Consider the following 45,661-nt stretch of genomic DNA (forward strand, 5'->3'; position numbering starts at 1 on the left):
CCCCCCCCCCCCCCCCCCCCCCCCCCCCCCCCGTCCCGGTCACCGGCCTCCTCCAGCACTGACCCCACCACCCGACCGGCCCGCAGGTAGCCTGCGGCCACTCGGCGAGACGGAGCGTCTTGTGTTGTTCGGGGTGGCGGGTTACTGTGGTCGGGTAGCGAGACGGTACGTCTCGTTGCGATCGGGGATCGATGCGGCACCGCGCCGCGCGGGCCCCGGAATCTGTCGTCCATCGAGGAGTCGCCACTTGTTCCACGCGCCAGTCACCGACGCGTCCACAGCCGCCGCGAACACCGCCGCCCCGACCTCGCAGGCAGCACTCTCGGACGTCACCAAGCGGTACGGCGAGCGCATCGTGCTCGAGCGGGTCTCGTTCACCGTCCGGCCCGGCGAGAAGGCCGGCGTCATCGGGGACAACGGCTCGGGCAAGTCGACGCTGCTGCGGCTGCTCGCAAGGCAGGAGGAGCCCGACAACGGCACCGTCACCGTCGTCGCCCCGGGCGGCACCGGACATCTCACCCAGACCCTCGGCCTGCCCGGCACCGCCACGGTCGGCGACGCCGTCGACCTCGTACTCGCACCGTTCCGCGGCCTCGAGCAGCGCATCCGTAGCGCCGAGGCGAACCTCGGGCACGCGGACGAGGCCGGCCTCGAGACCTATGCGCGACTCCTCGCGGAGTACGAGGCGCGCGGCGGCTGCGACGCCGACCGGCGGGTCGAGGTCGCCCTGCGCCGCCTCGGCGAACGGCACCCGCTCGACCGCGCCCGCACTCTCGGCACCCTCTCCGGAGGGCAGCTCTCCCGGCTCGCGCTCGCCGCGACCCTGGCGTCCGCACCGGAACTGCTGCTGCTCGACGAACCCACCAACGACCTCGACGACGAGGCGATCGACTGGCTGGAGGCCCGACTACGCGCACACCGCGGCACGTTGATCGCCGTCTCGCACGACCGCACCTTCCTCGACCGGGTCACCGGCACGGTCCTGGAGGTCGACCGGGACGCGCGTACGGTCCGCCGGTACGGCAACGGCTACGCGGGCTACCTGACCGCGAAGTCCGCCCAGCGGGCACGGCAGTTGCGGGAGCACGAGGAATGGCGGCTGGAGGTCGACCGGCAGCGCCGGCTCGCCGAGGCCAACGCCGGCCGGCTCGACGCGATCCCGCGCAAGGGCGAGCGGGGCGGGCGCGTTCCGGGCGCGCTCCCGTACGCACGGCGCGATGAGCAGGATCCGCAGCGCCCGCGAGGAACTGCGGCGACTCCTGGACCACCCGGCGCCGGAGCCTCCCGAGCAGCTGCGGTTCACCGGCCGGATCGCGCGGGCACCGGGTGGCGGGCGCACCGGCTCAGGGCCGGACGACAGCGGAACCGGGACCGCCCCGGCCGGAGTCCACCTCGACTCCGTGCGCGTGCCGGGCCGCCTGGCCGTGGACGGCCTGAGCCTGGAGCCGGGCGGCCGGCTACTGGTCACCGGGCCCAACGGCGCCGGCAAGTCGACGCTCCTGCAGGTCCTGGCCGGCGAGCTGACTCCGGCGACGGGCACCGTGCGCCGGCCGTCCAGGGCCGGATTCCTGCGGCAGAGCGCACCGCCCGTCACCGACGGCCGCACCGTGCTCGACGCGTACGCCCATGGGCTTCCGGGCCCGCCGGACGAGCACGCGGACGCGCTGCTCGCGCTCGGCCTGTTCCGTGCGGCGGATCTGCGTACCCGGGTGCGGGAGCTGTCCGTGGGGCAGCAGCGCCGGCTGGAACTGGCGCGCCTGGTCGGCGACCCCGTCGACCTGCTGCTCCTCGACGAGCCGACGAACCACGTGTCCCCCGCCCTGATGGAGGAGATCGAGGCGGCCCTCGCGGACTTCACCGGCACCCTGATCGTGGTCAGCCACGACCGCCGCATCCGCGCGGGCTTCTCGGGCGCCCGACTCGCCCTGGAACCCCAGCAGCACCACCCGCGGTGACACCGGCCCTGGCCCGTACCCCCGAAGAGTCCGGCACCGCCCAAAACCGGCCAACCGGCCAACCGGCCAAACCGGCCGCGCCCTGAATCCCCTGAAACGCCTACACCCCATGAACCCCTGACACCCCCGGGACCTCACGTCCCGAACGTCACCCCGGCCCCCTCGATGCTGACCTTGATCCCGTCCTTCTCCACCCGCACGTCCCGCAGCCGTACGTCGCCGCCGCCCGGCACCTCGGGAAGGCGGAAGCCGAGGGAGAGCTGACTGGCCAGACGGGGCCGGGTCAGTTCGGACAGGCCCTCGAGCAGCGCCGGGTCGAAGCCGAGCCGCTTGAGGAGCTGGGGGTGGTCCAGGGCCACATCGATCAGGTTGACCTTCATCAGCGAACGCACGAACTCCGGCGAACCGGTCAGCTCGGCCATCTTCCGCTCACTGCGCAGCGCCGTACGGACGGCGGAATCGGGCACTCCGAGCCGCGAGACGATTTCCGGGATCGCGAACAGCGCCTTGGCCTTGTCCGTCCGCTCCCGGATGTCGCGCACCGACTTCCGGCTCAGGTGCAGACCCTCGTTCTTGCCCGTGCCCGGCCGGTACGTGGCGAGATCGCCGATGTCCAGGCGCATACCGCCGATGCTGGTGGAGATGCCACGGTCACCGCTGCGCCGGATCCGCGCGTCGGCCGCGACCTTCAGGTCGTGCCCCGCCACCGGCAGCGTGCCGCGCGCGACCACCCGGTCACCGCCGTGGCCGGTGAACGTCACCTGGGAGGCGCCCAGTTCGCGGTTCAGGTCCTCGAAGGAGAGCAGCACCTCGCCGTCCATCGTGTCGATGTCGGCCCCCTTGAACGAGGTCACGCCGCCCCGCAGCGTCACATCGTGGGCCACCGCCGTGACCTGGGCGAGCGAAACACGGTCGGCGGCGACGTCCGGCACGGTGACGCGGACCCGGTCGAGCTTGTCGTCGAAGGCCTGGGTCAGGAAGGGGAACCCCTCGATCTCCACCTCGGGCGCCGCGCTCAGCTTCATCGAGTCCTTGAGCTTGTCGGCCGCCTCGTGCTCCGCGTAGAGCAGCGCCCAGCGGTCGCCGAGGCCGAGGAACGCGGTGAGCACCACGAGCGCCACCACCGCCTTGGCCGCGAGCGGCAGCCCGGCGAACCGGTTGCGGCGGCGGCTGCCGCGCCGGTGATTGGGCGGCTGCCAGGGCTGTTCCTCGTCCGGCTCCTCCTCGTAGAGGAACTCGTCGAGCGGATTTCCGGCCAGGTCGGCCAGCTCGTCGTACGGGTTCCCGTGGGGCGGAGTGTCCGATTCCTGCAGGTGGGCGGGGTGTTGAGTGGGTATGCGGTGGGGGGTGGTTCGCATCGGCACATCGGAACACGCGTACGACCCCCTCCCGCAACTCCTTTCGTCAACTGCGAGTAAAAAATACTCACTTCACCTTCACGAACGGAGCCGTTGACGGGGCCTTTCTTCACCCGGATGTCACCCGCCCGACCGGTCTGGACCACCATCCCGAGCTGCACAAGCACCCCCGGAGACGCGCGAACCCGGCACCCCCGCGGGGTACCGGGTTCGCAGCCGCACACCACACAAGTGAACTCGCTCACTCCGGGCAGCCGTTGACTGCACCGCCCGTCGTCCGGTCACTCGCCGGCGAAGGACCGTCCCAGCCACTGTGACCGCTCAGTCGACGACCGTGATCCGGTCCGCCTTCGGCGGGTCGAGCGGCTTGTCGGCGGACGAGTTCGCCGTCAGGTAGTCGTTCAGAGCCTTCAGGTCATCGGCGCCGACCAGCGGGTTCGCCCCCTCACCGAGCGCCGCGAAGCCGTCGCCGCCACCGGCCAGGAACGAGTTCATCGCGACCCGATAGGTCTTGGCCGGGTCGATCGCCTCGTCGTTCAACAGAATCGAGTCAGCCACCACCCGGTCCGCGCCCGACTTCGTCATGTCGAGGGTGTACGTCAGACCGTCCGACGGCTGAAGGATCTTCGGCGACGCCTCGTTCGGCCCGCTGACCTGCTGCTGCAACGCCGTGACCAGCTGCTCGCCGGTCAGGTCGACCAGATTGACGGTGTTGCTGAACGGCTGCACGGTGAAGCCCTCGCCGTACGTCACCACCCCGTCGCCCTCACTGCCGCTCGCCTTGTGCACCAGGTCGGCACGGATACCGCCCGGGTTCATCAGGGCCAGATCGGACTCCTCGTCGAGCGACTTGGCATGCTCGAGCTGCGCGTCCGCGATCAGGTCACCGAGCGGCGACTCCGGAGAGGTCGAACCGCGCCCCGGGATGTCACCCGAGATATGGCCCACGGCCTGATTCGCGATCGGGGCCGCCAGCTTGTTCCAGCGCTCGATCAGCGCGGTGATGTCGGGCGCCTTGTCCTGCTCCCGGCTGACCACGTGGTTCGCGGACTTCACACTCGTCCGCACGATGTCCTTGGTCTTGCGGTCGTACGTCAGCGTGGTGTCGGTGTAGAGCTTGCCGAACGACGAGGCCGAGGTGACCGTACGCGGCTTGCCCGCCGGATCCGGCACCGTGCACGCGTACGCCTGGTGGGTGTGACCGGTGACCAGTGCGTCGACCTTCGGCGTGATGCCCTTGGCGATATCGGTGATCGGCCCCGAGATGCCGTCGCCGGGGCCGTTGCTGTCGCAGTCGTAGTTGTACGACTCGGAGGCCGGCTCACCACCCTCGTGGATCAGCGCGACGATCGACTTGACGCCCTTGCGGTCCAGCTCCTTGGCGTACTTGTCCACGGTCTCGATCTCGTCGTGGAACTTCAGCCCCTTGACGCCCTCCGCGGACACGATGTCCGGGGTGCCCTCGAGCGTGACGCCGATGAAGCCGATCTTGACGCCCTTGTGCTTCCACACCGTGTACGGCTTGAGGATCGGCTTGTCCGTCTTCTCGTCCGTCACATTCGCGGCGAGGTACGGGAAGTCGGCGCCCTCGAACTCCTTGCCCTCCTCGGCGCAGCCGTCCTCGGGGTGGCAGCCGCCCTTCTGCATACGCTCCAGCTCGGCACGGCCCTCGTCGAACTCGTGGTTGCCGACGCCGGTGACGTCGAGGTCGAGCTTGTTCAGCGCCTCGATCGTCGGCTCGTCGTGGAAGAGGCCGGAGAGCAGCGGCGACGCACCGATCATGTCCCCTGCCGCGGCGGTCACGCTGTACTTCTCGCCCTTGCGGGCCGACCGCAGCGAGGACGCGAGGTACTCGGCGCCGCCCGCGTCGACCTGCGTCGTGGTGCCGTCCGGGTGCTCCTCCGTGACCTGGCCGGAGGATCCGGCGGGCGGCTCGAGGTTCCCGTGCAGATCGTTGAACGACAGCAACTGCACGTCGACGGTGCGCCCGTGACCGTGCCCGTGGCGCTCCGCACTGTCGGCTCCCGCCGGCACGGCTGCCGTCATGACCCCGGTAGCCGCGGCGAGCGCCGCGACGCCTGCGATCAACCGACGCCCGGCCGGACGCCGTTGTGGTCTCGCTGACATCAGTTCCCCTCTTCCCGTTCCCCCGCCGACGGCGGCATGTCGGGCGGCAGCCTATGGTCAACGCGCGTAGCACAACAGGGCCTTGCGGGTTAAGAACGGATGTCCCGCGCCCACCGAGGCGGCCGGATCAAGCCCGCCCGGCGCTCGAGGGCAGGCCCGACAGGGCGAGAAGGAGCCGGTCCCGGGGTCCACTGGGCGACGTCTGCGGGGATTGCGTACAGCCCCACCCGGCACCGTGGTGCCGAGAACCATCCACCCCGACCGGCCCGAGGTCCCCGTACGCTCGGAAGCATGACCGCACCTTCCACACCTCCCCAGGGAACCCGCGAGATCCGGACCCTCACCTCCGTCTCCGCGGAAGAGGCCACCGCCGTCCTCGGCCTGCTCGACGAGGCCGCCCGCACGGACGGCCAGCAGGCCGTGTCCGAACAGGGCAGGCTCCAACTCCGCGGCGGCCCCCGCGAGGGCGTACGGCATCTGCTGCTCACCGTCGGGGACGAGGACGGTTCCGAACTGGTCGGATACGCCCAGCTCGAGGACACCGACCCGATCGAGGCCCCCGCGAGCGAACTGGTCGTACGCCCCGGCCACCGCGGCGCCGGCCACGGCCGCGCCCTCGGCAACGCGCTGCTCGCCGCCTCCGGCAAGCGACTGCGGATCTGGGCGCACGGCGGGCATGCCGCGGCGCGGCATCTGGCGCAGGTGCTCGGGCTCACCTTGTTCCGCGAACTGCGGCAGATGCGGCGGCCGTTGAGCCCCGACGCCGCGGACCTGGCCGCGGAGCCGGCGCTGCCGGAAGGCGTCACGATCCGCCCCTTCGTGCCGGGGCAGGACGACGCGGCCTGGCTCGCGGTGAACGCGGCGGCGTTCGCCCACCACCCCGAGCAGGGCTCGCTCACCCAGCGGGACCTCGACGACCGGATGGCGGAGCCCTGGTTCGACCCGGCCGGCTTCTTCCTCGCCGAGCGCGACGGCGAACTCCTCGGCTTCCACTGGACGAAGGTCCACGAGGGCCCCGAGCAGGAGCCGGAGCGCCGGCTCGGTGAGGTCTACGTCGTCGGCGTACGGCCCGGGGCGCAGGGCGGCGGCCTGGGCAAGGCCCTGACGTCCGTGGGCCTGCGGCACCTCGCGGGCCTCGGGATCCCGACGGCGATGCTGTACGTCGACGCGGACAACAAGGCGGCTGTCGCGGTGTACGAGCGGCTGGGGTTCCGTACGCACGAGACGGACCTCATGTACCGCACGGAGTCCTAGGGCCGGACGGGGTTTTCGGGGTTTCTCCGGCCCCGGCGTCCCCTGCTGTCCTCGAGGGGCCGGCGTCTGGACCCGCGCGGTGTCCTTCTCCGACCCTGGCCCGGCTTCTGGAACCGGCGCTGGGCGCCTTGTCCGCAATCACCGGACGGGCTTCTGTTCGCCCTCGGGGCAGGCTCGGTGTGTTGGGCACGCTCGATGGAGCCCGGCACACGGGCCGCCCCGTACACGGACCGCGCCGACAGGCCCCTGCAACAGTGCAGAGTCCGGAGCCGACGGAACGGGCGGGCCCGCCCCACCCCGTTCGAGGACAAACCCCCCACCGCCCACCCACAGGACATGTCCTCGTAACCATCGATTCAGATCCCCTTGCCACCCTCGGCGCATGCACCCGACCGCGTCCGGCCCCCACACCGGCGGCGAGCCGCAGACGCCTCTGCGGCTGCTCGCCGCGCCACCGCAGGGACAAGCGCGGAACAATGGGGCCATGCAGCGCTCCTCAGGTGGTCACGCGAATCCCACGGCCCCGGACGCAGCCCCCGCACAGGGCCGCGCCCAGGACGCCTCCGCCCAGGCCGACCGCCCGCCCGCCCAGGCAACGGGAACCCCGGCCCACAGCACCGGCACCGCAACCCCTCAGCCCTCCGTAGGCTCCATCGCCGCCCACCGGCCCCACACCGTCGCGGCGGCCACCAGGTCCGATCTGGACCCGGATCTGGACGCCGACCCCGACAGCTACGAGGAGAGCGCCGAGTACGCCGACGCCAACCGCGAACTCCCCCAGGGCCGCTTCCTGGACCGCGAGCGCAGCTGGCTGGCGTTCAACGAGCGCGTCCTCGAGCTGGCCGAGGACCCCGACACCCCGCTCCTGGAGCGCGCCAACTTCCTGGCGATCTTCGCGAGCAATCTGGACGAGTTCTTCATGGTCCGGGTCGCCGGCCTCAAGCGCCGCATCGCGACCGGAGTCGCCACCCGCTCGGCCTCCGGCCTGCAGCCCCGCGAGGTCCTCGACCTGATCTGGACCCGCACCCGCGAGCTCATGGCCCGGCATGCCGCCTGCTTCCAGGAGGACGTGGCCCCCGCGCTCGCCGACGAGGGCGTCCACGTGGTCCGCTGGCACGACCTGAGCGAGAAGGAACAGGCGCGCCTGTTCACCCTGTTCCGGCAGCGCATCTTCCCGGTACTGACCCCGCTGGCCGTCGACCCGGCTCACCCGTTCCCGTACATCTCGGGCCTTTCCCTGAACCTGGCCGTGGTCGTACGCAATCCGGTCAGCGGCCACCAGCACTTCGCCCGGGTCAAGGTCCCGCCGCTCCTGAACCGCTTCCTGGAGGCCTCGCCCGGCCGCTACGTCCCCATCGAGGACGTCATCGCGGCGCCGGCGCACCTGGAGGAGCTGTTCCCCGGCATGGAGGTGCTCGCGCACCACATGTTCCGGGTGACGCGGAACGAGGACCTGGAGGTCGAGGAGGACGACGCCGAGAACCTCCTGCAGGCCCTGGAGAAGGAGCTGATGCGGCGCCGCTTCGGACCGCCGGTGCGCCTCGAGGTCGAGGAGTCCATCGACCAGTACGTCCTCGACCTGCTGATCCGTGAGCTGAAGATCTCCGAGGCCGAGGTGTACCCGCTGCCGGGCCCGCTCGACCTGACCGGCCTCTTCGGCATCGGCGGCCTGGACCGGCCCGAGCTGAAGTACCCGAAGTTCATCGCCGGCACCCACCGCGACCTCGCCGAGGTGGAGTCCGCGTCCGCGCCCGACATCTTCGCCGCGCTGCGTGAGCGGGACGTCCTGCTCCACCACCCGTACGACAGCTTCTCCACCTCCGTACAGGCGTTCCTGGAGCAGGCCGCCGCCGACCCGGACGTGCTGGCCATCAAGCAGACGCTGTACCGGACTTCGGGCGACTCACCGATCGTGGACGCGCTGATAGACGCCGCCGAGTCGGGCAAGCAGGTCCTCGTCCTGGTCGAGCTGAAAGCGCGCTTCGACGAGCAGGCGAACATCAAGTGGGCCCGCAAGCTGGAAGAGTCCGGCTGCCACGTCGTCTACGGACTCGTCGGCCTCAAGACCCACTGCAAGCTGTCCCTGGTGGTCCGCCAGGAGGGCGACACCCTGCGCCGCTACTCGCACGTCGGCACCGGCAACTACCACCCGAAAACGGCCCGTCTGTACGAGGACCTCGGCCTGCTGACCACCGACCCGCAGGTCGGCGCGGACCTCTCGGACCTGTTCAACCGGCTCTCCGGCTACTCGCGCCGGGAGAACTACCGCCGGCTCCTGGTCGCCCCCAAGTCCCTGCGCGACGGCCTGATCACGAGGATCGACAAAGAGGTCCAGCACCACCGCGCCGGCCGCCCCGCCCACGTACGCATCAAGGTCAACTCGATGGTGGACGAGGCGATCATCGACGCCCTGTACCGCGCGTCGATGGCGGGCGTGCCCGTCGACATCTGGGTGCGCGGGATCTGTGCCGTACGGCCCGGAGTCGCGGGACTCTCGGAGAACATCCGGGTCAGGTCGGTGCTCGGCCGGTTCCTCGAGCACTCCCGGGTGTTCACCTTCGGCAACGGCGGCGAGTCCGAGGTGTGGATCGGCAGCGCCGACATGATGCACCGCAACCTCGACCGGCGCATCGAAGCGCTGGCCCGCGTCACCGACCCCGCGCACCGCGCCGCCCTCAACAGGCTTCTGGAGACGGGCATGTCGGACACCACGGCGTCCTGGCACCTCGGTCCCGACGGCGACTGGACCCGGCACGCCATCGACGCGGACGGCCGGCCGCTGCGCAACGTACAGGAGATGCTCATAGACGCCCGGAGGCGCCGGCGTGGCTCAGCGACACCCTGACCGCACAGACCCGACCGCGGACGACGTACTCGCCCGCTACCTGCGGGAACAGGCCACGGAATTCCTCCGCGCACTGCGCCAGCACCGCGAACGCGGCGCCGAGGACACCGCGGCACCGGCGCTCGCCCTGCGCCGCGCGGCCCGCCGGATCAGCGGCACACTGCACACGTTCCGGCCGCTGCTCGACGCGGGCTGGTCGGACGGGCTACGGACCGAACTGGCGTGGCTCTCGGGCACGTTGGCCCGCGAACACGGCTACGCGGCCCGCCAGGAGCGGCTGCTGACCGCCCTGCACCGCCTGTCCGGCGCCTCGGCGTTCCCGGACGGCCCGCGCGTCCACGGCGGCAGTACGGCCAACGGCGCCACGGCCAACGGCAGTACGGGCAGCGGCAGCACGGGCAGCGGCGGTACGGAAGCCGGCACCACGGATGGCGCCCTCGCGGGAAGCACCGGCACGGACAGCGCCGGCGCACCCGCCAAACCCGCCGGACGGGCCCCCGCGCAGACCCGCTCCACACTCACCGTCGGCGCGGCGAAGGCCGGCGCGCTCCTCGAGCGCCAGCTGACCCTCTCCCGGACCCGCGCCCATTCGACCGCGCTCTCCGCCCTCGGCTCGTCCCGCTTCCACGGCGTCGCCGACTCGGTGGCCGTACTCGCCAGCGAGGTGCCGCTGCGCAAGGAGGCCGCGGCGCACCGGCTCGAACCCTTCGCCGCGGACCTCGCGGCCCGGCTCGACGAGGCGGTCGCCGCCCTTCCGCTGGTACGCGCCGGCCACCCGTACAACGCGGAGGCCCTGATGCACGGCCTGGCCGCGGACACCGCACCGGACAGCCAGGACGCCCCCTGGCACCAGGTACGCCTCCTGCTGCGGCTGCACCGCTACGCGGCCGAGGTCACCGCCGGCAACCCGGCACACCTGCTCGACGCCGCCGAGGCCCTCGACCGCCACCGCGACGCGGCCCAGGCCGCCGGCGCCGCCGCCGCGGCAGCCCGCACCCCCCGCATCTCACCGGCCACGGCCTACGCCCTCGGCGTCCTCCACGCCGACCAACGCCACGAGGTGGAAGCCTCCCGCTTCACCTTCCACCGCACCTGGCACCCCGCTCTCCCCCTCCCCCACGAGGTCCCCAGCCCCTGACACCGCCACCCTGGCGACACGCCCCAGCCATCGCGTCCGGCGGCCAACACACCGACGGGCCCGCACCTCGAGCCCGCCCGGCGGTCGACGACGAGCCGGCCGGCGGCCAGGGCGAAAAGAGCGCCCGTCCGGCGCTCGAGGACAAGGCCCGCCAGGGCCGGGCCTGGAAACCCCACCCCCCTCCGGCCAGGAGAACCGCCCCGACCACGCAGGTTCACCCCCCGTTCACCCTCGCCCTGGGGCCTTGTCACCTGTCCTGCCTAATTTCGGACTCACAAGGTGCGTGGCGCAGCCGAAAGGCCCCGTCGGGCACCGACACATGAACTTCGCCCCCGCGGCCGACGCCGCGAACAGGTGGCTCCTGGAAGGAACTCCCGAAGTGAAGCTTCAGCGCAAGAACCGGCGGGCCCTCACCCTCGGCGCTCTCGCGGTCTCCGGCGCCCTGGCCCTCACGGCGTGCGGGTCGGACGACACCAGCGGAAGCGGCGAGGGCGGCGGCAAGGAAACCGCGGCCAACGCCAACATCAAGTGCGACGACGCCAAGGGCCAGCTCCTGGCGAACGGCTCGTCCGCCCAGGCCAACGCGATCCAGACCTGGGTCAAGGCGTACTCGACGGCCTGCAAGGACGTGCAGATCAACTACAAGCCGGAGGGTTCCGGCGCCGGCGTCACCGCCTTCCTGCAGGGCCAGACCGCGTTCGCCGGTTCCGACTCGGCGCTCAAGCCCGAGGAGATCGCCGAGTCGAAGAAGGTCTGCAAGGACAGCCAGGCGATCGACCTGCCCATGGTCGGCGGCCCGATCGCGGTCGGCTACAACGTCCCCGGCGTGGACGACCTCGTCCTGGACGCCAAGACCCTCGCCGAGATCTTCGACAACAAGATCCAGAAGTGGAACGACCCGGCGGTCAAGAAGCTCAACCCCGACGCCAAGCTCCCGGACACCAAGATCCAGGCGTTCCACCGCTCCGACGAGTCGGGCACCACGGACAACCTCACCAAGTACCTGCAGGCCGCGGCCCCCGACTCCTGGCCGCACGAGCCGGACAAGGCGTGGGCGGCCAAGGGCGGCCAGTCCGCGCAGGGCTCCTCCGGTGTCGCCCAGCAGGTCAAGCAGACCGCCGGCGCGATCTCGTACATGGAGCTCTCGTACGCCAAGGACGGCATCAACACCGTCGCCCTGGACACCGGCGCCGGTGAGCCGGTCGACGCCTCCGTCGACAACGCCACCAAGGCGATCGCCGACGCGAAGGTCGTCGGCAAGGGCAAGGACCTCGCGCTCGAGCTGAACTACTCGACCAAGGCCGAGGGCGCGTACCCGATCACCCTCGTCACGTACGAGATCCTCTGCGAGAAGGGCAACAAGGCGGAGACCCTGCCCGCCACCAAGTCCTTCCTCACCTACATCGCGAGCCAGGACGGCCAGGACACCCTGAAGGACCAGGGCTACGCCCCGATCCCGGCCGAGATCAACACCAAGGTCCGCGAGACGATCGCGAGCCTCGGCTGACCCAGGAGTGCGGCCTGTCCCGGGTCACTCCGGGGCGGGCCGCACCATCCGGTGCACCGCCGCCAGGAGCCGCGCCACCTGTCATCCCGTGACCGCAGCGCGAGCAAGCTCCGCAGACCGGAGAACCCCATGAATTCAGAGATAGACACCGCCCCACCCCCACCGCCTGTCCAGGACACCCCGCCGCCCACCTCACTGCAGGCCCGCGGCGCGACCCGCCCCGGAGACCGGATCTTCCTCGGCCTCTCCCGCGGCTCCGGCGTTCTGCTGCTGCTGATCATGGCGGCCATCGCGGCGTTCCTGACGTACCGCGCCTCGCTCGTCCTCACCGAGAACAAGGGCAACTTCCTCACCACCTTCGAGTGGGACGCCAACGCCATCCCGCCGGACTTCGGGATCGCCGTCCTCGCCTTCGGCACCGTCGTCTCGTCGGTCATCGCCATGGTGCTCGCGGTCCCGATCGCCGTCGGCATCGCGCTGTTCCTCACGCACTACGCGCCGCGCAGGCTCTCCGGCCCCATCGGGTACGTGATCGACCTGCTCGCCGCGGTCCCCTCGATCGTCTACGGCCTGTGGGGCGTGCTCTTCCTCGTACCGCACCTCAACGGCCTGTTCAGCTGGCTCGACGAGTACCTCGGCTGGACCGGGATCTTCGAGTGGCAGGGCGGCGCACCGCGCACCCTGCTCACCGTCGGCATCCTGCTGGCCATCATGATCCTGCCGATCATCACCAACGTGACCCGCGAGGTCTTCCGGCAGGCCCCGCAGATGCACCAGGAGGCGGCGCTCGCGCTCGGCGCGACCCGCTGGGAGGTCATCCGCATGTCGGTGCTGCCGTTCGGGCGCTCCGGCATCATCTCCGCCTCGATGCTGGGCCTCGGCCGCGCGCTCGGCGAGACGATGGCCGTCGCCACGGTTCTCTCGCCCAGCTTCGCCATCAACGCCAGCCTGCTCGACCCGGGCGGCGGCACCTTCGCCCAGAACATCGCCAGCAAGTTCAGCGAGGCCTCCGTGCAGGGCCGTGACGCCCTGATCGCCTCCGGTCTCGTGCTGTTCGTCATCACCCTCCTGGTCAACGGCCTGGCCCGGGCGATCATCGAACGCCGCAAGGAATACTCGGGGGCCAACGCATGAGCCACGCAGTCACCACCCGGCCACTGAACTCCACGCGCCTGCCGCGCTGGTCGCCCTGGGCCGTGCTCGTCGGATCCGTCGCCGCGGCCTCGGGACTCGGCCTGGCGGCCGGCCTCGACAGCCGCATCCAGTGGGGTCTGATCGCCGCGGTCCTGTTCGTCGTCGCGACGTACTTCCTGTCCGCGGCCGTCGAGGGACGCCGCCGCGCCAAGGACCGCATCGCGACCAGCCTCGTCTGGGTCGCGCTCGCCGTCGCCGTGGTCCCGCTGGCCTCCCTGATCTACGAGACCGTCGCCCGCGGCGTGAAGGTCCTGGACGGCTACTTCCTCACCCACTCGATGGGCCTCATCGCGGACTCCGAGGAAGGCGGCGGCATCTACCACGCGCTCCTCGGCACCCTGCAGCAGGTCGGCCTCGCCACCCTGATCGCCGTGCCGATCGGCCTGCTCACCGCGGTCTACCTGGTCGAGTACGGGCGCGGGCGGCTCGCGAAGGCCGTGACGTTCTTCGTCGATGTCATGACGGGCATCCCGTCGATCGTGGCCGGTCTGTTCATCCTGAGCTTCTGGATCCTGATCCTCGGCTTCGGCCCGTCCGGCTTCGCCGGTGCGATGGCGCTCGCGATCCTGATGATGCCGGTCGTGGTCCGCTCCACCGAGGAGATGCTCAAGCTCGTACCGAACGAGCTGCGCGAGGCCTCCCTGGCCCTCGGCGTGCCGAAGTGGCGCACCATCCTCAAGGTCGTCCTGCCGACCTCGATCGGCGGCATCACCACCGGTGTGATGCTCGCGGTCGCCCGCATCGCCGGCGAGACGGCCCCCGTGCTGCTCCTGGTGTGGGGCAACCCGCTGATCAACACGAACCCGTTCGAGGGCGCCCAGGCCTCGCTGCCGCTGTACATCTACCAGCAGTGGGCGAACAGCGCCGGCAGCCCCGCGGCGTACGACCGCGCGTGGGCGGCCTCGCTCGTCCTGATCGCGTTCATCATGATCCTCAACCTGGCGGCCCGCGGCATCGCCCGCTGGAAGGCGCCACAGACGGGCCGCTGATGCGGCCATACAGCGACCCCTCCCGCATTCCCCGAAAGAAGCAGTGATCCCCATGGCCAAGCGAATCGACGTATCCGGCCTCACCGCCTACTACAGCGCGCACAAGGCGATCGAGGACATCTCGATGACCGTGGAGCCCCGCTCCGTGACGGCCTTCATCGGCCCGTCCGGCTGCGGCAAGTCCACCTTCCTGCGCACCCTCAACCGCATGCACGAGGTCACCCCCGGCGGCCGCGTCGAGGGCAAGGTCCTCCTGGACGGCGACGACCTGTACGGCGCGGCCGTGGACCCGGTGAACGTCCGATCCACCATCGGCATGGTCTTCCAGCGCCCCAACCCGTTCCCGACCATGTCGATCTTCGACAACGTCGCGGCCGGCCTCCGCCTCAACGGCAAGTACGGCAAGTCCGAGCTGAACGACGTCGTCGAGCGCTCCCTGAAGGGCGCGAACCTGTGGAACGAGGTCAAGGACCGTCTCAACAAGCCCGGTTCCGGCCTCTCCGGCGGTCAGCAGCAGCGGCTGTGCATCGCCCGCGCGATCGCGGTGGAGCCGCAGGTGCTGCTGATGGACGAACCCTGCTCGGCGCTCGACCCGATCTCGACGCTGGCGATCGAGGACCTCATAGGGGACCTCAAGGAGCGTTTCACCATCGTCATCGTGACGCACAACATGCAGCAGGCGGCGCGCGTCTCCGACCGCACCGCGTTCTTCAACCTGTCCTCGGTCGGCCAGCCCGGACGCCTCATCGAGCTGGACGACACGGAGCGCATCTTCTCCAACCCGTCCGTGCAGGCGACGGAGGACTACATCTCGGGCCGCTTCGGCTGATCCGGCCCCACAAACTGCTGCGCGGTGCTGCATGGCGGTGCCACCGCACAGCACGAGCCCGCCTCCTCCTCTCCCGGGGATGAGGCGGGCTCTCTCCTTCGTTCATGCCGTGAAGCCCCTCCGGCGGGGCGAGGCCGCCAGGCCGATGCCTGGAGAGGCGACCCCCCACGGGCCGGTCAGAGGAACGCCAGATTCACAATCCAGAAACTCACCGCGGCCACCAACGCCGCGGCAGGCATCGTGATGAACCACCCGAGGATGATGTTCTTCGCGACCCCCCACCGGACCGCCCGCGTCCCCTTCGTCGCCCCGACACCCATGATCGCCGAGGTGATCACGTGCGTGGTCGAGATCGGCGCGTGGAAGATGAACGCGGTCGTGAACATGATCCCCGCCCCCGTGGTCTCGGCGGCGAATCCTTGCGGCGGATCCAGCTCGATGATCTTCCGCCCCAGCGTCCGCATGATCCGCCACCCACCGGCGTACGTACCGAGCGACAGCATGATCGCGCAGGACAGCTTGACCCAGACCGGAATCGGGTCGCCCGAGTCCTCCACATCGGCGATGACCAGCGCCATCACCACGATGCCCATCGTCTTCTGGGCGTCCTGCAGTCCGTGCCCGAGCGCCATACCCGCCGCCGAGACCGTCTGCGCGATACGGAAGCCGCGCTTGGCCTTGTGCGGGTTGGACCGCTTGAACATCCACATGATCGCGACCATCACCAGATAGCCGACGACCAGACCCACCACGGGCGACAGGAACATCGGGATGACGATCTTCTCGACGACCCCGCCCCACATGACCCCGATGCCGCCGGCGAGCGCCGCACCCACGAGCCCGCCGAACAACGCGTGCGAGGACGAGGACGGAAGCCCGAAGTACCAGGTGATCAGGTTCCAGACGATCGCGCCGACCAGACCGGCGAAGAGGATCCACATCCCCTTGTTGCCGTGCGGCGTCTCGATGATGCCTTCACTGACCGTCTTGGCGATGCCGCTGCCCAGGAAGGCGCCGGCGAGGTTCATCACCGCGGCCATCGCGAGCGCGGCGCGCGGCGTGAGGGCCCGGGTCGAGACCGAGGTGGCGATCGCGTTCGCGGAGTCGTGGAAACCGTTGGTGTACGTGAAGCCGAGCGCGACGCCGATGGTCACGACCAGTGCGAAGGTGTCCACGAGGTTCAGGACTCCTTGACCGCGATGGTCTCCACGGTGTTGGCGACGTGCTCGAACGCGTCGGCCGCCTCCTCGAGGACATCGACGATCTGTTTCAGCTTGAGCACCTCGATGGCGTCGTACTTACCGTTGAAGAGGTGGGCGAGCAGCTTGCGGTGGATCTGGTCGGCCTGGTTCTCGAGCCGGTTCACCTCGATCCAGTACTCCGTGAGGTTGTCCATCGTCCGCAGGTGCGGCATCGCCTCGGCGGTGAGCTCGGCGGCCCGGGAGAGGACCTCGATCTGCTGCTCGACGCCCTTGGGCAGTTCCTCGACGTTGTAGAGGACGACGAGGTCGACGGCCTCCTCCATGAAGTCCATGATGTCGTCGAGGCAGGACGCGAGGTTGTAGATGTCCTCGCGGTCGAACGGCGTGATGAACGAGGAGTTCAGCTGGTGGAAGATCGCATGCGTGGCGTCGTCTCCCGCGTGCTCCGCGGCCCGCATACGCTCTGCGATCTCGGCCCGGGCGGAGGGGTCAGCCCCGAGCAGTTCCATCAGGAGCTTGGAGCCCGTGACGATGTTGTCCGCGGAGGCGGCAAACATGTCGTAGAAGCTCGTCTCCCTGGGGGTCAGACGAAAGCGCACGTGGGGTCCTCGGGATGCTCTGGATTCGGTCAGGCTGATGCTAGGCGCATCATCCGGCCACGGCTAACCGGCCGTCCCCCAGTGTCGCCCATCCCACGGGCCGCTGGTCACGGGGCCCGCCACGCATCCGTTATATCCGGTACCATATACCCACCCGGGGTATCAAGGCCCTTGCGGCACAAGGCGTTCCCCGGGATACGCGAGACCTACCCCGACTCCAGGAGGACGCGATGACGACCACCGAGGCCGACGCCGTGGGTGGAGGCGCCACCTCCGTGCCGGAGTCCGGCACCCCGCACGATCACGCGGTGCACGGGTACCACAAGCAGAAGGCGGAGCACCTCAAGCGACTGCGCCGTATCGAGGGCCAGATCCGCGGCCTCCAGCGACTGGTCGAGGAGGACGTCTACTGCATCGACATACTCACGCAGGTCTCCGCGTCCACCAAGGCCCTGCAGTCGTTCGCCCTCCAGCTCCTCGAGGAGCACCTGCGGCACTGCGTCGCCGACGCGGCGGTCAAGGGCGGTGAGGAGATCGACATGAAGGTCGAGGAAGCGACGAAGGCGATCGCCAGGATGATGCGGACCTGACCCGGCCCCGGTGGTCCACCCGGACGCCGTCCGCAGGACTTCAGGGACGCGGCCGCCAGGCCGACGTCTGAACGGAACCGTCCCGCCCCGTCCGCGGTACGGCCCGCGGAGCGACCCGCAGCACTTCGTCGATCCGGTCGGCGCTCAGCCGCTCCCCCACCGCCGCCGACGCGGCGATGATCAGCTCGCCGCACAGTTCGATCTCGTCGAGGGCCACGTGGTCGTGAACCAAGGTCTTACTCGGCATAGGAGCCACGCGCATCACCTCTTCCGGAGCCGAACCGACGACTTCCTAGCGTAGGGAGCGACGCACACGCGGCGCATGGCACAGACGGGCTATTCTCGCGCCCCTCCGAACGCGCCCCCGGCGCCCCTCCACCCGGTACCCGACCGTCGGCCGACCCGGCCGAGGGGACACCTCACTGCCCGGCGATCTTCCCGGCGAAGATGTCCCCGGACTCCGGGAGCCGGGCCCTCACCTTCGCCCCGAAGTCGTACAACAGCGTCGTCGAGGCGACCTCGACCGCCTTCTGCCCGGCGGCTCCGCCCTGCTCCGTCCCCGTGCCGTTCGCGAAGCTGAAGCGGTGCCTGACCTTGCGCAGCCGCCCCTCGTCGTCCAGATACGCGTCGAACGGCACGACGTCCGTGGCGAAGCCTTTCGCCGCCGCCTGCAGCGGCCGCTGCCCGTGCTCAGGAGCGAGCCGCGCGGCCCGCCCGATCTCGGCGGTGCCGCGATAGTGCCGTACGCGTGTCCCGGCGAGATCGACCGTCCCCTCGTACGTCACCTTCCGTGCTCCGCGCAGCAGTTCGGCGGCCGCGAGCGGATCGGTGGCGCCGCCGGTGACCAGATTGCCGTCGGAGAGGGTGGCGGTGTCGATCCGCACCCATTTGTCGGCGGGTACGCCGGCGCCGCGATTCTTCATGTAGAGGGCGCCGGGCGCGAGGAGTTCGGTGATCGGCCGGTGTTCGTCGGCGCCCGCCGGGTCCTGCGGCAGGAGGACCTCGAGCCGGCCGAGCCGCCGGGTGAAGTCGTAACTGCCCTCGCCGCGGATGGTGACCCTGGTCCCGCCCGAGGCCATCTCCATCGACGTACGCGCCTTGGAACTGCCCGCCCTGACGAGCCCGTCCGCCGCCGCGCGCACCGCGTCCACCGGATCGGCCGCGCGCTGGTCGTCGGCCGCCGCACCGTCGCGGGAACACCCGGTGCTGCCGAGCATCATCGAGACGGTCACACCACTCACCACGAAGGCCGCGGTCGCCCCGCACCGGCCTCTGCGCTGCTGCACCATCGCCTGCCCTACCCCCAACACCGACTGTTCCCTCCTGGCCCCCTCGCCTTTTCGCATAACGACCGGTACGGGCGCTCGTCACGGTGAAGTCCGGCGGCCGACGGCCGCGGCCGGGGCTCGCGCGGACGGTCGGTACGGTGGACGGGTGCCGCAGCCAGCAGTCCCGAACCCGGACGCGAATCCGGGGCCGATACCCGCCTCGGCGTCCGCCCCGGCGCCGGGCGAACACCGGACCACCACCGTCGAACAGGGCCGCTTCTGCTCCGCCCGCTGCAGTTGCGGCTGGCGCGGACCGGCCCGCCGCGCCCGCTCCAAGGCGCGCAGCGACGCCACGGACCACCTGGCGAATCCGCTCGGCCCCTGACCACCGGCCGGACCCGCCCTCCGCAGCCACCACCCGAGCCCCGCCCACACAGCACACCGGCCCCGCCGTCACACAGGCCCTGCCGTCACGCCGGCCCTTCGTCCGCCCGAACGGCCCCTTCCGCACCCCCAACGGCCCCTTCCGGAACGCCCCCGGCTGGCCCGCCGCGGGGACGAGGAGTCGGCTGGGACTCCGGGCGCACACCGCGGGCACCCCGTTGTCCGGTACGCGTGCGCCGCCCCTCCTCCTCCAGGGCAGGACACATGCGAGCCATCCACCGACCCGGCCCCCGCCACCGAATAGCCGCGCTCGGCTCCGCCACCGCGGCGGCCGCCGTGCTCCTGCTGGCCCCGGCCCAGGCAGCCCACGCCACGGACACCGGGCACACCGCCCACGCCGCACGGGACGCATCTCCCGCCGCGGCCCACCGCACCACCACCGCCCACCGGGCAGCGGGACCCCTCGCCCTCGGCTCGGCCGCCATAGCCGCCGCGGCCGGCGTCACGGGCCTGGCGCTGCTGCGACGCCGCGACCGCGACGAAGAAGGCGCACCGCCGGGACTCGAGGACGGCCGGTCCTGAACCGAACCACCCCGGGCCGCCGCCCCTCTCGTGGAACGGGCCGCAGATCCGGTCGTACGGCGATCCGGCTGACGTTCACCGCATCGGTCCTCTGCGCCCTGACCGCGGCACTGCTGCACCTCCACCCGCCCCTCGAGGCGGCCCTGAGGCTCGAACTCCGGTCCATCACCGGGTCGTTGCTCGGCGACACCCGCTGAAGCCGGTGCTCGCAGAAGTGCGCGCTACGCCGCCAGGTCCTTGCGCTCCGGGCCCCGCTCCTGCTCCTCGGTGCCGTGCTGCGGCCGGTGCGGATCCGGCAGTTCCACCGCGCCGGCCACCGCGAGCCGCACCCCGCGCGCCCTGACCAGCGGGCCGAACCGGCCGGACCTGGCGACCGCGCGTGCCAGCGGCGTGAGCAGCGCCGAGGCGACCGGCGCGAGCAGCAGCGTGACCGCCGTGCCGAGCGCGAACCCGCCGATCACGTCCGTCGGATAGTGCACGCCCATATAGACCCGGCAGAAACCTTCGAGTACCGCGAGCCCGATCCCGATCAGGCCGAACTTCCGGTGCGCCACGAAGAGTCCGACGCCGAGCGCCATGGCGAGCGTGGCGTGATCACTGACGAAGGAGAAGTCCGTCTTTCCGTCGGCCAGGACCTCGAGATCGTTGAACTCGTAGAACGGCCGTCGGCGCTCGACGAACTCCCGGATCGGGATGTTGACCAGGAGCGCGACACCGGCCGCGAGCGGCGCCCAGACCAGGGCCGCGACGGACGTCTCCGCGTCCTCCTTGCGGCGCACCGTCGTCCAGCACCACAGCACGAGCAGCACCATCACCAGCGGCAGACCCCACTCGCCGACGAAACCGACCACGGAGTCGACCCAGGCGGGGGCGTCCTTGGCGAGGCCGTTGATGCCGTGCAGCAGTTCGGCGTCGGGGCCAGTACCGACAGTGCCGGGTGTGCCCTGGGAGGTCTCCGCCTCAAGCATGGTGCCCGGCCCCTCAGTCGTATGCCTGGACGAGTGCGCCCTCCCCCTGGACGCGCTCGTCGTGATCCGTTGTCCGTCGTCGCGCACCCCCGTGCCGCGTACGTCCTGCCGGCGTCCATCCTGGGGTGCCTCGACTCAAGGAACGTGCACTCCCGGCCTCAGCGTTCCACTCTCTACCGAAAGATCACCCGGACGTTATCGAAGAGTGACTCATCGCCGCAGCTCAGGGGCAGGGGTTAACAGAGAGTTCAAGCCACGTCACGCCTTCTTCGCGGCTTCCGAAAGGGCCTCGGCGCCGTCACCCGTGACCCTGGTCGCACCGAAGTAGTCGGGGGTGTCCACGGGCGCGAAACGGATCACGGCCCCGGGCCGTGGCGCATCGATCATGTAGCCGCCGCCGACGTAGATCCCGACGTGCCGGATGGCCCGCGAATTGGTCAAGTCGTCGGAGAAGAAGACCAGATCGCCGGGGAGCAGCTCCTCGCGCTTGGGATGCGGACCGGCGTTGTACTGGTCGTTCGCCACGCGCGGCAGCTCGACCCCGACCGTGTCGTACGCGGCCTTGGTCAGGCCCGAGCAGTCGAACCGGCCGCCCTCCTCCGGCGTGCCGTCACCGCCCCACAGGTACTCCGTACCGAGCTGCTCCTGCGCGAACGAGATCGCGCCGGCGGCCTGTTTCGACGGACTCACCCGCTGCGTCGGCCTGGCGAAGCTCTTCTCCAGGGTGGTGATGGTCTTCACGTAGTTCTGCGTCTCGCTGTACGGCGGAACGCCGCCGTGCTTGATCACGGCGTAGGCGCCCGCGTTGTACGCGGCGAGCATGTTGTGCGTCTGGTCGCCCGGTGCGTCCTTCACATATCCGGCCAGTTTGCAGTCGTACGAGGCGGCCGACGGGATCGCGTCGGCGGGGTCCCAGACGTCCTTCTCGCCGTCCTTGTTCCCGTCGAGTCCGTGGGTGGCCCAGGTTCCGGGGATGAACTGCGCTATGCCCTGCGCCGCGGCCGGGCTCTGCGCCTTCGGGTCCCAGCCGCTCTCCTGGTACAACTGCGCGGCGAGCAGGGCGGGGTTGATGGCCGGGCAGAGATTGCCCCACTTCTGCACGAGCGGCTGATACGCGGCGGGCACGGCTCCCTTGGCGAGGCCGACGGCGCCCTTGCCGACCCCGTTCGCCATGTTCCCGGCGACGAGGAACGTCCCCATCACGAGCAACCCGACGAACCCGACGCCACCGAAGGCCGCGCCGGCCAGGATCAGCCACGTCTTACGCACCGTCAACAACCCCTCACGCCAGGGAGGCCAAGCCGCCAGTCTAAGCGGACCCTCCGTCAGCACCCGGGCCGTTGCAGGTGTTTGTCCTCGATCGCCGGACAGCTGGAACCTGTCCGGCGATCGAGGACGCTCGAGGCCTGATCCGTGGAGCTCGGCCGCGAGGCCGCCGGGCCACCGGGCCGCGAGCTCACGCCGCGAGGGCGACGGCGGACACAGCCGGCTCCCGCAGAACCCGACGCCCCGTGAAGAGCATCGTCCCCACCGTGGCCACCACCGCGATCCCCGCGATCACGAACCACGTACCGAGCCCCTGCTCGGGCCACACCGAGTCCGTCCGTACCGCCGTGAAGGGCAGGATCCCCAGCAACCCGGCGACCGTCCCGAAGAACACCCCGGTCACGGTCAGCAGCACACTCTCGAACCCGACCATCCCCAGGACCTGACCCGGCGTCGCCCCCGACAGCCGCTGCTGCCCGAACTCCTGCCCGCGGTAGGACGTCGCCGCGTACAGGCTGTTGATCAGCATCACGCAGGAGAACGCCACGATGATGCCGACGACGATCAGGTTGAGGGACTCCATATTCTTGTCCTCGACGGACTTCGTGAGACCGGACGCCTTCAGCGCATCGTTCTCGACGGCCTGCATGTACAGCGTCGCCGTCGCGAGCCCCGTGAAGAGGATCAGCGGCATCAGCACACCGGACAGCTGCCTGGCCCGCTGCCGGATGTTGTGCACCGCCAGATATCCGCTCGGCCCGAACACGGCGCTCAGCGGCCGCTCGAGAACACCGAGCAGCCCGGCGAGCAGCCGCGGCGAGAACACCGCGAATCCGACCGCGATCATGATCGCCCCGTAAGCGGGCGCCGCCATCAGCGCAGGCTCGGTCGCGTCCATCGCGAACGTCGCCGACACCGAACCGAGTCCGAGTACGAGCGCCAGGCCGGCGAAGACCGTCCTGGCCCGGCCACGCCCGCCACCGAGACCGGCCGCGATCCGCGTCGCCCGCCGCACCGCGAGGAACGCGGCGCCGATCGACGCGAGCAGCGTCACGCTGATCCCCGAGGACAGGGCGATCGGCCCGAAGACGTGGTCGACGCTCTGCGCCACCTCGCCGTTCTCCTGGAACACGTCGAGCAGCGCCGAACCGCCGATCATCGCGGGACCGATGGCGAGCAGCGCGCCCACCAGACCGACCACCGCGGCCTCACCGACGACCATCCGCTTGATCTGCGCGGGCGTCGCCCCCGTGTTGCGCAGGAGCCGGATCTCCTCCTCCCGCTGCCGCACGTTCACGGTCAGTGTGGAGGCGACGGCGAAGAAGACGAGCAGTGTGCCGTAGCCACCGACCACCGCGGCCGCGGTCGTCAGCGAGGTGGAGCTGACGTCGTCGACGCCGGGGCCGGAGGCCGTGTCGTGCAGCGAGTTGAACACCATGATGACCGTGGCGCCCAGGAACGAGGAGAGCAGCGTGGCGGCGAACCGTCCCGGCCGCTTGCCGATGGACCGCATCGCGAGCGAGAACATGACTCACACCCCTGCCGGCGTCGAGTGGTCACCGGTGGCCTGCTCGTCGCCCAGGTGCGCGAGGCGCTCCGCGACGGCGTCCACGGTCGGCCCGTGCATCTCGCCCGTGAACCGCCCGTCGGCGAGGAAGATCACGGAGTCCGCGTAGCTGGCGGCGACCGGGTCGTGCGTCACCATCACCACGGTCCTGCCGTGCACTCGTACGGACTCCTGCAGCAGCCGCAGCACGTCGCGGGCGCTGCGGGTGTCGAGCGCACCGGTCGGCTCGTCAGCGAAGACCACACTCGGCTCGGTGACCAGCGCACGCGCGATAGCGACGCGCTGCCGCTGACCGCCGGAGAGCTGGTCGGGACGGTGGTGGAGGCGGTCGCCGAGTCCGACCTGGGCGAGGATGTGCCGGGTCCTGTCACGGTCGATCCGCTGTCGGGCGAGCTTCAGGGGCAGGGTGGTGTTCTGCTCGACGTCGAGGGTCGGCAGCAGGTTGTACTGCTGGAAGATGAAGCCGATCCGCCGGCGCCGGAACTTCGTCAGGGCCGCCTCGCTGCCGCCCGTCATCTCCTCGCCGTCCACCATCACGATGCCGCTGTCGGGACGGTCGAGGCCCGCCGCACACTGCAGCAGCGTCGACTTGCCGGAGCCGGACGGGCCCATCACCGCGGTGAAGCTGCCCGGCCTGAGGCTCAGGGTCACGCCGTCGAGCGCGGTGACGGCGTTCTCCTCGCTTCCGTAGGTCTTGCTGACCTTGACCAGCCGCAGCGCCTCGGAGCTGCTGCGGGCCGTCCCGTTCTTGTCGCTGCGACGAAACATCATTCGACTCCTCAGTCGGGCGCCGGCACTCCCTGCGCCTCGACTTCGAAGTTACGGACGGCGACGGCCCCGCACATTGGGCGTACGACCCGAGTGCGGGGTGGTGTTGAGTACACCCCCGCGCTGGTGGTACCCGCTGTCACCCCGTCCCATCGGGTCCGGGAGCGGGACCGACGGCGTCGTCGGGTCTCGCGTCCGGCGGCGCACTCGCGCCGCCCGCGAACAGCCCGGTGCCGGTACCGGACACCGTGCCCGTACGCGCCACGTCTCCCGCCCCCGTCCCGGAGACCGTGCCCTCGGCCCCGAACTGCCCTTCCCCGCCCACAGGTTGCACGTCGACCGGTCCGCCGAACCCGCCGTCGAACGGTACGAAGCGGCCGTACGAGGACGCGGTGGGTGTGGCGGCAGGGGTGCCGGGGGCTGAGGTGGCGGCGGTGGGTGTCATCGGCGTAACGGACGTCGTCCATGGGGTGGGCGGCCCGGACGGCGGGGCGAGCACGGAGACGTACGGGGGCAGGGGGCCCGGGAACGACGCCGGGGTGTGCGGCGTCACGGGCGGCGCCTGGGGCGGCGTCTCGGACTGTGTCGGGGGCTGTGTCGGGGGCTGTGTCAGGGGCTGTGTCGGGGGCTGTGTCGGGGGCTGCGACTCGCGTCGCGTCTCTGCCCCGGGATCGGCCGTCGCCGTCGTCGCCGTCGTGGCCGCCTCCCAGCCGGTCGACTCCGGCCGGGGTTCCTGCTCGCGTCCCCGCTCCCACTCCGGCTCCTGCTCCGCTTCCGGGACCAGTGCCCCCCGCTCCACGAGCCGCGCCACCTCCGGCAGCACCGCGAGGACCAGCCGCGAACGGTCCGAGCCACCGCCCGACGAGAGCCGGTCCAGATGCTCCCCGAGCGTCGGCCGACGCAGGCCCGAATTCCCCGCCTCCCCCGCCGCCGTCCCGTCCGCCGCCGGACCGACCGCGACACCGGCCGCCCGGGAAGCCTCCCGCACCACCGTCGCCACCTCCGCCGGGGCTCTCGTACGCTCGCCGGCCACTCCGGACCCGCCCGCGGCGCCCGCACCACCCGCCGCCTTCCCGCACGCACCCAACAACGCGACCGCCAACGGGCTCGTACGGTCACGCCAGTTGAGCCCGTCCGCAGGCACCCGCAGCACCTGCTCGGCAAGCTGCCACCCGCCCGAACCGGCACCGGAATCCACACCACCAGCCCCCGAACCGGAGCCCGCACCCGCGCCGTCACCCCCGAGCACCGCCTCCTGCACCAGCCGCAGCCCGGGCCCGGGCCCGAACACCGTCGCCAGCGGATCGTGGTCCCGCAACCAGTCCTGCCGCTCGAACCACCGCGCCACATGCTCGCCGTGCAACGCCCCGGCCTCCACGCTCAACTCCTCGACCCGTACCACCGGATCGAGCCGCCCGGAGTTCCGCAGCGTCACCGTCCCCGTCCCCACCGCCTCGATCTTCTGCGCCTCGAACCACCCGAGCCACACCTCCCGCTGCCCCAGATGCTCCTCGCCCCCGCACTCCTCCAACCAGCTGTCCACGTACGCCCGTACGTCCACGACCTCCTGCTGCACCGCCCACGCGTCGAGCCCCTCGCCGCCCGGCACCCACCCGGCGACCCGGTCCCGCCAGTCCTCGCCCACCACATGCGCCCACTGCGCCCGGTACTGCAGATGCCCGCCCTCGGTCAGCAACTCCCGTGCAGCCCCGGCCAGTTCCGCACCGAGCAGATCGCCGGGCCGACCCGAGTCCCGGTAGACGCTGTGCACGGTGCCGGGCCCGACGGCGTACGGCGGGTTGCTCACGACCAGATCGAAGCTCCGCCCGGCGACCGGCTGCAGCATGTCGCCCTCGAGCACCTCCCAGTCCAGACCGTTCAGCGCCGCGGTCGTAGCGGCGAACCGCGCGGCCCGCGGCGACAGGTCCGTCGCCGTCACCCGCCCGGCCCTCCCGGACAGATGCAGCGCCTGCACCCCGCATCCGGTCCCGAGGTCGAGCGCGGTGCTCACAGCGTGCGCGGGCGTCGCCCGGTGCAACTGCCGCGCACCGGGCCCGATCGGAGGCACCCGGTCCGGCCTCCGGTCGTACGGTTCGGGCCGCAGGAACAGCGGGAAGTCAGACACCGCCCACCACGCCTCGTACGGGCGCAGGTGCACGGCCGCGCGCGCGGCACCGTCACCGGCGGGCTCGAGCAGCGGCACGAGGGCCGGGTCGGCCTTCGCCGCCGGCACGGCACGGCCGCACAGGAACAGCTCGATCAGCAGCCCCAACGGGTCGTCCGCCCCCAGCACTTCGAGCGCCGGCCCCGGGTCGTAACGATTCAGCGCCTGCGCCGCGTCGCGGCCGATCCGCGCAGCGATTCCGTCGCGCGTGTACCCGTGCGTCATCAGAACGCCCCGCAACGCTTCGGTTGCCTCGGGCGACAGAAGTGGTCCGGTCATCGTCGTCATAATCCGGTTTTCGGCCGGGCCCGCACCGGACTTGACCCCACCCCCTACGGGTTAACCGCATTGAGCGAACGGGGTGAACCCCCGGACACCCCCGGCGGGTTGATCACCCACACCCCGTTTCCCCTGCTAGAGACCCCACACCCGCACCCGCCACCCCGGCAACCTCCCGCCGCTCCCCCACTCCACCTTCCACAGCCTGTGGACAGACTCCCGCTCCCGCCGATCCGTCCTCACGCCGACCCAGCCCTGCCCCTGCCGCCTTGCGGCCCTGCCGCTCTGCACGAGGTGACATCACACGAACGACGGCTTCACCCACCCTCTGCGCGCCGCGAAGCCCCGTGGAGCAGAAGAACCGGGCACCGCAAAGCTCGGCCATCGCACCCCTCGGGCACCGCACCCCTCGGGCACCGCCCGGGCTCGAAGATCGCTCAGGCTCGAAGATCGCTCAGACCGACGCCCTCACGCCCGTGTCACTTTCAAGCCGTGGTAGGCGAAATGGACCGCGAGAAGCTCGGCCAAGACGCGCGACTCGTCGTGCCTGCTCAGGAGTTGGCCCGCCTCTGCGCCCTCCGAGGGGAAGGCGGCAACCCCGGGGAGCAGGACGGCCCGCGTGAAGAAGTCACACACCACGTCGGCGAACTCGCCGGCCGGAGGCTCAGGCGCCGTCTTGCCCAGGGCCGCCAGCCCGGACTCCACGACAGCATTGAGGTGGCGCCTGCGTGCGTTCTTCTGGTGCCGGGCCTCACTGGAGCCGCCCTCCTCGCTCACCCCCACCACGCGAAAGACGTCGAGGCCACTCTCAGGCCACTGATCCGCGTCGCGGACCTTGCCGAGTGCCTCCTCGATCGAAGCCGCGTGGACAGGGAATGCCCGCCTGGTACCCCCGTCCCGACTCTCCAATTCGACCCGAAACTGCCGCTGTCCACTCTCGGACACCTCGCGCGATGCCATACCCATTCATCCTCCCCAAGCGTGTACGCCACCCACCCGCGCGGCTCGACTATACACACGATGTATAGCTGCCATGCGGGCCTTGGCGGCCGGCCGCTCAGGAGGCGGACCTCACAACACCCCCCACCAACTCCCGTGTCAGTGCCATCAACCGCTCCCGGGCAGCCGGGTCGTAGGCCTGGTCGTGGGCCCGCGCTTCCGTCCAACGGTCGAAGTAGCGGCCTGTCGTGGCCGCCAGGCCGGGGTCGGTGGCCAGCCGCACGGTCGGGCGTACCCCCTCCTCGACGCCGACGGCGGGCGTGAGCCCGTAGGCCCGGACACCGGCGGTGTCCATGAGATGGGCGGGGTGCAGGGCGTTCACGGTCACCCCCGAACCCGCCAACTCCTCGGCCAGCACGAACGTCGCCACGACGAGCGCGACCTTGCTGCGGCAGTACGCCCGCAACCCCTCGTAATCCCGCTCCAGCATCACATCGTCCAGGTCCACCGCCTCCTGCCCCATCGAAGCCACATTCACCACCCGCGCCGGAGCGCCCGGCTCGGCTGAAGCAGTGAGCAGCGGCAACAACTCCCGCGTCAGCAGGTACGGCGCCAGATGGTTCACCGCGAAGCGCAGCTCATACCCCTGCGCACTCACCTCTCGCCGCCACGGCTCCGAACCCCCGCCTGCCACAGCATTGTTGACCAGCACATCCAGCCGGCCCTCCGCCTCCCGCACTTCCCCGGCCATCCCCCGCACCTGCTCGAGATCCGCCAAGTCGGCGAGGTAGGTCCGGACTTCCGCGTCCGCTACAGCCGACCGCAGCTCCTCCGACGCCGCATCGAGCCGCTCCCGGTCCCGCCCGTGCAACAACACGGCACACCCCTGCTCGGCCAACTCGCGCGCAACACCCCGCCCGAGTCCTTGCGTGGCCCCCGTCACCAGCACCACCGCCCGGCGCCCGACGCCATCGCCATTCACATCGTTCCTACGACTCACACCGCTCTCAGGGCTCATACGCACGACCCTGCCGCGCCACCCCTCCTCCCGACAGTGCCCACCACACCTGGTGCCACCACCACCAGCCAGAGCCGGCGACCACACCTTGCCCGCCCGGACTCGCCAGCCCCCTTTTCCGCCTCTCAACGCCCAGCGAAACTCCGCGCCCCTCCCCGCCGGCCGCCGGAACACATCAACTGCCGCAAACCTGAACACCTTCCGCACCCCGAGCACCGCACCAGCTCGTCGAACCGCACCAGGTCCCACGGCTGCGCCGCCCACGGCCCGTGCCGCCTGGATCCCCCGATCTCGACAACCACACCTTCCTCCCGACAGACGATGCCCGGCCTACGGAACCGCCGCCCCGACACCGGGAACCCCAAACCGCCCCGGGTCTCCGGCACCAACCCCGCATCCCACAACCGCAACCGCAACCGCGCGATCGTCTGCGTAGGCGACCCGCACCGCTCGTCCGTCAACTCCGCCCACTGCCGCGCCCGCGCTAACCCCTGCCACACCTACGCCGCCGACTCACCTCCCCTGAATCGCCCCGACCTCGATCAACGACGGTCGCTCCCCCACTGCGCCGTGCACTCAGTGATCGCCGAGTCGGCCGCCAACCACGGCCTCGCCCCGGACCGCAGCGCAGGAGACCCCGAGCGTGCGAAGAAGTTCCGCGACCCGTAACCCATGCCGAATCCACGCCACTTCGGTGTCCTCATACGGCACTCCCGCCGCTCGACGACTCCCTCTGCACCTCCAGCGCCTCCACCCCCGGGCACCCACGCAGCCGCCCGGTGACTGATCACAAGGCGCAACCTCACCTGCTGCTCAGCCAACAGCCGCACCCGAAAACCGACCACCACCCGCCTCCACAGCCCACCGCTACAACACCACCCCATTAACCCCCAGCGCCACAAACCCCCGCTGCACCCCCAACCTTCCCCCTCTCTCTCCGATCTCGCACCCCCTGTGGATAACTCGGACTCAGCGCCGAGGTCGTCGCTCGGCCCCTAAGAGCGCGAGACATGCAGCCCCGTCGCGGAACCAAGCGCCGGATCGCCCTCCTCCGGAGAACACGAACACGAACGACCGTCGCCGAGCTCTCAACTGAGCTGCCACCAGCGCGACTTCGGCAGCACAAGACCCACCCCGTCACCCGTTCGGTCTAAAACGCCACCGAACCACTCAGCCACCGGCCGCGGCCGCGGCCGCGACGAAGATCAGCACCACGCCTCACAGCAACTCCACGAAGGCGGCCCTCCCGGCTCAGCGCCCCGCCCTTCCCGACTGGTACGGCGACCTGCTCGGCGAGATCAAGCAGACCTTCGCCCACGCCCGCATCCGCGCCCAGCGCACCGAAAACACCCAACTCATCGAGATGTACTGGGAGATCGGCCACCAGATCCTGCGCAGGCAGGCCCAGGAAGGGTGGGGGACAAAGGCCGTCGCGCGCCTCGCCACCGCCCTGAGGACGGCGTTCCCCAACCAGCGTGGCTTCTCGCGCCGCAATCTGATGTACATGCAGCAGATGGCGCGGACCTGGCCGGAGCCAATCGTGCAACGCTTCTAAACTCCCGCCGAGCTAGGCTTCTACGCCACCGAGGCCGCGCAGCACGGCTGGTCACGGGACTGGCTCGAGCAGTGCATCGCCCAGAAATCGCACCTCACCCAGGGGTCCGCGCCGTGCAACTTCGACGCCACGATCCTCGAGGATTCGAAGCTCGTACAGGACATCGCGAAGGACCCGTACCGCCTCGATTTCCTCTCCCTCGACTCCCGTCACACGGAGCGAGAGCTCGAAGATGCCCTCGTATCGAACATTGTCCGATTCCTGACCGAGCTCGGCGTGGGCTTCGCCTTCGTCGGACTCCAGTGCCCGGTACTGCTCGACAACCGGGAGTACCGCATCGACCTGCTCTTTTACCACCTGCGCCTGCACCGTTACGTCGTCATCGAGCTCAAGACGACCGAGCCGACCCCCGAGCACATCGGCAAGCTCGGTTTCTACGTGGCCGTGGTCGACCGCACGGTGCGCGACCCGGAGCGCGACGACGGGACGATCGGCATCCTCATCGGAGCCGAGCACCACCGGGCCACCATGGACATCGCACTCCACACCAGCAACCGCCCTCTCGCCGTCAGCTCGTACACCGAACTGCCCCCGCAACAGCGCTCCCTGCTCCCCAGCGAGGAGGACCTCTCCCGCGTGGTCCAGGACGTACTCGACGCGGACCTCGACACAGACCTGGACACGGAGACGGAAACCCCGGACCTCGACTGAGCAGCACCGGGGCCTGCCGTACAGTTCCAGCCAAATCCCGTACGGCCAGGACGCCCCTGGCGCTCACGCCGCGTGACGGTTACCCCCTGTTCATTGCCCGGCGTCAACCCCCGTGATACACAGAGTGACGATACGGGCCACTGCCTACCGTCCGGCACCCGCGCCGAGGCTGTCCGCAGGTGATCCACACGAAGTCCACCGAGGATTGACGCCAAAGTCGACATACGACAGCGGCATCGTCGGCGAGAATAGGCCTGGCCCCCGCACTACGGCTGGGGTCACGAACGACCGGACAGGGGCGGTGAGTTACATGCTTATGGCAGCCGAAAAGGGCGACATCACCACCATCATCGGCGGGATCGCCCCGGACTGGGGCCCCTTCGGGAGCCTGGGCAACGAAGCACGGGTGATGATCGAAGTGGTGATGGCCATCGCCATCCTGCTGTGCCTGGGCATCGCCATCTGGGGCGCGGCCAAGCAGCGCATCGGAGCAACGGCGCTCCGGGACACCTTCAGTGCCGAGCAGGGCAAGGGCCTCATCGTGGCCGGCCTGACCGGCGTCTTCATCATCGGCTCGCTCGGCACGGTTTTCACCATCGTGTACGGGATGGCCGTCTAGCGCACCAGTCCTGCAGCACCAGTCCTGCTTCACAGTCCTCGGCCGGTGCGCACCCGGCTGCCGTCCCAATCCGTCCGTCGCGCCCACCGGCTGAGGATCCGCTTCTCTGATGTCGAGTCACCACACCGCGCCCGCGCGGCAACCAGCACGGCTACCGTCGTACTACGCGGTCAACCGACAGGGTGAGGGGGCGTACGGCGCATGAGTCTCGGCGACGAGCACGGTGGCCGATCGGACGACGGCTTCGGCGACGACGCCCGGATGGGGTACGGCGGCACGGGCCAGACCCGCACCCGCCTGCCCGAACGCGACGAGCCGTACGGCAACCAGCGCCGCACACCCCGCTCTTCACGCAGCCTCATCACCGTCGTCGCGATCGTGGTCCTCCTCATCGCCGCGATCGCCTTCGCCAACCGCGGCAGCGACGGTAAGGAGGAGGGCGCCGACGCGAGCAGCGGCGGCAAGCCGGGCGCGGCACCGACCGCTGCGAGCGGCGAAAAGCCGGTGGAGGGGAAGAACGGGGCGATCCCGTCGGGGTTCGCGCACAGCAAGCAGGGGGCGGAGTCGGCTGCGGCGAATTATGCGGTGGCGCTCGTCTCGGCGGACATCCTCAAGCCTGACAAGCGGGCGGGGATCGTGGACCGCGTCTTTGTACCGGCGAAAGCCCCCGAGTTGGAAGCGAAGTTCGACAAGGCCTATTCGAAGGCGTTCCTCGGCAAACTCGGGCTCGACGAGAAGGGGAACGCGGCGAAGGGCCAGACGTACGTCTCGCGCACCGCGCCGATCGGCACCAAGACCGTGTCCTACGCGACGGACAAGGCCGCCGTCGACGTCTGGTGCACTGGCGTTTTCGGCACAGCGGGCGACGGCTCCGAAAGTCCGGTAACGAGCGACTGGTTCACGATGAAGCTGAAGCTCCAGTGGACCGGCGAGGACTGGCAGGTCGAAGGGTTCTCACAGCAGCCCGGCCCAGCACCCGTGAACGGCGACAACAAGGTCTCCGGAGCCGACGAGATCGCCGGTGCGGTGGAGCAGTACGGAGGGTTCACGTATGCCCGCTGACAAGCTTCCTCGTGCGCGGTCGGTCCTCACAGTCGTATTGGCAGTGCAGGCAGCGGCGCTCACCCTGGCCTCGCGAGCCTACGCAGCACCGGACCCAGACCCGGACGAGAACTGCGACCTCATCGTCGGCCCCGCCAAGGACTACTGCGAAGACGGCCAATCCGGCTCAGGCGACGCCCCCAAAACCCCCGCCGACGACGCCCTCTCCACCCTCGACCCCCTCTCCTCCCTGGCCAAGGGCTGCGCGGATGCCGCCTCCTGGACCGTCAACAAGCTCAGCGACGCCGTGCAGGAGACCGCGAACGTCGACTTCACGAACGCCAAGTTCCTGCAGCAGTACGCCGTCGTCTTCGCCGCCTCCGCCATCCTCACCCTGATCCTGTGGCTGCTCGCCGTCGCCAAGCGCGCCATCCGCGGCGTGCCGCTGATGACGGCCATCACGGAGGCGATCGGGTTCCTCTGGCTGACCGTGCTGGCCTCCGCGTTCACGCCGCTGATCCTCTACACGGTCGTCTCCGCCACGGACGGCGTCAGCGAGGCGATCGCGAAGACGACGGGGAACCAGACGGACGCCTTCTTCGGCACGTTCTCCGAGGCGTTGAAGAAGGGCGAGGACATCGGCGGCGGCCCGATCATGCTGATCGTGGTCTCGCTCGTGTCGATCCTGGCCGCCGGCGTGCTCTGGCTCGAGCTGGTGATCCGGGCCGCGCTGCTGTACGTCGGCGCGCTGCTCGGCACGGTCGTGTACGCAGGTCTGGTCGACAAGAACCTCTGGTCCCACGTACGCCGTTGGGCCGGAATCATGATCGCGGTGATCCTGGTGAAACCGGTGATCGTGATCGTCCTCGGTCTCGCGGGCGCGCTGTCCGCGGACGACGGGCCGAACGCCTTCTCCGCGGTCGTCTCCGGCCTCGCCATCATCCTGCTCGCCATCTTCGCCTCGGCGATGATCTACCGCTTCGTTCCCGGTTTCGGCGACGACATCGCGGCCGCCCGGAACAACCGCATCATGCAGGGCGCCGAAGGCAAGGCCGCGGCCGTCATCAGCTCCCCGGCAGCCCTCGTGTCCCAGGGCATCAAGACGCACAGCAGCCGTGGCCGCGGCGGCGAGGGCGGCGGGGCCTCCCCACCTCGCCAGGCCAACCCGGCCAGCGGCGGCGTCGCCGCGCACGGCAACCGGCCCTCCGGCGGAGCCGCCCCGTCCGGAACCAGCCCGAAGAGTGGCGCGCACACCACGCGCGGCGCGAGCAGCGGCCGCGCAGGCAAGTCGAGCAACCGCACAGGAGGTGACGGGCGTTGACGACCCAGTCCCACACGGTCACGCCCCGCCGTACATATCTCGTCGGCCGCGCCCGGCCCAACGCGATCATCGGAAAGAACCGCGAGACCGGCGAGATCACACTGATCATCGCGGGCGCGTTCCTCGGCATGATGTGCGGACTGCTCGTACCGGTCCTCTCCCTGCGCATCGTGCTGCTCATGGGCTTCCCGCTGATCGCACTGGCCGCGGTGTACGTGCCGTACAAGCGCCGGACGTTCTACCAGTGGTTCGAGATCAACCGTTCCTTCAAGCGGAGTCTGCGCGGCCGTGCCGTGTACCGCTCGGGTACGGCGGAGGCGGGCATCCACATGGACGGCAGAGAGGTCGAGGTCGGGCCGCCGCCGGGGATCGGGCGGATCAACTGGCTGGCCGCACCGTTCGGCCCGGACGAGATCGCCGTACTGCTGCACGCTGACCGCCGTACCGTCACGGCCGCGATCGAGATCGAGGGGCCGGGCGTCGGACTGCGCGACTCGGAGGACCAGGAGGCCCTGGTCGACCGTTTCGGCACCCTCCTCAAGCACGTGGCGAACGGCGACGGCTTCGTCACCCGCCTGCAGATGCTCGCCCGCACCCTGCCCGCCGACCCGGACGCACACGCCAAGGACGTCGCGGTACGCGGCGACGTGACGTCCCCGGTATGGCTGCAGGAGTCCTACGACCAGCTGCAGTCGATGGTGTCCACCAGCAGCGAGCAGCACCGCGCCTACCTCGTCGCCTGCATGCACTACAACCGCGAACTCGCCGCCGAGGCGCAGGCGATGGCCCGCGCCACCCGCTCGCACTCCGGCCGCAAGCTCGACAAGGACGGCGGTCTCGCGGTCGTCATGGCCCGCGAGCTGACCGACATCTGCTCGCGCCTGCAGGAGGCCGACATCCGGGTGCGCCAGCCCCTCGGCCAGGCCCGGCTCTCCTCGCTGGTGCACTCGATGTACGACGCGGACCATCCGATCGACCACATCCAGGCGATGACGAAGCGGAACGCCTGGCCGGCCGAGCTGGACGCCACCGAGCCGACGTATCTGCAGGCGAAGACGCGGGAGTCGAGCACGCGCGCGCCCTGGTGCCACGCCACGGCCTGGGTGAAGGAGTGGCCGATGACACCGGTGGGGGTCAACTTCCTCGCGCCGCTGCTCGTCCACACCCCGGACGTGATCCGTACGGTCGCGGTCACGATGGATCTGGAACCGACCGAGATCGCGATCGAGCGGATGCTGACGGAGAAGACCAACGACGAGGCGGAGGCCAGCCGTCAGGCCAAGATGAACCGCACCGTCGACCCGCGCGACATCGCCTCGCACTCCCGGCTCGACCAGCGCGGCGAGGACCTGGCGAGCGGAGCCGCGGGGGTGAACCTGGTCGGCTACATCACGGTGTCGTCCCGTTCCCCCGAGGCGTTGGCCCGCGACAAGCGCACCATCCGGGCGTCGGCGGGCAAGTCGTATCTGAAGCTGGAGTGGTGCGACCGGGAGCACCACCGGGCGTTCGTCAACACACTCCCGTTCGCGACCGGCATCCGAAGGTAAACGAGAAGTAGGGGAAGCAGTACTCATGCGAGATCCGCTGACCATGCTGACGGACGCCTTCACCAGCTTCCTGTTCGGCAAGGTGGAGACGACGAGACTGCCCGTCCGCACCTCGACGGGCCAGGCTCAGGCCGTCTACCTGCCGACGGCCGCCCCGGGCCTGGGCGACTCGGGCGTCATCATCGGCCGCGAGGTGTACAGCGGGAAGGGCTACATCTACGACCCGTTCCAGCTGTACGGTCAGCAGCTGCCGGCCCCCCACTGGCTGGTGCTCGGCGAGTCCGGAAACGGCAAGTCGGCGCTGGAGAAGACGTACGTCATGCGGCAGTTGAGGTTCCGTGACCGTCAGGTCGTGGTGCTCGACGCGCAGGGTGAGGACGGCGTCGGCGAGTGGAATCTGATCGCGCAGCAGCTCGGTATAACGCCGATCCGGCTCGATCCGACCGTCGCCCTGGACACGGGTATCCGCCTCAACCCGCTCGACCCGTCGATCACCACGACCGGTCAGCTCGCCCTGCTCCGCACCATCATCGAGGTGGCGATGGGCCACGGCCTCGACGAGCGCTCCGGCTTCGCGCTCAAGGTCGCGCACGCCTACGTCAACGAGACCATCGTGGAGCGCCAGCCGGTCCTCACCGACATCGTCGAGCAACTCCGCCACCCGGAACCCGAGTCGGCCCAGGCGATGAACGTCGCCACGGAGGACGTACGGGCCTGGGGCCTGGACGTGGCGCTCGTCCTCGACCGGCTCGTCGACGGCGACCTGCGCGGCATGTTCGACGGCCCGACGACCGTCGGCATCGACCTGGACGCCCCACTGATCGTCTTCGACCTCTCACACATCGACCGCAACTCGATCGCGATGCCGATCCTGATGGCGATCGTCGGTGTCTGGCTCGAGCACACCTGGATCAGGCCGGACCGCAAGAAGCGGATCTTCCTGGTCGAGGAGGCCTGGCACATCATCAACTCGCCTTTCGTGGCACAGCTGTTCCAGCGTCTGCTGAAGTTCGGCCGACGTCTCGGACTGTCCTTCGTCGCGGTCGTGCACCATCTGTCCGACGTGGTCGACGGCGCCGCGGCGAAGGAGGCGGCCGCGATCCTGAAGATGGCCTCGACCAGAACCGTGTACGCCCAGAAGGCCGACGAGGCCCGGGCCACGGGCCAGGTACTCGGCCTGCCCCGCTGGGCCGTGGAGATCATCCCGACCCTCACACCGGGTATCGCGGTCTGGGACGTCAACGGGAACGTCCAGGTGGTCAAGCACCTGATCAGCGAGTCCGAGCGCCCCCTCGTCTTCACCGACCGCGCCATGACCGAGGGATCCGCCCTGGAAGCGGCTCCGGACGAGCATGTGCTGGCCGCGGACCGCGAGGCCGAGGAACGCGCTGCCTACATCGATCGATTGAACAACCCGTCCGCCGAATCCACGGTGGCCTGAGGTGGGGTGAGATGCCCGAGCATCACGACAGACACGGCCACCGGCACGAGCGCGGCGGGGGCGGCATCCCCGACGGGCTCCTCGTCGGCATCCTGATCTTCGTGCTCGGCCTGACCGTCCTGGTCTGGACGGCGACGGGCCTGGCCGCGCAGTTCGCCCACGGCACCTGGCCGGACACGGTCACCTTCGACCGTACGCCGGGGGCGATGCGCCAACTCGCGGCGGAACCGCACGACATCGCCGGCGCCTGGCCCGACACCCCACCGACGGCGCTCTCCGGCTACGGGCTCTTCTGGGGCCTGTTGATAGGGCAACTCCTCATCCTGGTCGTCCTCACGATCTTCGTGATGGGCACGACCGCGCGCTGGCGGGCTGTACGGGCGAGGCGTCGCGCCGAGGCCCGTCGCGGTGACGATCGGTCCGCTCGCGGGGACGAACAAGCCCCTCGGATCGAGAAGGCCGGTGGCGACGAGATGCCCGCCTCCCGCGGTGAAGAGGCCCGATCCGCAAAGGATCCAGCCGGTCCGGCGCTCGAGAAGGACACCCGCAGCGCGGATGCGCTCGAAGCCGGTCCGGCGCGCGAGGACGTCCGCAGCGCCCCCCTCCACGATGCCCGAGACGAAGCCCGCAGCGCCCCACTCGGCGACACCCGGGACGACGCCCGCCATGCCCCACTCGGCGACACCCGGGACGAGACCCGAGATGACACCCGCGACGTCCGCCCCCAAGCCGACCCCCACGTCAGGGAACCCGACACCCCTCTGATCGCCGCCGCAACGATCCCCGCTCCCCGAACCCCCCTCGTCCTGGGCGACGCCCGGACTCGCCACCCCGCCGCGACGCTCGCCGTCCAGGACGCGACCGGCCCTGTCCTGATCCTCACCTCGAACCCCACCCTGTGGGAGGAGACCAAGGACGCCCGCGCCAAGCTCGGCCCCACCCTCCTCTTCGACCCCACCCACCGCTGCGACACCCCGGCCCGCATGCACTGGTCCCCGGCCTCCGGCTGCGCCGACAAGCCCACCGCCACGGACCGCGCCGCCGCCCTCCTCGCTCCCGTACGCCCCTCGGCCCGGATCGACGCCGCGGTCGCCGACACCGCGGAGACGCTCCTGCGGAGCTATCTGCACGCCGCGGCCGTCGAGGGCCGCCCCTTCAAGCACGTGCACCGCTGGGCGCAGGGCAGCCAGGTCCAGGAGGCCGTGCGGATCCTGCGGACGAACCCCAAGGCGGCATCCGGCAGCGGCGGCGAACTCGAGGCGGCCCTCACCGCGTATCCCGAACGCCGTGACATCGCACAGGAGTTGACGGCCCGCGCGCTGTCCGCCATGTTCTCCGTGAACATCCGCGAGGCCTGCACGGAAAACCGGACCGATGCGCTCGCCCTGGATTCCTTCCTGGACGAAGGGGGCACGCTTTACGTGGTGGGTGAAGCCATCGAGGACCCCAAGTCGCACCCGGGTGCCATGCCCTTGCTCACGGCACTCGCCTCCAGCGTGGTCGAGCGCGGCCGGCGCATGGCCGAACGGTCATCCTCCGGTCGCCTCGACCCACCACTTTCCCTGGTCCTCGACGACGTCGCAGCCGTGGCCCCACTCCCACAACTCCCGGACCTACTGGCCTCCGGAGCCGACCACGGCATGCCCACACTCGCCCTCCTCCGCTCCCGCGAACAGGTCCGCAGCCGCTGGCCGGGGGCCGAACTCCCGGCCTGAGACAAACCGTTCGGGCCCTCACTCCACCCCGTAGAGCCGCAGAAACGTCTCGACCCCGTCCCGCACGAGCTCCTCCACCTCTGCGGCCTGCAGCGGCAGCGCCCCGTAGTACGAATCGATCATGACGGCGCCGCCCAGGAACAGGCTCAGATGCCTGGTCGCCCGGGCGGCGTTGCTCTCGTCGACGGCAAGACGGCCCTGCTGCCCCGCCTCCAACAGATATGCCTGCAAGGCGAGTTGCGTGGAGTCCGGCCCGATGCTCTGCCATTCCGCCAGCACGTCGGCGGGCAGCCGCGGCCCTTCGGGGATGATCTGCCGTACGAGCGCGAAGTGTTCGGCGTGCACCTCGCGTTGCCGTGCCCAGTCGAGGCCGAGGTCGAGCAGATCCTCGTAGGGCTCACGGAACTTGTGGAAGTGGCGGTCGAAGAGCGCCCGGGTCGCCGCGGTGACCGCCTCCGCACTCTCCAGGAGGACCGCACGGAACAGGCTCTCCTTGCCGCCGAAGTGGTTGTACAGCGTGCGACTCGAGACCCCCGCCTCCGCGGCGATCGCGTCGATCCCGGCCCGGGTGTACCCCTCGCGCCCGAAGACGACCCGGGCGCCGCGCATCACGGCCTGCCGCTTCTCGCCACTGCCCCCGCGCGGGCGCCCCCGCCGGGCCCCCTCGCTCGCGTCCGCCATCAGGTGCTCTCCTTCGCCTCACACCACCGTCGCCGTACTCCAGTACTCCAGTACTCCATGATCCGCCACCTGCGGATCACTGTCAGGCACGCACCCACGCACCAATAATTACAATGTCTATTGTAATTACTACAACGATCGCTGTACTTTATCGTCATGACTACCGAACCCGACACTCCACCTCCCGGGGGCCGCCCCACCCTGACCCTCGCCGTCGTCCTGCTCGGCCTCCTCACCCTCCCCATGGCCATGTCCGGCACTTCCGTCGCCCTCCCGCGGATCGGCGCGGACCTCGACGCCTCCGGCGCTGCCCTCAACTGGGTGGTGGCCGGCTACTTCCTGGCCGCCTCCTCCTTCATGCTCGTCGCCGGCTCGCTCGGTGACCTCTTCGGACGGCGACGGCTCTTCGCCTCCGGCGCCGCCGTCTACACCCTCGGCACCCTCGGCTCCGCGGCCGCCCAGCACATCGTCGTCCTGGACGCGGCGCGCGTGGTCTGCGGCATCGGAGCGGCCGGTGTGATGGCGAGCGGCGGCTCGCTGCTCGCGGTCACCTTCCACGGCGCCGCCCGCGCCCGCGCGTTCGCCATGCTGGGCACCACCGCGGGCGTAGGCCTCGCACTCGGCCCGACCCTGGCCGGCTGGATCGTCGACGCGCTCGGCTGGAGGGCAGGCTTCCTGGCCTTCGCCGCCATCGGACTCGTGCTGTTCACCGGCAGCCTCCTGCTGCCGGAATCGCGGGCCGCCGTACGACCCCGGGTCGACAAGGCCGGCGCGATCACCTTCATCAGCGGACTCGCCCTCGTCCTCTTCGCCGTCACCCAGGGCTCGAAGGAAGGCTGGCTCTCACCGGCGACGGTCGGCCCGCTGGCAGCCGGAGCCGTACTGTTCACCGCGTTCGTCCGGATCGAGCGGCGTACCGAGCACCCCATCCTCGACCTCTCCCTGACCGGCAACCGCGCCTTCATCGCCTGGCCCATCGGCGTCTTCGGCCTCGGCGCGGCGACCACCGCGGTCCTGGTCTTCCTGCCCACCTACCTGCAGGCCACCAGCGGATTCACGGCGCGCGACGCCGGACTCGTCCTGCTGCTGCTCAGCGTGCCGATGCTCGCGCTGCCGCCGCTGGGAGCACGCCTGGTCAACCGCGGCGTCCCCGCCCGCCGCCTGCTCGTCACCTCACTACTGCTGCTCGCCGCCGGCAACGTCTGGCTCGCCACCATCCACCCCGGCATCACCTACCTCGGCCTCGCCGGCCCGCTCATCACCCTGGGCGCCGGCTCCGGCCTCTCGGTCGGGATCGTCGACGCGCAAGCCCTCGGGATGGTCGAGACGGACCGCTCCGGAATGGCATCCGGCTTCCTCAGCACCGTGCGAGGCGGCACCGGAGCCGTCATGCTGACCCTCTTCGGCGCCCTGCTCCTGGCCGTACTCGAAGCCCGCGTCGGCTCCCCGGGGACGGCCGCCCGCATCGCCGCGGGCACCGCCCGCACCCCGGACGCAGGCGCCGACTTCACCGCATCGCTCCGCATCGCCTTCTGGTCCGTCGCCGCCCTCACCCTGGCCCTCGCGGCCCTGGTCCACGTACTCCTGCGCCACACCGGCCGCCAGGGAGCCGGACCGGACTCGCCCGCAGTCCTCAGGCCTACGGCCGACGCAAGCCACGGACGCACAGCCGCCACGTCCCGGCCGTGACAACCAGCCCGTTCACCCCTGCGACCGCCCGGCCACCATCTCCAACTCCCGCGCCCCAGAGCCAACTTCAGCGGCCCCGGAAACCGGCACCGACTCCCCCGTGAGCTCGAACCCGCACTTCGCATACGCCGCCCGCGCCCGCCCGTTCTCCTCATGCACGAACAACCGCACCCGCTCCACCCCCTCCACCGACCGCGCCCACCCCTGCGCAGCCTCGAACAACTCCGCAAGCACCCCACGCCCGCGATACTCCGGCCGCACATACACCGCCACCAACTGAGCGCTCCCGGACGGGATCTCGTCCCCCAAGACACTCACCTCCCCCGCCTTCTCCACAAGCACCACCACGGACCCCGCCCACACCCCGTCGTCCGTCTCCGCCACGAACTGCCGCACATCCGTGCCGCTCGCAGCCCCCTCCGCCCGCGCCTGCCAGAACGAATCCGGCTGCGCCGACGCGCGCTCGTACGTCTCCAGGAACGCCACCGGCGCCGCCTCGTCACGCAGGGAAGCAAGCCGCAGCTCCCTCACCCGCTCCCACTCCTCGCCGCGTACGGCACGAACTCGCATCACCATCCTCCGATGCTCACCCCCACCCCACACCAGCGCAACGCAATTCCCCGGCCCCGGAAACCCGGCCCAGACCCCCGACCCCGCCCACCGAACCCTGAGACCACACCCCGCCCCTGGATACCCCGGTACTACGCCCCCACCCCACCTCCCACCCCCAGTCCGACGATCCGCCCCCACCCCCACGCCAGCATCGAACCCATGATTCGGGCTCACGGACTGACCAAGCGATACGGCGGCAGGAACGCCAAGACCGCCGTCGACGACCTCACCTTCGACGTACACCCCGGCACCGTCACCGGCTTCCTCGGCCCCAACGGCGCCGGCAAATCGACCACCCTGCGCATGCTGCTCGGCCTGGACACCCCCACGCACGGCCGCTCCACCATCGGCGGCCGCGCCTACGCCGCACACGCCGCACCGCTCCGCGAGGTCGGCGCCCTCCTCGAGGCCCGCTCCGTCCACCCCGGACGTACCGCGTACCACCACCTCAGGGCACTCGCCCACACCCATGCCATCCCCCGGGCCCGCGTCGACACCGTCCTCGACCTCACCGGCCTCCACGACGTCGCCGGCAAACGCGTCAAAGGCTTCTCCCTCGGCATGGGCCAGCGCCTCGGCATCGCGGCAGCCCTCCTCGGCGACCCGGACACGGTCATCCTCGACGAACCCGTCAACGGCCTCGACCCCGAGGGCGTCCTGTGGATCCGCAACCTCCTCAAGTCCCTTGCCGCGCAAGGCCGCACGGTCCTCGTCTCCTCGCACCTGATGAGCGAGATGGCCCTCACCGCCGACCACCTCGTCATCATCGGCCGCGGCCGCCTGCTCGCCGACACCACCGTCGACGCCTTCGTCCGGGCATCGGGCGCGGACACCGTACGCGTCGTCACCCCCGAGCCCACGGCCCTCGCCCAGCACCTCACCGCACCCGGCATCTCCGTCACCCCGACCGGGCCCGACACCCTCGAGATCCACGGCACGAACGGCGAACACATCGGCCGCACCGCCGCCACCCACCACATCCCGGTCTTCGAACTCACCCCGCAGACCACGTCGTTGGAACAGGCCTTCATGGACCTCACCCGGGACTCCGTCGAATACCAGGCAGCCGAGGCGCCCCGCACGTCCACCCCGACAGGAGCAGCCGCATGACCACCACGACCCAGGCAGCACTCCCCGCCTCCAGGTCCACCCACCGCGTCACCACCGCCCGCGTCCTGCGCTCGGAATGGCACAAGCTCCGGACGCTGCGCTCCACCTGGATCACCGTCGGCTCCGCCTGTGCGACCGTCCTCGCCATCGGCATCCTGATGGGCGCCACCTACGAGACGGGCGGCGGCGACGGCGACGTGGACACCGTCGTACTGACCCTGATCGGCAGCCAGTTCGCCCAGTTCTTCCTCGCGGTCCTGGCCGTTCTGATGATCGCCGGCGAGTACGCGACCGGTATGATCCGCGCCTCACTCAGCGCCGTCCCCCGCCGCCTGCCCGTCCTGTGGGCGAAGGCCGGCGTCTTCGCGGCCGTCTCGTTCGCGGCGATGTCGGCCACCGCCTTGCTGACCTTCGGTCTCACCCAGCCGCTGTTCTTCCAGGACACCGACCAGGCAGCGGCGTTCAGCGACCCCGGCGTCGCACGCGCCCTCTTCGGCACCGCCGCTGCCCTCACCCTGCTCGGCCTGCTCGCCCTCGGACTCGGCGGCGTGCTCCGCTCCGTACCCGGCGCGATCGGCGCCTTCATCTGCGGAGTCCTCGTCCTCCCGGAAGTCCTCGCCATGCTCCCGTACGACGCCGTCGAAACCGCCTCGCGGTACTTCCCGCCCAAGGCCGCCGAAGCCCTCTCCAGCGCCGAGCACCTGCCGGACGCCGCCTCCCCCGGCGCGGCCCTCCTCGCCCTGACCCTCTGGGCCGCCGCCTCCCTCACTGCCGCGGCCCTGCTCCTGCGCCACCGCGACGTCTGATGCCCGCCCCGCCGACTGTACGAAGATGAACCCGTGACGGACACCGAGCGTGCGCCCAACCCCCTCACCCCCGAGCCCACTTGGGCCCCTGACGCCCCCGCCCTGACCCGTTTCGTCCAACACCGGATCAACCGCCTGCGCGCCTTCGACGGCCGCCACCCCGCCGTATGGGACCTGCTGCTCACCGCCCTGTGCGTACTGATCGCCGTCACGGACTTCGCGGGCGGCGGCTGGCGCACCATCGCCGCGAGCACCCACGCCCCCACCGCGCTCCTGCTCTGCGTCACCCTCACGTTCTGCGTCCCCCTGCTGTGGCGGCGCAGCCATCCGCTGACCGTCCTGACCGTGATGGCGGTCGCGTCGTTGGTCAACAGCTGGACCGGCGCGATCCTGCAGTACTCCCTCCTCCAGCTCCTCGTCGTCTACAACCTCGCGCTGCGACGCCCCCTCAAGCAGCTGGCCCCGGTCTTCGTCCTGCTCGCCGTCCCCCTGACCATCGGCGCCATCCGCTACCACCAGGTCAGCTGGGACCAGCAGGTCGTCCCCACCCTCTGGACAGCCGCCATGACCGCCCTCGTCGCCCTGGCCGTGAGAACCCGCCGCGACTACACCGACTCCCTCAAGGAACGCGCCCGCCAGCTGGAAGTCGAACGCGACCAGCAGGCCCAACTCGCCGCCGCGGCCGAACGCGCCCGTATCGCCCGCGAGATGCACGACATCATCGGTCACAACCTCTCGGTCATCACCGGCCTCGCCGACGGCGGCGCCTACGCGGCAGGCAAGAACCCCCAACGCGCCGTCCAGGCCCTCGATGCCATCGGCACCACCAGCCGCACCGCCCTCACCGAACTACGCCGCCTCCTCGACGTGCTCCGCGAGACCCCGCCCGACGTCGACAAGCACCCGAGAGCCCCCACCCTCGCCCCACAGCCGGGCCTCTCCGACCTCCAGTCCCTCGTGGACCGCGTACGCGCCGCCGGCCTACCCACCCGCCTCACCGTCACCGGCGACCCCGGCACCACCCCGGCCGGCCTCCAACTCACCGTCTACCGCATCGTCCAGGAAGCCCTCACCAACACCCTCAAGCACGCCGGCCCCCAGGCCACCGCCCACGTCCGCGTCTCCTACGACAACGGCGTCACCGTCACCACCACAGACACCGGCACCACCCGCCATCCGACCCCGGAGGGCCGGGGCCTCACCGGCATGCGGGAGCGAACCGATCTCTACGACGGCACACTTGAGTCCGGCCCGCTGCCCCGGGGCGGCTGGCGCATCCACCTCCACATCCCCGAACCGACCGGACTCCCCCAGGAGGACACGGCCCCGTGACCACCGTGCTCATCGTCGACGACCAGCCCATGCAGCGCTTCGGCTTCCGCATGCTCCTGGAGAGCCAGGACGACCTGTCCGTGGCGGGCGAAGCATCGGGCGGCTCGGAGGCCGTACGCGAAGTCGATCGCCTCCACCCCGACATCGTCCTCATGGACATCCGGATGCCGGGCCTCGACGGCATCGAGGCCACCCGCCGCATCGTCGCCGCCGGCGCTCGCACCAGGGTCCTCATCCTCACCACGTTCGACCTCGACGAATACGCCTACGCGGGCCTCCGGGCCGGCGCCTCCGGCTTCCTCATCAAGGACGCCCAGCCGGAGGAGCTCCTCGCAGGCATCCGCGCCGTCGCCTCAGGCGACGCGGTCGTCGCCCCGAGCCTCACCCGCCGACTCCTCGACACCTACGCCGGCCACCTCCCGACCGGCCGACCAGACGACGACACCCTCACCCCGGATCCCCGCCTCACCTCACTCACGGAACGCGAACGGGAAATCCTCACCGTCGTCGGCCAGGGCTGGACGAACCTCGAGATCGCGGCCCGCTTCCACCTCGCAGAGTCCACGGTGAAAACCCACGTCGGCCGCATCCTCGCGAAGACCGGCGCGCGCGACCGCGTCCAGGCGGTCATCCTGGCGTACGACTGCCGCCTGGTGACCCCCAACTGAATCCTGAAAGCTGCCCCAGAAAT

The 45,661-nt window shown here is 70.6% G+C and carries 38 protein-coding genes and 1 pseudogene; 24 read left to right on the forward strand and 15 right to left on the reverse strand.

Annotated features, from left to right (window positions below):
• Positions 1-247 precede the first annotated feature (247 nt).
• Positions 248-1,955, forward strand: a pseudogene (abc-f, locus tag DSC45_RS23520) (ribosomal protection-like ABC-F family protein).
• Positions 1,956-2,089: 134 nt separating this feature from the next.
• On the opposite strand, the gene DSC45_RS23525 reads toward abc-f, so the two are convergent.
• Entirely contained in the window at positions 2,090-3,313 is a 1,224-nt protein-coding gene (locus DSC45_RS23525; RefSeq protein WP_119293958.1) for an LmeA family phospholipid-binding protein, read from the reverse strand.
• A gap of 321 nt (positions 3,314-3,634) precedes the next feature.
• Positions 3,635-5,440, reverse strand: a complete 1,806-nt coding sequence (locus DSC45_RS23530; protein ID WP_119293903.1) for a bifunctional metallophosphatase/5'-nucleotidase — start codon at positions 5,438-5,440, stop codon at positions 3,635-3,637.
• A 291-nt stretch (positions 5,441-5,731) separates the two neighbouring features.
• Between DSC45_RS23530 and mshD the strand changes: the two genes are divergently transcribed.
• The 7 genes from mshD to pstB all read left to right on the forward strand — a co-directional run bounded on the left by mshD (position 5,732) and on the right by pstB (position 15,196).
• Positions 5,732-6,694, forward strand: coding sequence for a mycothiol synthase (gene mshD, locus DSC45_RS23535; RefSeq protein WP_119293904.1), 963 nt, complete (start codon positions 5,732-5,734; stop codon positions 6,692-6,694).
• A gap of 484 nt (positions 6,695-7,178) precedes the next feature.
• Entirely contained in the window at positions 7,179-9,539 is a 2,361-nt protein-coding gene (locus DSC45_RS23540) for an RNA degradosome polyphosphate kinase (protein ID WP_240434796.1), read from the forward strand.
• The gene (locus DSC45_RS23545) at positions 9,520-10,677 is read left to right on the forward strand and encodes a CHAD domain-containing protein (RefSeq protein ID WP_119293905.1); all 1,158 of its coding nucleotides are present in this window, start codon (positions 9,520-9,522) and stop codon (positions 10,675-10,677) included. The genes DSC45_RS23540 and DSC45_RS23545 overlap by 20 nt, the downstream gene beginning before the upstream one ends.
• Before the next feature lie 379 nt (positions 10,678-11,056).
• Positions 11,057-12,184 (forward strand): phosphate ABC transporter substrate-binding protein PstS, encoded by a 1,128-nt coding sequence (gene pstS, locus DSC45_RS23550; protein WP_119293959.1) that lies wholly within the window; start codon positions 11,057-11,059, stop codon positions 12,182-12,184.
• 129 nt (positions 12,185-12,313) lie between these two features.
• The gene (gene pstC, locus DSC45_RS23555) at positions 12,314-13,318 is read left to right on the forward strand and encodes a phosphate ABC transporter permease subunit PstC (RefSeq protein WP_119293906.1); all 1,005 of its coding nucleotides are present in this window, start codon (positions 12,314-12,316) and stop codon (positions 13,316-13,318) included.
• Positions 13,315-14,367, forward strand: a complete 1,053-nt coding sequence (gene pstA / locus DSC45_RS23560; protein WP_119293907.1) for a phosphate ABC transporter permease PstA — start codon at positions 13,315-13,317, stop codon at positions 14,365-14,367. The genes pstC and pstA overlap by 4 nt, the downstream gene beginning before the upstream one ends.
• Before the next feature lie 52 nt (positions 14,368-14,419).
• Entirely contained in the window at positions 14,420-15,196 is a 777-nt protein-coding gene (gene pstB, locus DSC45_RS23565) for a phosphate ABC transporter ATP-binding protein PstB (RefSeq protein ID WP_119293908.1), read from the forward strand.
• Between the two features lie 176 nt (positions 15,197-15,372).
• Here pstB and DSC45_RS23570 read toward each other — a convergent pair whose 3' ends face one another.
• Both DSC45_RS23570 and DSC45_RS23575 read right to left on the reverse strand, forming a co-directional pair.
• On the reverse strand, positions 15,373-16,371 hold the full coding sequence (locus tag DSC45_RS23570; RefSeq protein ID WP_119293909.1) for an inorganic phosphate transporter: 999 nt from the start codon (positions 16,369-16,371) through the stop codon (positions 15,373-15,375).
• A gap of 5 nt (positions 16,372-16,376) precedes the next feature.
• The gene (locus DSC45_RS23575; protein WP_119293910.1) at positions 16,377-16,997 is read right to left on the reverse strand and encodes a DUF47 domain-containing protein; all 621 of its coding nucleotides are present in this window, start codon (positions 16,995-16,997) and stop codon (positions 16,377-16,379) included.
• A 230-nt stretch (positions 16,998-17,227) separates the two neighbouring features.
• On the opposite strand from DSC45_RS23575, the gene DSC45_RS23580 reads away from it, so the two are divergent.
• Positions 17,228-17,587, forward strand: a complete 360-nt coding sequence (locus DSC45_RS23580) for a metal-sensitive transcriptional regulator (RefSeq protein WP_119293911.1) — start codon at positions 17,228-17,230, stop codon at positions 17,585-17,587.
• A gap of 40 nt (positions 17,588-17,627) precedes the next feature.
• Here DSC45_RS23580 and DSC45_RS23585 read toward each other — a convergent pair whose 3' ends face one another.
• Positions 17,628-17,849, reverse strand: a complete 222-nt coding sequence (locus tag DSC45_RS23585; RefSeq protein WP_240434797.1) for a hypothetical protein — start codon at positions 17,847-17,849, stop codon at positions 17,628-17,630.
• A 157-nt stretch (positions 17,850-18,006) separates the two neighbouring features.
• Positions 18,007-18,876 (reverse strand): SCO4651 family lipoprotein, encoded by an 870-nt coding sequence (locus tag DSC45_RS23590; protein ID WP_119293912.1) that lies wholly within the window; start codon positions 18,874-18,876, stop codon positions 18,007-18,009.
• Between the two features lie 145 nt (positions 18,877-19,021).
• On the opposite strand from DSC45_RS23590, the gene DSC45_RS23595 reads away from it, so the two are divergent.
• Together DSC45_RS23595 and DSC45_RS23600 are read left to right on the forward strand one after the other, a co-directional pair.
• Positions 19,022-19,240 (forward strand): hypothetical protein, encoded by a 219-nt coding sequence (locus DSC45_RS23595; protein ID WP_119293913.1) that lies wholly within the window; start codon positions 19,022-19,024, stop codon positions 19,238-19,240.
• 263 nt (positions 19,241-19,503) lie between these two features.
• Entirely contained in the window at positions 19,504-19,821 is a 318-nt protein-coding gene (locus DSC45_RS23600) for a hypothetical protein (protein WP_119293914.1), read from the forward strand.
• A gap of 221 nt (positions 19,822-20,042) precedes the next feature.
• Here DSC45_RS23600 and DSC45_RS23605 read toward each other — a convergent pair whose 3' ends face one another.
• The 7 genes from DSC45_RS23605 to DSC45_RS23635 all read right to left on the reverse strand — a co-directional run bounded on the left by DSC45_RS23605 (position 20,043) and on the right by DSC45_RS23635 (position 28,718).
• Positions 20,043-20,789 (reverse strand): phosphatase PAP2 family protein, encoded by a 747-nt coding sequence (locus tag DSC45_RS23605; protein ID WP_119293915.1) that lies wholly within the window; start codon positions 20,787-20,789, stop codon positions 20,043-20,045.
• A 258-nt stretch (positions 20,790-21,047) separates the two neighbouring features.
• Positions 21,048-22,058, reverse strand: a complete 1,011-nt coding sequence (locus tag DSC45_RS23610) for a C40 family peptidase (RefSeq protein ID WP_119293961.1) — start codon at positions 22,056-22,058, stop codon at positions 21,048-21,050.
• A 187-nt stretch (positions 22,059-22,245) separates the two neighbouring features.
• A complete protein-coding gene (locus DSC45_RS23615; RefSeq protein ID WP_119293916.1) occupies positions 22,246-23,583 on the reverse strand; it encodes an ABC transporter permease in 1,338 nt (445 codons plus the stop codon).
• Positions 23,584-23,586: 3 nt separating this feature from the next.
• Positions 23,587-24,390, reverse strand: coding sequence for an ABC transporter ATP-binding protein (locus DSC45_RS23620; RefSeq protein ID WP_119293917.1), 804 nt, complete (start codon positions 24,388-24,390; stop codon positions 23,587-23,589).
• 139 nt (positions 24,391-24,529) lie between these two features.
• Positions 24,530-26,833 carry a DUF7059 domain-containing protein gene (locus DSC45_RS36835; RefSeq protein WP_162929315.1) on the reverse strand — a complete coding sequence of 768 codons (2,304 nt, stop codon included), beginning with the start codon at positions 26,831-26,833 and terminating at the stop codon, positions 24,530-24,532.
• Positions 26,834-27,301: 468 nt separating this feature from the next.
• A complete protein-coding gene (locus DSC45_RS23630) occupies positions 27,302-27,793 on the reverse strand; it encodes a hypothetical protein (RefSeq protein ID WP_119293919.1) in 492 nt (163 codons plus the stop codon).
• A gap of 97 nt (positions 27,794-27,890) precedes the next feature.
• The gene (locus DSC45_RS23635) at positions 27,891-28,718 is read right to left on the reverse strand and encodes an SDR family NAD(P)-dependent oxidoreductase (RefSeq protein WP_240434799.1); all 828 of its coding nucleotides are present in this window, start codon (positions 28,716-28,718) and stop codon (positions 27,891-27,893) included.
• A gap of 1,369 nt (positions 28,719-30,087) precedes the next feature.
• On the opposite strand from DSC45_RS23635, the gene DSC45_RS36510 reads away from it, so the two are divergent.
• The 8 genes from DSC45_RS36510 (at position 30,088) to DSC45_RS23675 (ending at position 38,740) form a co-directional block, all read left to right on the forward strand.
• On the forward strand, positions 30,088-30,345 hold the full coding sequence (locus DSC45_RS36510; RefSeq protein ID WP_276145470.1) for a DUF1016 N-terminal domain-containing protein: 258 nt from the start codon (positions 30,088-30,090) through the stop codon (positions 30,343-30,345).
• A 162-nt stretch (positions 30,346-30,507) separates the two neighbouring features.
• Positions 30,508-31,056, forward strand: coding sequence for a PDDEXK nuclease domain-containing protein (locus tag DSC45_RS36515; RefSeq protein WP_240434801.1), 549 nt, complete (start codon positions 30,508-30,510; stop codon positions 31,054-31,056).
• Positions 31,057-31,366: 310 nt separating this feature from the next.
• Positions 31,367-31,675 carry a hypothetical protein gene (locus DSC45_RS23650; protein WP_119293922.1) on the forward strand — a complete coding sequence of 103 codons (309 nt, stop codon included), beginning with the start codon at positions 31,367-31,369 and terminating at the stop codon, positions 31,673-31,675.
• A 201-nt stretch (positions 31,676-31,876) separates the two neighbouring features.
• Positions 31,877-32,737 (forward strand): DUF8175 domain-containg protein, encoded by an 861-nt coding sequence (locus DSC45_RS23655; RefSeq protein ID WP_119293923.1) that lies wholly within the window; start codon positions 31,877-31,879, stop codon positions 32,735-32,737.
• A complete protein-coding gene (locus tag DSC45_RS23660) occupies positions 32,727-34,037 on the forward strand; it encodes a hypothetical protein (protein ID WP_119293924.1) in 1,311 nt (436 codons plus the stop codon). The genes DSC45_RS23655 and DSC45_RS23660 overlap by 11 nt, the downstream gene beginning before the upstream one ends.
• A complete protein-coding gene (locus tag DSC45_RS23665; protein WP_119293925.1) occupies positions 34,034-35,584 on the forward strand; it encodes an SCO6880 family protein in 1,551 nt (516 codons plus the stop codon). The genes DSC45_RS23660 and DSC45_RS23665 overlap by 4 nt, the downstream gene beginning before the upstream one ends.
• A 25-nt stretch (positions 35,585-35,609) precedes the next feature.
• On the forward strand, positions 35,610-37,025 hold the full coding sequence (locus DSC45_RS23670; protein WP_119293926.1) for an ATP-binding protein: 1,416 nt from the start codon (positions 35,610-35,612) through the stop codon (positions 37,023-37,025).
• Between the two features lie 11 nt (positions 37,026-37,036).
• Positions 37,037-38,740 (forward strand): type IV secretory system conjugative DNA transfer family protein, encoded by a 1,704-nt coding sequence (locus tag DSC45_RS23675; protein ID WP_119293927.1) that lies wholly within the window; start codon positions 37,037-37,039, stop codon positions 38,738-38,740.
• 18 nt (positions 38,741-38,758) lie between these two features.
• On the opposite strand, the gene DSC45_RS23680 is transcribed toward DSC45_RS23675, so the two are convergent.
• Entirely contained in the window at positions 38,759-39,421 is a 663-nt protein-coding gene (locus DSC45_RS23680) for a TetR/AcrR family transcriptional regulator (protein WP_119293928.1), read from the reverse strand.
• A 156-nt stretch (positions 39,422-39,577) separates the two neighbouring features.
• Between DSC45_RS23680 and DSC45_RS23685 the strand changes: the two genes are divergently transcribed.
• Positions 39,578-41,110 (forward strand): MFS transporter, encoded by a 1,533-nt coding sequence (locus DSC45_RS23685; protein WP_119293929.1) that lies wholly within the window; start codon positions 39,578-39,580, stop codon positions 41,108-41,110.
• Positions 41,111-41,122: 12 nt separating this feature from the next.
• Here DSC45_RS23685 and DSC45_RS23690 read toward each other — a convergent pair whose 3' ends face one another.
• Positions 41,123-41,686, reverse strand: coding sequence for a GNAT family N-acetyltransferase (locus DSC45_RS23690; RefSeq protein ID WP_119293930.1), 564 nt, complete (start codon positions 41,684-41,686; stop codon positions 41,123-41,125).
• A 195-nt stretch (positions 41,687-41,881) separates the two neighbouring features.
• Here DSC45_RS23690 and DSC45_RS23695 point away from each other — a divergent pair, with 195 nt between their 5' ends.
• From DSC45_RS23695 to DSC45_RS23710, 4 genes are all read left to right on the forward strand, one after another.
• Entirely contained in the window at positions 41,882-42,832 is a 951-nt protein-coding gene (locus DSC45_RS23695) for an ATP-binding cassette domain-containing protein (RefSeq protein WP_119293931.1), read from the forward strand.
• Positions 42,829-43,638 (forward strand): ABC transporter permease, encoded by an 810-nt coding sequence (locus tag DSC45_RS23700; protein ID WP_119293932.1) that lies wholly within the window; start codon positions 42,829-42,831, stop codon positions 43,636-43,638. The genes DSC45_RS23695 and DSC45_RS23700 overlap by 4 nt, the downstream gene beginning before the upstream one ends.
• Before the next feature lie 102 nt (positions 43,639-43,740).
• Positions 43,741-44,970, forward strand: coding sequence for a sensor histidine kinase (locus DSC45_RS23705; protein WP_240434802.1), 1,230 nt, complete (start codon positions 43,741-43,743; stop codon positions 44,968-44,970).
• Complete coding sequence (locus DSC45_RS23710) at positions 44,967-45,638, forward strand: response regulator (protein WP_119293934.1); 672 nt, start codon at positions 44,967-44,969, stop codon at positions 45,636-45,638. Before DSC45_RS23705 ends, DSC45_RS23710 begins: the two co-directional genes overlap by 4 nt.
• Positions 45,639-45,661: the final 23 nt, after the last annotated feature.

It is taken from the genome of Streptomyces sp. YIM 130001, from assembly GCF_003574445.1.
In the GTDB taxonomy this organism is placed as follows: Bacteria; Actinomycetota; Actinomycetes; order Streptomycetales; family Streptomycetaceae; genus Streptomyces.

Bases quoted from the DNA above. Each gene is read 5' to 3' on its own strand.
- DSC45_RS23525 (WP_119293958.1), bottom strand. From the start codon at position 3,313: ATGCGAACCACCCCCCACCGCATACCCACTCAACACCCCGCCCACCTG.
- DSC45_RS23530 (WP_119293903.1), bottom strand. From the start codon at position 5,440: ATGTCAGCGAGACCACAACGGCGTCCGGCCGGGCGTCGGTTGATCGCA.
- mshD (WP_119293904.1), top strand. From the start codon at position 5,732: ATGACCGCACCTTCCACACCTCCCCAGGGAACCCGCGAGATCCGGACC.
- DSC45_RS23540 (WP_240434796.1), top strand. From the start codon at position 7,179: ATGCAGCGCTCCTCAGGTGGTCACGCGAATCCCACGGCCCCGGACGCA.
- pstC (WP_119293906.1), top strand. From the start codon at position 12,314: ATGAATTCAGAGATAGACACCGCCCCACCCCCACCGCCTGTCCAGGAC.
- pstA (WP_119293907.1), top strand. From the start codon at position 13,315: ATGAGCCACGCAGTCACCACCCGGCCACTGAACTCCACGCGCCTGCCG.
- pstB (WP_119293908.1), top strand. From the start codon at position 14,420: ATGGCCAAGCGAATCGACGTATCCGGCCTCACCGCCTACTACAGCGCG.
- DSC45_RS23580 (WP_119293911.1), top strand. From the start codon at position 17,228: ATGACGACCACCGAGGCCGACGCCGTGGGTGGAGGCGCCACCTCCGTG.
- DSC45_RS23585 (WP_240434797.1), bottom strand. From the start codon at position 17,849: ATGCGCGTGGCTCCTATGCCGAGTAAGACCTTGGTTCACGACCACGTG.
- DSC45_RS23590 (WP_119293912.1), bottom strand. From the start codon at position 18,876: ATGGTGCAGCAGCGCAGAGGCCGGTGCGGGGCGACCGCGGCCTTCGTG.
- DSC45_RS23600 (WP_119293914.1), top strand. From the start codon at position 19,504: ATGCGAGCCATCCACCGACCCGGCCCCCGCCACCGAATAGCCGCGCTC.
- DSC45_RS23605 (WP_119293915.1), bottom strand. From the start codon at position 20,789: ATGCTTGAGGCGGAGACCTCCCAGGGCACACCCGGCACTGTCGGTACT.
- DSC45_RS23615 (WP_119293916.1), bottom strand. From the start codon at position 23,583: ATGTTCTCGCTCGCGATGCGGTCCATCGGCAAGCGGCCGGGACGGTTC.
- DSC45_RS23620 (WP_119293917.1), bottom strand. From the start codon at position 24,390: ATGTTTCGTCGCAGCGACAAGAACGGGACGGCCCGCAGCAGCTCCGAG.
- DSC45_RS36835 (WP_162929315.1), bottom strand. From the start codon at position 26,833: ATGACCGGACCACTTCTGTCGCCCGAGGCAACCGAAGCGTTGCGGGGC.
- DSC45_RS23630 (WP_119293919.1), bottom strand. From the start codon at position 27,793: ATGGCATCGCGCGAGGTGTCCGAGAGTGGACAGCGGCAGTTTCGGGTC.
- DSC45_RS23650 (WP_119293922.1), top strand. From the start codon at position 31,367: ATGCTTATGGCAGCCGAAAAGGGCGACATCACCACCATCATCGGCGGG.
- DSC45_RS23655 (WP_119293923.1), top strand. From the start codon at position 31,877: ATGAGTCTCGGCGACGAGCACGGTGGCCGATCGGACGACGGCTTCGGC.
- DSC45_RS23660 (WP_119293924.1), top strand. From the start codon at position 32,727: ATGCCCGCTGACAAGCTTCCTCGTGCGCGGTCGGTCCTCACAGTCGTA.
- DSC45_RS23670 (WP_119293926.1), top strand. From the start codon at position 35,610: ATGCGAGATCCGCTGACCATGCTGACGGACGCCTTCACCAGCTTCCTG.
- DSC45_RS23675 (WP_119293927.1), top strand. From the start codon at position 37,037: ATGCCCGAGCATCACGACAGACACGGCCACCGGCACGAGCGCGGCGGG.
- DSC45_RS23680 (WP_119293928.1), bottom strand. From the start codon at position 39,421: ATGGCGGACGCGAGCGAGGGGGCCCGGCGGGGGCGCCCGCGCGGGGGC.
- DSC45_RS23685 (WP_119293929.1), top strand. From the start codon at position 39,578: ATGACTACCGAACCCGACACTCCACCTCCCGGGGGCCGCCCCACCCTG.
- DSC45_RS23690 (WP_119293930.1), bottom strand. From the start codon at position 41,686: ATGGTGATGCGAGTTCGTGCCGTACGCGGCGAGGAGTGGGAGCGGGTG.
- DSC45_RS23695 (WP_119293931.1), top strand. From the start codon at position 41,882: ATGATTCGGGCTCACGGACTGACCAAGCGATACGGCGGCAGGAACGCC.
- DSC45_RS23700 (WP_119293932.1), top strand. From the start codon at position 42,829: ATGACCACCACGACCCAGGCAGCACTCCCCGCCTCCAGGTCCACCCAC.